This window comes from Anaerovibrio sp., from assembly GCF_024697385.1.
Lineage (GTDB): Bacteria > Bacillota > Negativicutes > Selenomonadales > Selenomonadaceae > Anaerovibrio.
Genome location: NZ_JAILFV010000006.1, coordinates 1 through 51,337 on the forward strand (window position 1 = coordinate 1; position 51,337 = coordinate 51,337).

The window sequence follows — 51,337 nt, forward strand, 5'->3', positions numbered from 1 at the left end:
ACGCCATTGTTCAAATTTTTCTTCTTTAGAAGAAAAATCTTCCAATTAGCGTTTCAACGAGCTGGGAGATATGCTCGCCAGCTGTTGTAGTTTGTTTTCCCCCACCTAAAGAGGAAGGGGGACATCTTAAAGCTCGTTATATTATTTCAATTTATCACTTCCACTGAAAGGGTCGAATTTTATTTAGAAAGCGAGTGGTTTCCTTGTACACATATTTAAAGGAAATGAAGTTGGATGAAGAGCTGCTCCCCTTTGCAAGTATTTCTGATGCTGTGAGAGATAGTTATGATGTTAGATCAATAGGGAATGCAGTGCCTAAGAGTTTCTTGCGTCGATTGATTACGATTTTCGAGGATGAGGCGGGATTGGTGTATTATGCGCAGAAACCGGACAGCATATATATGATTAACAGGGTTTTTGGTTGCAGGGAAAAAGTTCTTAAGGTTTTTGAAAAGCTGGATAAGGTCCTTGAGGACAACCCGGCTGTTATTGTAACCATAGAGGAAAACGAATATATTATGAGCCGAACCATGCCAAAGCGCATTTCTATACCCAGGGATCATATGAAACACCTTGATATCAGTGAACTCATATAAATAATCAGCATAGTGTGCTATTCTGTTAAATTAAGTTGATTATTGATACTTTTTGTTCCCGGCAGAATACAATGACCCCAGTTCCGGTGGTTATTGTGTCCTGCCGGGAACAGTGCTATTATGAGGGGATTGTGTGACAGGACCCTGAATAAGTGGTGCAGGTTGTATGGATGATGGAAGGAAAACAATGCTTTCCCTCCACGAAATATCATTTTCCCGGAATGAAGTTTTTTGAATTGTACCACAATTATTCTTGACTATCTTTAAGGTTTTTAAGAAAATAGAGTAAAGTATTAGTTTTTTGTAGGAGGAGGAAATATCTATATGAGTATTCAGGAAAATGTATCGGCTCTTGATACTTGTATAAAAGAATATTTATGGTGTCTGACTGATGGAAAATGCAAGGCAGGGGAGCACATGCAGGAGCTTGTTACGGCTCTTCGTGAGTATGTGGGCTGCAGCTTTGCTTTTTTGCTGACAAAAGATGTCTCCAGTGATGTCTATACCTTTTCAGCTTATAGCTCGGAGATTGAGGATATAGATTTCAGTGGTGCAGAATTCCCTATTGGGCAGCATGAGGCTGAAACACTGTCAAAGCTACTTGACCATGCTTCCCTGGGAGTAGACAGATTATCCTTTTTGGGGGATGAATTTGCCAATCCGATACTGTATTATGGAATGGTTCAGAATGGAGAGGTATGGGCGCTGGCTGGGGTTATGGATTTTGACAATCAGCAGCACCAGTGGAAGGACAATGAAAGAAATGCTGTTGCCAGGGTAGGCCGGGCTCTGGAACTGACAATTGGGCAGGACTATCTCCTTTTGGTCAACAAAAAGCACACTCGTTGTATGGATGAGCAATTAAAAAACGAAGTTGAGCAGCGAAATTTATTGGAGGCATCACTCCTTGAGGCTGAGAAGACCAATAAGGCCAGACAGCAGTTTTTGATAAAGATGTCCCATGATATCCGTATTCCAATGAATGCGGTCATCGGTTTTGCCGGATTGGCCAGTTCGCATGTTCAGGAATATGATCGGGTCAGGGATTATCTGAACAAAATCACTGATTCGGGAAAGCACATGCTTCGTCTGTTCAATGAGGTACTTGATATTACCAATATTGAGGAAGGCCGGGCCCAATTGGATGAGCTGCCTAATTCCCTTCCGGATATCATACATGAGGTGTTTAATGCAGTTAGGGGCATAGCCAAGGCAAAGCAGATCAAACTTGTTATGGAAACTGTTGATGTGGTTCATGAACAGATTTTTTGTGATCGGTTGCGTTTCAATCAGGTTTTGCTGAACCTGGTGTCCAATGCGGTTAAATATACTGATAATGGAGGCAGTGTTGATGTTACCATTATCGAGAAAAAATCAAATCGGGCTGAGTATGCCTACTTTGAGTTCCGGGTGAAGGATAACGGTATTGGTATGAGTCCAAGCTTTGTGGCTCATATTTTTGACCCATTTGAAAAGGATGAAAACACCATCAAGAATGTTTTGCAGGGTACCGGTCTCAGCATGGCCATTACCAAAAACATCATTGATCTGATGCAGGGTGATATTGTCATTAACAGCACTCAGGGCGTTGGGACTGAAATAATTGTGGATGTTGGCCTTAGAATACAGCAGGGAATGCATATGAAGCACAGTGATGCTGTATTACCTGTAATCAATGGCAAAAAGGTCCTGGTGTTGGATAATTCCCTTGCTACCTGCAACAGCCTGGTGGCAATATTGGAAAGATTCGGGTGTGTGGCAGAGTGGACATTATCCCCAAATGAAGCGGTGCATTGGGCAAAGATGGCTGCAGACAAGGATGCGACATATGATGCTTACTTTATTGGATGGCGCATGTCTGAAGTGAATGGCGTGGAAATAGCACGGCAGCTCCGTCAGTTTGTAGCTGCCAAGGTTCCGATATTTCTTATTGTTGATGAGGATTATGCAGATATCGAAATGGATGCCCGTGAGGCAGGGGTTTCGGAGTTCATTATGAAACCGCTGTTTTCTTCCGATGTTAAGGCCATGGTATCCCGTCTGATGGAGGAAACCGCTGATTCACAGGATGGAGGTTCATCCCTGCATGATGATTTTATCGGCAGACGCATTTTGCTGGCTGAGGATAATAAGATGAATCAGGAAATTGCTGTCACCATTCTTGAGGACGCCGGATTTTTTGTGGAAGTGGCTGAAAATGGTGAAGTAGCGGTGGATAAGGTAATCAATCATTCCAGAGGACATTATGATTTGATTCTCATGGATATAAAGATGCCGGTGATGGATGGCTATGAGGCTACCAGGCGTATCCGTGCCATGTCTGAAAAGGGCAAGAAGGATGTACCGATAATTGCCATGACAGCAGATGCATTTTTTGAGGACAGGCAGTTGGCCCTGCAATGTGGTATGAACGAGCATATTGCCAAGCCGGTGGATGTTGACAGGCTGTTTGGTGTGCTCAAGTCTATTATCAGCTAGAATTTAATTGGGTAAAAATGATTTAATATCAAAAACAGGCTGTGCAAAAAGTATGGGAGTAATCCGTGAATACTTTTTACACAGCCTGTTTCTTACCTCTTTGATGACTGATAAATTTTTTTATTCATTTCGTTATATGTATCCATTGACATGACTACAATGTTTTTGTCATTGGCACGCTGGACAAATATTACTTCCTGTTCATCCTGTGCCCTGTCAGCATATATGGTGAATTCCTTTAAAAATTCAGATGATGAAGCTGCAATCATATTTTTGTACCTCTCTTTCGTTAACAGGAGGTTTTGCCCAGCAGTGGATGTACTGTTGGCTTCAGGCTACGCAGCTGTATCATTCGGATGGCAGCTGCCATATCCAGGTCATCCCTGGTACTGTCATACTCGTATACACACATGGGTGATTCGATGCCCAGCTCGCTTGCCGGCATGTAGATATATTCTGCGGTATTATTGTCACCAAAGATTATCCCGGCCTTTAATTGTGATTCGGTCATTGTTGCCATGGCATTCTCCTTATATCAGAACATATCACTTTTCCAGAGCAGCAGTCCGCAAATTCCCACCAGCAGTCCGGCAATGCCAAATATATAGCTGAAGGCCCAATCATTTTCTGCCATTGGCACCGGTACATTCATTCCGAAAAAACTGGATATAACAGTCGGTATGGCCAGTAGTATGGTGATTGCTGCCAGGAATTTCATGACCTGGTTCAGGTTATTGGAAATGATGGATGAAAAGGTATCGGCAAGGCGTGCAAGAATCTTGCTGTACATTTCCACCATTTCCTTGGCCTGCTTGTTTTCTATGATAACATCCTCCAGCAGGTCCTCGTCTTCCTCGTAATACTTCAGCATGGGACGCATGGTAGTATTTGTGCGCAGGCGCATTAGCTTGTCAAGCACGGCACCGTTGGAACGCAGGGAAGCATTGAAGAATGTCAGGGATTTTTGCAGCTCCAGCAGCTTCAGGATTTCCTTGTTCTTCATCGAGTGACGGAGCTTTCGTTCTATTTCATCTGATTGCTTGCTGATCTGTCTCAGGTAACTGAGGTAAAAGGTAGCAGAGCGGTACAGTATCTGGAACAAAAAGCGTGTCTTCTTGAAGGTCCGAAAGAACCGTGCATGCTTTTCATTGAAATAGGACAGGACCGGTGTGTCCTCCAAACATACTGTGATAATATAATCCTCGGTCATAATGATCGCCAGTGGCAGTGTATCATAACCGCCTTCTTCCCTGATGATTGGGACATTGGTCAGGATCATGACACTGTTGTCTTCGATATCAATATGGGAGCGCTCCTCATCATCAAGTGCAGAACGGAGAAAATCAGGTTCAACCTCGGTAAGGTTGCTCACAACCTTCAGCTCATATGGTGTAGGATCGACGATGTTTATCCAGGCACCATTTTCCAGGGCCTTCAGACTCAATTCTGCCAGCGGTCCATTCTCATGGGATTTTAAAATTTTGAGCATAATGGTACTCCTTTCGCTAAAAGGAGACCATAATACTTTATCTTGTCATGTAAAGGCAGGAAAAAAGCGGTACGGTCTCCATATTCTTTTTGGGGTTATCCGGGGTTTCCGGGCTAGGATAGTCCGTATCCATTTTTCCTCACCAGCTTTTCATAAAAAATTTAGACTTGTGGTGTATATTTTTACTACAAGACCATTAAAATATTACTACCAGGTGCGCCTTTCGTCAATGCTTTTATCCTATGTTCAGCGGCTAATTCAATTAAATTTTCAGTGGCAGTAAAAACTCCCACTGAAAAGGGCCGTCATCATTTTTTGGGGAGCCTGGGCCGGGGCGGTGGAGTTTTTCCTTTGGGGTGACTATTTTTTGTTGTAGTGATATAATCTCTTGTATTAGTGGTTTAGGGGGCATGACATGCAAAAAAAGAAATCTGCAGCTATGATTAAAATTGGGGCAGTGGCGGTAATGATGCTGCTGTTTTTGATTATATACATGATGAATCCTGCATTCTTCAATGAACTGTGGGAGGTCTGTCTTAGCGGGGATATGGAATTGGTGGCAGCCTACATTAATTCTTTTGGGCCCTGGGCCATGCTGTTCAGTTTCCTGCTGGTGCTGTGTGTAAATGCCATTGGATTTCCGCCGGCCATTATTTTTTCGTCGGCAAACGCCCTGATTTTCGGTATCGTGCCGGGAATAATCCTTTCCTGGATTGCTGAAACGGTTGGGGTGACCATCAGCTTTCTGCTGTTGCGGTTTCTGTTTCGTGAGGCAGCAGAGGAAGCAATTGCCAAAAATTCATATCTGAAGCAGATTGATGATGTCAGTGGACGGGACGGTTTCAAGGTAATGCTTATAGCCCGTCTGGTGCCTTATCTGCCTTCCGGAGTGCTCAATGCCGTAGGTGCCCTGAGTAAAATGAGCCTCAAGGCTTATGTCCTGGCAGCTCTTATTGGTAAGCTGCCTTCCACGGCTATTGAGGCCATGATTGGACATGACGCTGTCACGGCCAGTGAAAACCCGTATAGGCTTGTGTTCAATATTTTATTGGCAGTGGCAGTAGTGGGAGCATTTTTCATCTATGAAAAGCATAACAAGAAAAACAAAAAACAGGAAGATGTATAAATGTGGAGGAGTATTAAGCTATGTCGTTTTCAGCAGCCGCTAAAAGATTGTTCTTTTTGGATAATTTGAAGGCCTTTATTGTTTGTTTGATGATAATATTTCATGGTGCCATGGCCTATATGGCTTATGGGCCTGCAGGCTGGTATGTGTCAGATCCTGCTGAGCCCCAGATGTCCTTGACGATTTTTATCATATGGGCTGATGCCTTTATCGTACCCATAATGTTTTTTGTGGCCGGATATTTCGCCATCAATTCCCTGTCTGTACACAGCAGTGGGGAATTTTGGAAATCAAAGCTGGTGCGTATATTTATTCCCTGGGTTTTGGGGGTACTGCTGCTGGCGCCATTGATTACCTATAGTACATTCGTTTCCAGGGATATAGCTATTCCTTACATGGAATTTTGGGGCAGGATGTTTTTCTTCGGGCCGATATTTTCACATGTGCACTATTGGTTTTTGGGAACATTGTTTTATCTTTATGTAATTCTGTTTGTTGCCGTAAAATTCAAATCATCCTTAAAGGAGAGGTTGACTCCTGTGGTGCCTGGCCGCTTGCAGTTTGGCATTACAGCGGTGCTGTCCTATTGCCTTACGGCCGGGGTCTGCCTGCTTACCGGTGGATATGTTGATTCGTGGTATACGGTATGGCCTGTGTTTGTTTTCCAGCCTACCAGATTGACATTTTATATAATATATTTCTTTCTGGGTGTGTATGCCTGGAAACGCCAGTGGTTTTCCGCGAAAAATCAGGGGCTGGATTCCACGATATGGCTCCCGGCATTCGTGGTGTTCTCTGTTGTTTATGTGGCCTATTCACTTTTTGGGGCGACCATTGTCAGGTCCCAGACCAGTTTTTTGCTGGTAAAAATGGCCCTGCAGAGCCTTTATACCATGACAGCCGTATTTGGTCTTTTGGCAATATTCCGCTCCAGGATGAATTATACCAATGCTTTCCTCACCGCCTTAAGTTCCGGCTCCTATGCCATGTATTATGTTCATCTGGGGATTGTCATACTGCTTAATATGTGGTTGCTGCAGATGGCCTGGCCGACTTACCTTAAGTTTGCCATTGTCGGTGGAGGGGGCCTGATTATATCCTATATAGTGGGCAGAATTTTTATGTTATTGCCATTTTTCTCTCCGGGGAAAAGGTAAAAAGGGTGATTGGCGCCGCTATCGTCCTTTATGTCCGCTATTTCCATGAATTGATATTATGGAAGCAAAAAGTTTAGCCATGTTATTCTGCATGGTAATTAAACCGTGATACCGAGGTGAGCCTGACCGGAAAGGTCAGGCCCTTTTAGCGTAAGAAAACAGGGTTTTTCAACTGCTTTGGGCTGCTTCCAGGGAAGAAATAACGGGGTGCTGATTTTAACAGGCGGTGAGCATATCTCTAGTCTCGTGCGACGCAAGGCCAGTGGTCTTGGGGAAAATACTAATTTGGAAGATTTTTCTTCTGGGGGAAGAAAAATTTGAACAATTGCGTTATAATATTGTAGTGTAGATTTTTAAGATGGAGGTTTTTTTGTGAGTGTAATGAGCAGAAGTTATGGCACATTGATTGTGTTTGTGATAATTGGTGCAGTTCTGGGAGGTATATTGGGAGACCTGCTCAGTGGGTTTGATGCCTTTTCGGGTGTGATGCCGTACCTGGTTCATACCTATCCGGTTCTTGACATTGCACCGGCTGTATTGAATCTTTATGTTATCAAGCTGACAGTTGGCTTTTCCTTTACGCCCAATCTCATGAGTATTTTGGGCATGGTCATAGCCATCATACTGTTCCGCCGATATTAAGGGGGGGCAAATGATAATTTTGGCCTCGGCTTCTCCCCGTAGGAGGGAGCTGCTTACACAGATAGGGTGTAAATTCAAGGTTATTACAAGTCACGCCGATGAATTGTCTGCTGAGGGACTTTCCCCCGGCGAATTGGTAGTAAAAAATGCGCATTTAAAGGCTGCGGCTGTGGCTGCTGAGCATGGGGAATACCCTGTGCTGGGTGCGGACACAGTTGTAAGTCTTGATGGACATATATATGGTAAGCCTCAGGATGAGGAGCATGCCAGGGATATGCTTACAAGGTTTTCCGGCAGGACACATCAGGTTACAACCGGTGTGGTGTTTGCCTGGAAAAATAATTTCTGGCAGGCATGGGAGACGACAGAGGTTGTTTTTTCTCCTTTATCCGCAGATCAGATTGATGAGTATATAGCCACCGGTGAACCGGTCGACAAAGCCGGTGCCTACGCCATACAAGGCAGGGCGGCTGTATTTATTGACGGAATCAGAGGTTCTTACTCCAATGTCGTAGGCTTGCCGCTCCATTGTCTTGATGGTCTTGCCCGGAAAGCGGGGATTGATTTGTATGACAATGGTGAAGGATCTTCCAGTTGATGACCGTCCCCGGGAAAGGCTGATTGCCCATGGCCCGGGAATACTCAGCAACGCTGAGCTTCTGGCAATTTTGCTGGGAAGTGGATCCAAGGAAAAGTCGGCAATGCAGCTGGCTCAGGAATTATTGAGTCAGCACCGTGAAAGCGGGGTTTCGGCCCTGGCCTCAATGAGTGCCGAGGAGCTGACAGCCCATAGGGGAATAGGTAATGCAAAAGCTGCATTACTTCTGGCTGCAGTCGAGTTGGGAAAAAGACTCGAACAACATACTGCAGTACAGAGACCTGTTGTGCGCTGTCCCGCAGATGCAGCGGATTATGCTATGCCACGGCTGCGTTACCAGCAGCGTGAGCATTTTGCAGTCATACTGTTGAATATCAAGCATCATATTTTGTCCATGCCTATTATATCCATTGGAAGCCTGACGGCATCTGTGGCACATCCGCGTGAGGTGTTCAAGGCCGCCGTGCAGAATTCAGCCGCAGCTGTTATACTGGTGCACAATCACCCCAGTGGTGATCCATCCCCCAGCAAGGAGGATATCAGTGTGACACAGCAGATGGTAAGGGCTGGAAAGCTGATGGATATACCTGTTTTGGATCATATTGTACTTGGGGATAATAAATATATTTCCCTTAAAGAGGAAGGTATGATACAATGACATGTGGTCTAAATAATTTTAGACCTACTTTTGGTTTTGTTTTATGGCACTGTACCCTGCAAGGAGCAGTGCCCCAAAAGGCAAAAATAATGTTTAAGCATTTTGCAATATTGAAGGGAGTATTAGTTTATGTGGAGTTTATTTGGTGGATTATCCCACGATATGGGTATTGATTTGGGTACTGCAAACACTTTGGTACATGTTAAGGGCAAGGGTATTGTGTTGCGTGAACCATCTGTTGTTGCCATAAAAAGTGAAAATGGTGAAGTCCTGGCGGTAGGTGATGATGCAAAGCGCATGATCGGCCGTACTCCGGGCAGCATTATTGCTATCCGTCCTATGAAGGATGGTGTTATAGCAGATTTTGATGTTACCCAGGCAATGCTGAAGTATTTCATCCGCAAGGCCATGAATGCAAAATCATTTGTTCGTCCAAGGGTCGTTGTGGGGGTTCCATCAGGTGTCACTGAGGTTGAAAAGAGAGCAGTTATTGACGCTGCTCAGCAGGCAGGTGCCCGCGAAGCATATCTTATTGAGGAGCCTATGGCCGCAGCTATTGGTGCTGGTCTTCCGGTTGAGGAGGCTACCGGTTCCATGGTGGTAGATATCGGCGGTGGTACTACTGAAATAGCAGTTATTTCCCTGGGTGGTATTGTTACCAGCTGTTCAATCCGTATTGGCGGAGATGAGATGGATTCATCCATCATCCAGTATATTAAGCGGGAATACAATCTGATGATTGGTGAGCGTACTGCTGAGGAAATCAAGATCAGCATAGGTTCTGCCATTGTTAATGTTGAAAATGAAAAAACCATGGATATCCGTGGCCGTGACCTTGTAAGTGGTCTGCCAAAGACACTTAATATCAAGGCCAGTGAAATCCGTGATGCTCTTAGTGAACCTGTATACAAGATCATAGATGCTGTTAAGAGCACTTTGGAAAAGACTCCACCTGAGCTGGCAGCTGATGTAATGGATCATGGCATAATGATGACAGGTGGCGGCTCCCTGCTCAGCAATCTCGATAAGCTGCTGAGCAATGAGACAGGTATGCCTGTATTGGTTTCCGAGGATGCATTATCCTGTGTAGGTGAAGGTACCGGGCGTTCCCTGGAAAACATTGAATTGTTGAAGCGGGTTGTTATGACTACAAAGAAGTTGAGATAATATGAGCAAAATTCGACAGAATCATGATTCGCGCAAGGCAAATTGGGTATTGGCTGCTGTTGCTGTCGGTGTATTTCTGTTAATTTTTCTGGCAGCCAGAGGCACATTAAACCCTGTTCTTACCAATTCGACTGTTATATCTGCATTGGCTCCCTTTCAGCGGGCTATTTCCTGGGTAGAGGCCAAGGTAAATGGTGCTGCTACTTTCGTGTGGGATGTTACCATGGTATATTATCAGAATAATGAGCTGCGGGAAGAGGTTTTGGCCCTTAGACAGCAAAATCTTCAGGCTGAGGAATATGTGGCTGAGAATATCCGCCTGCGTGAAATGCTTCATTATAAGCAGTCTGCCGTTCAGTTTGATTTGCTTCCGGCGAAGGTTATTGGCCGTGAGTCAGCAACCTGGACCAGTGTAATCAGTGTAAACAGGGGTACCTCTGATGGTGTAGCTGTAAATATGCCTGTTATAACTGAAAAAGGTCTTGTGGGTGTTGTTACTGAGGTTACACCGAATGCTGCCCAGGTACAGCTGCTGTTGGATTCCCGTTTTTCAGTGGGAACGCTGGTACAGCGGTCTGAATCCAGGGTCGCAGGTATAGTACAGGGTAATCCCAGTGATGCCATGCTGCCACAGATGATTAATATTCCAAGAAATTCTGATATTGTTGAAGGAGATACCATTGTTACCTCAGGCTTTGGAGGTGTCTTCCCCAAGGGGCTGATGGTTGGCTCCGTGGCCTCCATCAAAAATGATAACGGTGGATTGCTCGATATAGCATATTTATATACATCAGTGGATTTCCAGCGGTTGGAGGATGTTATGATAATAACTGCTTCAAGGGAAGCCCCGCCACAGCCGTTGATACCGCCTGAGCAGACTCCGGGAACTGAGACTGATAAGGCCGGAAATCCAATAAATGAGGGTGGAAAATAATGAAAAAATTTCTGGCCTGGCTATTATTTGTTATTTTGGTATATGCGTTCCAATCCTCATTCATGCCTTTATTCTATTTTCATGGAATCGGGCCGGATCTTCTGTTGCTCGTGACAGGCTCTGTGGGCTTTTTGACAGACCGAAATAAAGGCTGTTTTGCCGGATTTTTGTTTGGCCTGTTTGAGGATCTGGCATCAGGTACATTTTTGGGAATAAATACCTTTACCAAGATGATTATAGGCTATGTATGTGGAATTTTTTCCAAAAGGGTTCTTAATGACAGCTTTGGTCTGCCGGTAGTCGCTTCAGTTCTGAATACTGTTTTTAGCTTTATCGTCATTGAGATTATTATGCTTTTGCTGGGATACAGCTTTGATTGGCTGGCACATTTTCAATTCAAGCTAGCACCCCTTATCTGTTATAATTTGGTTTTTGCATGGCCGGTTCACTGTATTGTCAGATGGATGTGGAATAAAACATCTGATATGTAATGTAAAGCGATATGTTAATGGGACCGGAATAACATGGGGAAACAGGCAGCAACAATTTATTTGATTTATCCGGGGCACTGGATGGTGCCTTCCGTTGTAGTGGGAGTTTTTTCTGGTGAATACGAATGATATAGAGTTTGGTGGGCGCCTAAAGGTAATCGGTATTATAATAATACTGATTATTACGGTGCTTATTGGCCGTATGGGGTATTTGCAGATATATAAAGGCGAATATTATTCTCATCTGGCAGATGGTAACAGAATACGCATTGTGCCTGCAGTAGCTCCCCGGGGAAATTTCTATGACCGGAACGGAGTGCTGCTGGTCACCAACAGACCGGGCTTTGCTGTTTCTTTGCTTCCATTGACGGAGCCGATTTCAGACGATGTAATCAATCGACTTTCATTGTTATTAAAGGTATCCAGAGATGATATAAAAAAGAAGATTGACAGTCATGTGGGATTTGATCCCATAAGAATAAAAACTGGCATAGGTCCTGAAATTTACAGTATTATCGCTGAACAAAAGGATTTGTATCCTGGAGTTGTAATCGAAGTACTGCCAATTCGTGAGTATGTTTTTAAAGAGCAGGCAGTACATGTTTTTGGGTATGTCAGTGAAATAAACGATGAGGAGCTGGAGGCCAAAAAGGATTCGGCCCATAAGTATAAAATGGGTGATATCATAGGTAAGGCAGGCCTTGAGCGCGTTTATGATGTGGAACTCCGTGGCAAGGATGGCGGAGAGCAGGTAGAGGTTGATGTTACCGGCAAGCCGGTGGATGTTTTGGGAAAGAAATATCCTGTGCCGGGGTGTGATCTTGTCCTTACACTGGATAAGGATATTCAGGCTGCCGCTGAAAAGGCAGTGGATGAGCAGCTGGTGGCAGTCGGGGCCAAGGCGGCGGCTGTTGTGGTAATGAATCCACAGACCGGTGAAGTGTTGGCCATGGTCAGCCGTCCTTCCTTTGATCCAAATCTGTTTGTAGGTGGAATATCCTCAAAAAATTGGAATGTCATCAATAATAATCCAAATCATCCTATGGACAACAAGGCGATTACCGGTGAATATCCTCCGGGGTCGACCTTCAAGATAGTAACTGGTACAGCTGCTCTGGCGGAGCATGTTGTAACCCCTGAGGAAAAGATTTATGATTCCGGTAAGCACTGGATTGTAGATAAGGGCAACGCAGACGGTGAAGCCTTGGGCTATATTAATTTTGAGGAAGCCATGGCTCATTCCGATAATGTATATTTTTACGAAATGGGCAACCGCCTGGGAATTGACAGGCTGGAAAAATATTCCAGGATGTTTGGCCTTGGGAAGCCTACCGGCATCAACCTGTTGTTTGAGGCCGAGGGCATAGTGGCATCCCAGTCCTATAAGAGGAAGGTCTTTGATGATGACTGGTATTTGGCAGAGACATTCGATGCTGCCATAGGCCAGGGATTTAATTCAGTTACCCCGATACAGGCTGCAATGGTTATGGGGCAGATTGCCGCAGATGGCCAAAGGTTTAAGCCTTATCTGGTAAATAAGATTATTGACCAGGATGGCAAGGTGGTAAAGCAATTCAAACCGGAAAAGGTTGGTGAGCTGGATGTGCCGCTTGAATACATCAGGCTGGTACAAAAGGGATTAAAGGGAGTTACCAAGTTTGGAACAGCTGCATCAGCTTTCTATAATTATCCTGTTGATATAGCAGGTAAGACAGGTACAGCTGAGAATCCTCATGGTCGTGACCATGGCTGGTTTGTTGCCTATGGTCCCTTTAATAACCCTAATATAGTGGTTGCTGTTATTGTTGAGCAGGGTGGTTATGGTTCGGCCTCCGCTGTGCCAATAGGCAGGAAGATACTGGATGCAGCCTTCCATCTCACGGATCCGTCAAAGGATAAGAAAGCTCCTTCGGTGAAGAATCAGGTCAATGGGCAGCAAGATAACAAATCCGATAAGAACAATTCCAAGGAAAAGTCTCCGGCACAGCCTGCTGTGGTGAATAATGCACCTGTGCCAGGAAAGGAAAATGATACAGATGGACTGAAAAGATAAACGAATGCTGATTCTAGAATAAATTTATGGCAGATAGGTGGGGAGAGCATGAGCAAGGATTTAATAACAATAAAAGGTGGTAAGGATGGCTTTCGCCTGTTGGTTGACAGCTCTGCCAGCATGGAACAGATTGAAGCTGAAATTAAAAAGAAGTTGGAGGCCAATCCGGGATTTTTTCCTGAAGGTACTAAATTCGAGCTGGAAGTGGCCGATCTGGATCGTTCCGTGAAAAAGGGAATCGATCAGCTGTTGAGTCAACACGGACTAGGTATTGAAAAGTCCGGGAAAAAAGCTCAACCCAGATATACCGGGGCGCGGGAGAATCATCCAAGACCTGTTGCCCAGGAGCAGCCCGTCGTTCAGGAAATGATGGTAATCAATCATACAATCCGTGGTGGCGAAGAAATATCCAGCAAAAGTTCAGTGCTTATTTGCGGTAATGTTAATCCCGGAGCACAGATTATTGCCGGTGGAAGTATTGATATCCGTGGCACCTGTCGTGGTACAGTCCATGCCGGTGCGTGGGGTGATACCAATGCTGTGATAATAGCTGATAGGCTCATGCCTACTCAGATTCGCATAGCAAACCTTATTGCCCGGTCCCCGGACAATATGGAAAAAAATGATTTTGCTGAGCGGGCATACATTAAAGATGGAAAAATTATAATTGAACCAATAGAAAGGTAGGATTGTTTAGATGAGTGAGGTTATTGTTGTTACTTCCGGTAAGGGTGGTGTAGGCAAGTCCACAACTACGGCAAATCTTGGTGTTGGCTTGGCGATGCGTGGTCAGAAGGTAGTATTGATCGATACAGATACAGGCCTTAGAAATCTTGATTTGCTTCTGGGACTTGAAAACCGGATTATGTACGACCTGGTAGATGTAATTGAAGGCCGTGTGGAAATCAGAAAGGCACTGGTTCGTCATAAGAAGTATGAAAATCTTCAGCTATTGCCTACTTCCCAGGTAAAGGATAAATCAGCTGTAAATCCTGCGGACCTGATGGCACTTTGCGATGAGTTGCGCAAGGAATATGATTATGTAATCATTGATTGCCCGGCAGGTATTGAGCAGGGCTTTAAGACAGCAATTGCCGGTGCGGACACAGCGATTGTTGTTACCATGCCTGAAGTATCGGCAGTAAGGGATGCTGATAAGATAATCGGTGAGCTGGGACGCTCCGAAAAAGACAATATCAAGCTGATTATCAACAGAATCCGTCCAGCCATGGTCAGCAGCGGTGAAATGATGGATATGGATGATATCAATGACATATTGGCAATTAAGTGTATCGGTCAGGTTCCTGATGATATCAAGGTTGTTACATCAGCAAACCGCGGTGAGCCGGTAGTTGGGGACAATGATTCCGAGGCCGGCAGGGCATACGCCAATATTGTTGGTCGCATTATGGGTGAGGATATTCCTTTTTTGGAATTTGAAAAGCAGGGCTTTTTCACCAAATTGAAAAAGGCTTTTGGAATTTTAGGGGGGGAGAAATAGATGCTAGGTTCATTGATGCAGATTTTCAGGTCAGAGAAATCCGGCAAGGTAGCAAAGAAAAGACTACAGATGGTACTTATCCAGGATAGGGCCAATGTTTCTCCAGAAGTTATGGCACAGCTTCGTGACGACATTATTCAGGTTATTTCAAAATATATGGTTATTGATAAAACCGATATGGAAATATCCCTGGAGAATGTGGATGATTCTGTAGCACTTGTTGCCAATATTCCAGTACAAAATATGAAACACCACAAATAATCATAACGAGATATAGCAGCCTCCTTCTCCCTGCAGGTCGGCAAACAAATCATGACGGGGAGCATTCCCCATGTTTCATGGGCTTAAAAAGCTGGTAGTCTTGTTCAGATGCCAATGGGAAATTTTCTTCCGGAGAAGAAGGACCTGAACAATGGGGGCATGGATTATCTGTAGTGAAACGAAAAAGAGGAGCTGGCTCAGGCTGGTTCCTCATTTTTTTTTGAATCGATATTGTTCTTTGTTTTGGTTCATGATACTATGTATTAGTTATTATGAGGTTAAAGCTGTAGCTTGTCTTTGCAGGCTGGGCAAAAAGACCATAACAGGCAGGGGGCATATGCACCCTTTTATGGTATGCAAAGCCGGCTCCCCCGGTAAAACTTCATCATAATTGTACTGGAATACAAATCCTTGGAGGGTCTGATTTTGTTTATAAATAAAAAGCTGAGGAAAGTGGATGTTGCACTGGTTGTGTCAGTAACAGCAATTATTATTATGAGCCTTATTACCATAGGAAGTGCAACTCATATAAATACACCATCAGATGACAGATATTGGTTTTTGCAGCGCCAGGGAATTTTTACCCTGATAAATGTGGGGATGATTATATTCTTCATGAATTTTGACTATAAAATGCTGCAAATATATGGAAAAAAAATATATATATTCAATTTAATCATGCTGCTGGCCGTCATGTTTCTGGGGCAGTCGGCTTTGGGGGCACAGCGCTGGATTCAGCTTGGGCCGATATCCCTGCAGCCGTCAGAGTTTTCCAAGATAATGATGATAATATGTATGGCGTCAGTGTTCCAGGACAAGATCGGCAAGCTGAATACCTTTTCCGATTTACTTCCCCTGCTGGGGTATGTAGGTCTTCCTTTTTTACTGGTGTTAAAACAGCCTGATTTGGGAACATCACTGGTATTTATTGCTATTTTCCTTGGGATGATATTTGCCTGCGGCGTAAATCTTAAACTGCTGTTCTGGATGTTTTCCGCAGCGGTTGCCTGTGCGCCTCTGCTATGGATGTTTGTCCTGAAGGAATACCAAAAAATGCGCATCATGGTATTTATTGATCCAAATGTAGATCCACTGGGGTCGGGGTATCATATCATCCAATCCAAGATAGCAATAGGATCGGGAATGTTATTTGGCAAGGGCCTGTTTTCCGGAACCCAGAGTCAGCTGAACTTCCTTCCGGAAAATCATACGGATTTTATATTTGCAGTAGTCGGTGAAGAGCTTGGCTTTATCGGTACCACATTTTTGCTATTGATGTACCTGATTCTTATGTGGCGTGGAATCAAGATTGCCCAGCAGGCCCAGGACACCTTTGGCATGCTGTTGGCTGTGGGCATTACCTCCATGCTGGCCTTCCATGTACTGGTTAATGTGGGAATGACAGCGGGAATCATGCCAGTTACCGGTATTCCGCTGCCTTTTATGAGTTATGGTGTCAGTGCTCTTACGACGAATATGTTGTCGGTGGCAATACTGCTTAATATTTATCTGCGGAACCAAAAATTACAATTTTAGACTGGACCGGTGCAGCCGGACCGGTCAATGATTGTGCCATTTCTTTGGATGGTAAATGGGCTGGCTTATACAGCCCATTTTTATTCTTTATTTTCAATCGTGTCTATATAAAGGGAGTTTGAGCAATGGTAAAATTAGAACCTGAAATCCTGCAGGCGGTAGAGAAGCCTGCCCGTTATACAGGTCATGAGCTGAATGCTGTGCATAAAAACTGGGATGAAGTCAGGTGTCATTTTGCCCTGGCCATGGCTGATACCTATGAGGTCGGCATGTCCAACCTGGGCCTGAAAATCCTGTATGAGGTGCTGAATAACCGTGAGGATACCTTATGCGAACGGGTATATGCGCCCTGGACAGATATGGAAGCCATCATGCGTCAACGGGATATTCCCCTGTTTTCCCTGGAGAGCTTCAGGGAGATAAACAGCTTTGATTTTTTAGGATTTACCCTTCAGTACGAAATGATATATTCCAATGTCCTTAATATGCTGGATTTGGCAGGGATTCCGATTTGGGCTGAGGAACGCAGTGACAGAGATACCTTTGTGGTGGGTGGTGGCCCTACCGTATATAACACCGAGCCTATTTGTGATTTTTTTGATTTCTTTATATTAGGCGAAGGCGAGGAGGTTATTTCAGAAGTAGCGGCTGCCTTTGTGGCATGGGATAAAAACAGCCGCCCCGGTGGCAGAAAGGGGTTCCTGCGTGAGGTCGCAAAGCTGGAAGGCATATATGTTCCTTCCTTTTACAAGGTATCCTATGATGAGGCAGGAGGCTTCAAGTCCATTGAGCCTACAGAGCCTGAGGCAAGAGAGAAAATATACAAAAGGGTGGTAAAGGATCTGGACAAGGTGCATTTTGTGGAGAAACCTGTGATGCCGTATATTGGAATTGTCCATGACCGCATTATGCTTGAGCTTTTCAGGGGCTGTACCAGAGGCTGTAGATTTTGCCAGGCTGGAACATCCTATCGCCCTGTCAGGGAAAGAAGCAGGGAATATCTGCGTGAGCTGGCCCGTAAGCTGGTGGATTCCAGCGGATATAATGAAATGTCCCTGACCTCCCTGAGCTCGGCAGATTATTCCTGCCTTGGTGAGCTGGTGGATGATCTCTTTGCTGATTTTGAAGGGGAGAAGGTCAGCTTTTCCCTGCCATCATTGCGGATAGACAGCTTCTCCATAGATCTGGCTCACAAGATGCAGCAGGTCAGGAAAAGCGGACTTACCTTTGCTCCGGAGGCCGGTACCCAGCGTCTTCGTGATGTAATCAACAAGGGTGTCACCGAGGAGAATCTGATGACTGCAGTTGAGGCAGCCTTTAAGCAGGGTTGGAAGCAGGTAAAGCTGTATTTCATGATGGGACTGCCAACTGAAACAGATGAGGATATCATAGGGATTGCAGAACTGGCAGAAAAGGTAGCCCGTAAATACAAGGAAGTCACAGGTAAATGGGGAGTGACCATCACAATCAGTGTATCCTGTTTCGTTCCAAAGCCACATACACCTTTCCAGTGGTTTGGTCAGCTCCCTAAAGCTGAATTTGAGCGACGCCAAAGGCTGCTGAAGGAAAACATCAGGGAAAGGGCTGTAAAATTTCACTATCATGATGCCCGTGTCAGTGTCCTGGAAGGGGCGATATCACGGGGAGACCGCCGTTTGAGCAAGGTGATTTTCCAGGCCTGGAAGGATGGGGCCAAATTTGATGGCTGGACTGACCTTTTTAAGGAGGATGTATGGCATGAGGCCTTTGAAAAATGTGGCATTTCCATGAAGGAATACAATGAGCGCCAGCGCAGTCTGGATGAGCCTTTGCCCTGGGAGCATACCACACCTGGTGTCAGTCGGGAGTTCCTTCGCCGGGAATATGACAAGGCTATGGCTGCCCGGCTTACTGAAGACTGCCGCCGCGGCAAATGCTCCGGTTGCGGGGTTTGTCCATCCCTGAATGTGAGTATCAGGGATTGGAAAAGGGATGAGGTGAGGATTGATGTATAAGTACAGGGCACAGCTGACAAAGGGTGATGAAATAAGATATATTTCACATCTTGATTATGCCGGGGTCATGGAACGGGCCATACGCCGGGCGAAGCTACCGGCTGCCTACACAGAGGGCTTCAACCCGCATCTGAAAATGTCTTTTGCATCACCCCTTTCTCTTGGTGTAACCAGTGATGCCGAATATATGGATTTTGAACTGACCAAACCATTGTGCCAGCCTGAGGTTTTTGATAAACTCAGCAGCGCCCTGCCACCGGGAATCAGGCTTCTGAAACTGAAGCCGGTGAAGGAGCCAAAAGCCTGTCAGGGAAAAAAACACAAGGCCCTTATGGCAGAAGTGGAGCAGGGGATATATGAAATACTGCTTCCCCTTCTTGGTGACTGGGATAAGGCCGTCAATGCAGTGAAGAGCTATAATACAGCTTCCGAGGTTAATTATCATAGGGTAACGCCCAAAAAGACCAGGGATATAGAGGTCAAGCAATACATGGTTGAACCTGTGGCACTTTCCATGTCAGGAGATTTACTGAAGCTCACAATGAAAATAGCCATCACTCAGTCGGGAAGCATAAAACCCGCAGAAATCCTGGAAATTCTTGTGAAAACATATGGTTTGCCCGGTGATATGGGCAAGGCCCTGATTAACCGCAGCATGCTACTGGGACAGGGCAAGCCCCTTATTGACCTGGTGTAACGAGGGCCGATATTTTTTTGAGAGGAGGAAAGGTCTGTGAAAACCATATATATTAATGTCATGCCGGAAGAGACCAGGATGGCCGTAACCGAAGATGGAGAACTTACCGGTCTTGAGCTGGAAAGGGCAAATCATGCCCATCTGGTAGGAAACATATATAAGGGACAGGTCCAAAATGTTTTAAAGGGCATGCAGGCCGCCTTTATTGATATCGGACAAAGTAAAAACTCCTTCCTATATATAGGCAACGGGAAGGTAGCCACTGCAGCCAAGGCAAATGCACCCCGGGAAAACATAACTGTGGGACAGAACATCATAGTACAGATAATCAAGGATGAGGTGGGGAGCAAGGGCCCCAGGGCAACCATGCACCTGTCAATTCCTGGACGGCATGTTGTCCTGATGCCCAATTCGGCCTATATAGGAATTTCACACCGTATTGAGGACCAGGATGAGAGAAACCGCCTGCGGGATATTGTGGCCGGGGCCTGTCCTGAGGGAATGGGAATAATAATACGGACTGCAGCTGTGGGGCAACCTGCCGAAAGCCTGATAAATGATATACGATATCTCTCCAGGGTGTGGGAGGAAATATCTGCCAAGGCAAAAAGGGCAGAAACCAGTTCACTTCTTTATCGGGATGCCGATCTGGTCATACGCATTGTCCGTGATTATTTCACGGCTGATGTTGGCAAAATGATTATTGACGACCAGAGGGTTTTTAATCGTGTAAGAGACCTGGTGCAGTCGATATCCCCTGATTCCGTGGATAAAATAGAGCTGTATACCGGTGCCAATCTCTTTGATGCCTACGGTATATCCGAAAGCGTATCAGGGCTCAACAGCCGGGTAGTACAGCTGAAATCCGGTGGCTTCCTGGTCATTGACAAAACCGAGGCCATGACGGTGATAGATGTCAACACCGGCAGCTTTGTGGGGGATCTTAATCTTGCCGATACGGTATACAAGCTGAACATCGAAGCGGCAGACGAAATCATGAAGCAGCTGAGGCTCCGCGATATTGGCGGAATAATACTCGTTGATTTTATAGACATGGAAGACCCGGCCCACAATGATGAATTGTTGGAGCGTCTTCGTCAAAAGGCGGTGCTGGATAGGTCAAAAACCAAGGTGGTGGACATGACACCTTTGGGGCTGGTGGAAATTACCCGCCGTAAATCCCGCAAGAACCTGGAAAGCCTGCTGTATTGCCAGTGTCCATCCTGTGAGGGCTCCGGACGGGTCCTGTCACCTGAGGCAATTGCCATAAAGGTGTGCCGCGATATACGGCGGGTGGAAGTAAAAAAACATGCCCAGGAGGGTTACCTTTTACAGCTCAATCCCCAGGCTGCCAACGAGATAAGAGCCATGGACAGCTTTAGAAATTTAAGGCGGGAATTTGGTCTGGAGATTGATATCAGGTCATCCCGTGATGTTGTGCCGGGATGCTATATCCTGACACAAAAATAAGGTAAAAACAGGTTGCATTATTACAATGCATATGATAAACTATCAAACGGTGTAATAAACAAAACGCACGCTGGAGGACGATTGCCCTGTGCCCTGAATATGGGTGGCGCAGTCGGATGAGGCTGGCGGAGGAAAAAAACAGGAGGTGCACCATTATGTCAGTTGTTTCAATGAAACAGTTATTAGAAGCTGGTGTTCACTTTGGACATCAGACCAGAAGATGGAACCCTAAGATGGCCAAGTACATCTTCACCGAGCGCAATGGTATTTATATCATTGATCTTCAGAAGACCGTTAAAAAGGCTGAAGAGGCTTACAATTTTGTCCGCAGCGTTGCTGAGGAAGGCAAGTCAGTTCTGTTTGTTGGTACCAAGAAACAGGCTCAGGAGGCTATCAAGGAAGAGGCCATTAAGGCTGATATGTTCTATGTCAACGAGCGTTGGCTGGGCGGTATGATGACCAACTTCAAGACCATTCAGGCCCGTGTTGAGAGACTTAAGGAGCTCGAGACCATGGCAGAGGATGGTACCTTTGATGTTCTCACCAAGAAGGAAGTTCAGGGTTTGAGACATGAAATGGAGAAGCTGGAGAAGTATCTTGGTGGTATCAAGGAAATGAAAGAGCTTCCAGGTGCTTTGTTTATCGTTGATCCACGCAAGGAAAGAATCGCTGTGGCTGAGGCTCACAAGCTGAACATTCCTATCGTTGCTATTATCGATACCAACTGTGATCCTGATGAGATTGATTATCCAATTCCTGGTAATGATGACGCTATCCGTGCAGTGAAATTGCTTACCGGCAAGATTGCTGACGCTGTTATCGAAGGTCGTCAGGGACAGGCTGCTGAGGCTCCAGCAGAGGAAGCTGAATAAAGAGAAACCTAAACAGGGGTAAGGGGATATCCCTTACCCCTGTTTTTTACGGCAATATCAGATAAAAGCTGCCAACAGGCGAGGTTTTATCATGGCGTTATAACGAGCTTAAGATGTCCCCTTCCTCTTAAGGTGGGGGGAATCAATCTTTAACAGCTGGTGAGCATATCTCCCAGCTCGTTGAAGCGCTAACTGGAAGATTTTTCTTTTTTCAAAAGAAAAATGTGAACAATGGCGTTATAAGGACCGGGATGATCCGTGTCCGGCATTTGATTTTAATTTATTGTTTGGGAGGAAATTAATAATGGCACAGATTACTGCTGCATTAGTAAAAGAGCTGCGTGAACTTACCGGCGCCGGTATGATGGATTGCAAGAAAGCTCTTGTTGAGTGTGATGGCGATAAGGACAAGGCTATAGATTATCTTCGTGAAAAGGGAATTTCCAAGGCAGCCAAGAAGGCCGGCCGTATTGCATCAGAGGGCGTTGTTGCTTCTGCTTATGATCAGGCCACCAACACAGCATGCCTGGTAGAGGTTAATTCTGAGACTGACTTCGTTGCCAAGAATGATAACTTCAAGGATCTGGTAAAGAAGATTGCCAATCATATTATTGCTACCAAACCTGCTGATTTGGATGCATTGAATGCTTCCATGCTGGACGGCAAGACCGTAGCTGATGTTATGACCGAGGCTGTAGCCTCCATTGGTGAGAAGCTGTCCCTGCGCCGCTTCGTGGTATATACCTCTGAGCACAAGCTGGCTACTTACATTCATATGGGTGGTAAGATCGGTGTAGTAGTAGAGCTGACTGGTGGCAGTGATGAGCTGGCACAGGATGTTGCCCTGCAGATTACTGCACAGAAGCCTACCAGCATTGACCGCAGCGGTGTAGACCCTGAGGCTCTTGCACATGAGCGTTCTGTATTGCGTGCACAGGCTCTGGAAGAGGGTAAGCCTGAGGCAATCGTTGACAAGATGGTTGATGGCCGTATCAACAAGTATTATAAGGAAGTTTGCCTGGTTGAGCAGGAATTCTTCAAGTCTTCAGAGCACGAGACTATTCAGGATATTCTCGGCAGTGAGAAGGTTCTTCGTTTTACCCGTTTTGAGATGGGTGAAGGCCTTGAAAAGAAAAATGAGGATTTTGCAGCTGAGGTTGCAGCTCAGATGAAATAATGTGAATATATTTCTAGTTGAAAAGGGACTGTATGATGCGGTCCCTTTTCTTACAAACGAACAAGGATTATTTTGATAGTTGTCGAAAATAACTAGAGGTAATCTGTGTAAATCTTAAATATGGAGGTTGTTGCAGTGGGAAAATACAAACGCGTTGTATTAAAGCTTAGTGGAGAATCTTTGGCAGGCGAACAGGGCTTTGGTATTAATCCTGTAGTGGTTGAGGCTATCGGCAAGCAGATTAAGCGTGTGCATGAAGCCGGCATTGATGTAGCTATCGTAGTAGGTGGTGGAAATATTTGGAGGGGACTGGCTGGCAGTGCCAAGGGCATGGATCGTGCCCAGGCTGATTACATGGGCATGTTGGCTACAGTTATCAACTCCCTGGCTATCCAGGATGCCCTGGAGCAGCAGGATGTTCCATCCCGTGTCCAGAGTGCTATTGAAATGCGTCAGGTGGCTGAGCCTTATATCCGTCGCAAGGCTATTCGTCACATGGAAAAGGGACGCGTTGTTATTTTTGGTGCTGGTACAGGTAACCCGTATTTTTCAACTGATACTACAGCAGCCCTTAGGGCAGCTGAGATCGAGGCGGATGTTATCCTCATGGGTAAAAAAGGTACTGAGGGTATTTATGACAAGGATCCAAATACCAATGACGATGCTGTTAAATTTGAGCAGATAAGCTATTCTGAAATCCTGCTCCGCCGTCTTTCTGTAATGGATTCCACAGCAACCAGCCTTTGCATGGATAACGACATACCTCTGGTTGTGTTCAAGATTGATGATTATGAGAATATTTATAGGGCGGCTGTCGGTGAAAATATCGGCACCACAGTAGGAGGTAAATAATTTATGGTTAATGATATTATAGCTTCCAATGAAGAGCGTCTTAATAAGTCTATTGATGCGCTCAAGAGAGAATTTGGCTCACTGCGTGCCGGTCGTGCCACACCTTCCCTGCTGGATAAGGTAATGGTGGATTATTACGGGACTCCTACACCTGTGAATCAGGTAGCCAAGGTTTCTGTTCCGGAGCCACGCATGATTATGATTCAGCCATGGGAAAAATCCATTCTCCATGAAATCGAAAAGGCAATAATGAAATCGGAGCTGGGACTTTCTCCAAATTCTGATGGTACTGCAATCCGTCTTTCCATTCCACAGCTTACCCAGGAACGCCGCAAGGAGCTGGTTAAATCAGTAAACAAGAAGGGTGAGGAAGCAAAGGTGGCCATAAGAAACATCCGCCGGGATGCGAATGAAGCCATCAAGAAGCTGGAAAAAGACAAGGAAATCACTGAGGATGAGGCCAAGAAGGGCTTGGAGAAATTCCAGAAGGTTGTCGATGGCTTTATCAAGAATGTTGATACCCTGAAGGAAGCAAAAGAAAAAGAAATAATGGAAGTCTGATATGGAGCTTGATGTTGTTGGCAGACCATGGGATTTGGCTAAAACCTTGCTTAATAATGCTAATATAAGGTATAATGTATCAGTAACCCATCCAACGAAAGATTTTTTTCCGCTTGATACTGATCAATATTATGTAATCAGGCAGAGAAGGTTAGATGATGGTACATTTGATATTAGACTGGCAGCTCGACTGCTTAAGGAGGTGGCTTGTAATGGCTTACAAGATTGAAGAAGGGTGCATTTCTTGCGGTACTTGTGCAGGTACTTGTCCTGTAGAGGCAATTTCCGAAGGTGATGGCAAGTATGAAATCAATCCGGATGTTTGCGTTGAGTGTGGTGCTTGTGCAGCAGGTTGCCCTGTAGGTGCTATTGTAGCTCCTTGATGAGACATACATCAGATCGTTCTGACTGGTACATGTCAATATGCCCCTCAATTGTGTGTTTGAGGGGCTTATTTTCTTTGAGTTGGAGTTATTAAATTATGTGGAAAAAAATATTTGGCAAAAAGAAATCTCCAAATATCGATTTAGATCAGGATTTACTCGCGACAATAGACAAAGAGACCCTGCCACGCCATGTTGCCATAATTATGGATGGTAATGGCCGTTGGGCGAATAAAAAGGGCATGCTCAGATCTGCCGGGCATGTCGCTGGGGTAAAGGCCCTGAAAAGAACCTTGAAAGCTGCCATTTATCTCAATTTGGAGGCTTTGACGGTTTACGCCTTTTCAACGGAAAACTGGAAACGCCCCACTGAAGAGGTGGATTTTCTCATGAAGCTGTTTTCCGATTATCTGGAAAAAGAACTTGATGAGATGGACAGGGATAATGTTCATATAGACTTTATTGGAAGGGTGGATGGATTTTCCGCTCATCTGCAAAAAATGATGGAGGACGCCAAGCAGCGCACTGCTGACAATACCGGGGTCAGATTTACCGTTGCGGTGAATTATGGCGGACAGGACGAGATGGTGAGAACCGTTCAGTCCCTGGCCAGGGATGTTGCAGCCGGAAAGCTTGCTCCGGAGGATATAGACGCCGGACTTATTGATTCCAGTTTGGATACCGGTGATCTGCCACCAGTGGATTTGGTTATCAGGACAAGCGGAGATATGCGGCTGAGTAATTTCCTGATTTGGCAGACAGCATACGCTGAATTCTGGTTTACGGATACCAACTGGCCGGATTTCTCAAAGGATGATTTTGCTGAAGCCCTTATTGATTTCAGCAAAAGAGACAGAAGATTTGGTGGCCTTAGCAAAAGAAATGGGGATAAATAGAAATGCTTACTCGTACAATTGCCGGAGTGGTGGGAATAATCCTGGCGGCCTTTGTTATTCAGACCGGTGGGACACTGTTTGCCATAGCCGGCCTGTTGTTGGCACTGGGTGCATGGTATGAATATTGTCGGGCATTTCGGCAAAAAAATATAAATGCAGCTCTTGTGACCGGGGCATTACTGCTGGTGGTGATGTGGACCAGTGGTTGGCTGGGCGGAAGCACCATGCTGGTCGGTGCCACTATGCTTTCCGCGTTGGTAATAATGCTGCTGACTGTAATCAGACATGAACGCTTTACTGTAATTGATGCAGCTGTTTCCATGACAGGCGTTTTTTATATAGGATTGGCCTTTGTCCATCTTGTGATGCTCCGCTTTGTTGGTGCCGGGCAGGTTATAAACACATCCTTGGGAGAATTTCAGACCGGATGTGCATTTATTTGGGTAGCTCTCATTGGCACCTGGGCCAGTGACACCTTTGCTTATTTCGCCGGCTGTTTCTTTGGTAGGCATAAGCTATGTGTATCAATCAGTCCCAAGAAGACCATTGAGGGATTTGTTGGTGGCTTAGTCGGCACCACCTGTTCCGTGGCAGGCCTGGGGCTGTTTTTTGGCTTTGATACGGTGCTCATGGCATTGTTGGGGCTGATTATATGCATTATTGCCACATTGGGTGATTTGGTGGAGTCGGTGGTCAAAAGATATACCGGCATAAAGGATTCAGGAAATATCATACCGGGACATGGAGGTATCTGGGACAGATTTGACAGCGTTATTTACACTGCACCCTTTGTATATTATTTCATGTATTTTACAAAGCTGGCCGGTTAATTTTCCCTTGGGGACAGGTCAGCTGCGTCAATGAAATATTGGCGCCTGCAGGGAGCTCCGGCACATGCCCTGTGTGCAATAAGCTTCTTTCAGAAAGTAACAGGCTGCCAGTGTGGATATTCCTGCAGGGGGGAGATATATGCTCCCCCCTGTTATGCTTAACTTTCATCGGATTGTGTTGAAGGAGTATAAAAAGTGAAAAATTTAGTCATTTTGGGTTCAACAGGTTCAATTGGTACACAGACCCTGGATGTAGTCAGGGAGAATCCCGGACTTTTCCACATCTCAGTACTGGTGGCCAACACCAGTGATGAGCTTATTGAAAAACAAATAATGGAATTTAAGCCTGAACTGGCAGTGCTTTCAGACAATGATGCAGCAGAGCGCCTGAAAAGCAGGTATTCCGGCCCTGTCAAAATCCAGGGAGGCCGACAGGCAGTCCTGGAAGCGGCTGTTTATCCTGATGCGGATGTGGTAGTGACATCACTGATGGGATTTGCAGGCTTGGAGCCTACCCTGGCAGCGTTGGATGCTCATAAGGATATTGCCCTGGCCAACAAGGAGACATTGGTGGTGGCAGGTGAGCTGGTAATGGCCAAGGCCCGGGAAAAGGGCTGTGCCATTTTGCCTGTGGACAGCGAGCATTGCGCATTGTTTCAGTGCCTTCAGGGACAGGACAGAAAGGCTGTTGAAAAGCTGATACTCACCGCTTCCGGTGGGCCTTTCCGGGGCAAGAAAACCAGTGACCTTACCAATGTTACCAAAAAGGATGTCCTGGCGCATCCAACCTGGAATATGGGGCAGAAAATAACAGTTGATTCAGCTTCCCTGGTCAATAAGGGACTGGAGGTCATTGAGGCAAAATGGCTTTATGGTGTTTCATATGATCAGATACAGGTGGTTGTTCATCCACAGAGCATCGTTCATTCCATGATCCAGTATCATGATGGCACTGTAATGGCCCAGCTGGGCTGTACTGACATGCGTCTGCCGATACAATATGCCCTGACATACCCGGACCGGGTGAAATCCCATTTTCCGAGGGTGGATTTTTATGAGTTGGGAAAGCTGACCTTTGAAAAACCGGATATGGAAACCTTCCGCGGTTTGAAGCTGGCCTTTGAAGCCGGAAGAACCGGAGGTACCATGCCATGTGTCATGAATGCTGCCAATGAGGTGGCAGTTGGGGCATTCCTCAAAGGGGAAGCAGGGTTCCTGAAAATTTATGATCTGATAGAAAATGCCATGGATAAGGCAAAGGTGGAGTATAATCCATCCCTTGAGCAGCTTCTCGAGGCAGATAGGTGGGCTCGTGAAATTACTCAGAAGGAACTGTCTAAATAAGGGAGTAAAAGCATTATGTTACTGACTATAATATCTGCAATTTTTGTTTTTGGCCTGCTGGTACTGGTGCATGAATTAGGACACTTTATCACGGCCAAAATGACCAATATGCGTGTTGATGAGTTTGCCATCGGCTTTGGTCCAAAACTGATAGGCTGGAAAAAGGGGGAAACCCTTTATGCTATCCGGGCCATACCCTTGGGTGGATTCAACAGGATTGCCGGAATGGACCTGGATGAAGACGAAAATGATGCCGGTGACAGGGCGTATTTCAGACGGCCTATATGGGCAAGGATGATTGTTATCCTTGCCGGCTCCTGCATGAATTTCCTTTTGCCGGTAATACTTTTCTTTTTGATTTTCTTTTTCAGTGGCGTTCAGTCACCAAATCCGGAGCCTGTTATCGGCGGTATTATGGATGGCCGTCCGGCTGCTTCTGCTGGTTTGATGGCAGGAGACAGAATTCTGGCAATCAATGGCCAGGAGATAACCCAATGGTCAGATATATCCGATCACTTCAAGGATTCGGCAGGCAAGCCATTTGAAATAACATATTCCCGTGACGGAGAGACCGGTTCCAGCACTATAATACCCGTGGAGGATCCAACCTCCAAACGCGCAGTGATAGGTATCCAGGGCTCACTTCTCACCCAGGAGGTTTCCCTGGGTGAGGCAGCTGCACTGGCTGTGGACAAAACCTGGTTCATTTTCAAAACAATGCTCGGTGCACTGGCCATGATTTTTACCCAGGAAGGAGCCTCTGCAGAGATTTCCGGCCCAATAGGAGTAGCCCAGATGGCCGGCGAGGTGGCCCAGCATGGTTTTATCCCGTTGCTTAATTTTGCGGCATTTCTCAGTCTCAACCTGGGAATAGTAAATCTTCTGCCGGTACCGGCGCTGGATGGCGGACATTTTGTCACCTTGGTGATTGAGGCTGTCCGGGGAAAACAGATGAGCAAGCGGGCCATGTATTACATACAGGTAACAGGTGTTGTAATCCTCATGAGCCTGATGATTTTTGCCACATTCAATGATGTTACACGATGACGGGAGGGGAATGGATGATAAAGCGCAGGAAAACCAGACAAATTCATATTGGTAATGTTGCAATTGGTGGCGATGCCCCAGTATCCGTTCAATCCATGACCAATACCAAAACCACCGATACCGGGGCCACTGTGGCCCAGATAAATGCCCTTCAGGCAGCAGGCTGTGACATCGTAAGATTGGCTGTGCCTGATATGGCCGCAGCCCTCAACCTTGGTAATATCATAAAAAAGGTAAATATCCCTTTGGTAGCCGATATCCATTTTGATTACAGGCTGGCCCTGGAGGCCATCAACCAGGGGATTTCGGCCCTGCGGCTCAATCCTGGTAACATTGGCGGTGAGGCCAATGTAAAAGCGGTTGTGGCAGAAGCCAAGAAGCATAATATTCCAATCCGCATTGGCGTCAATGCAGGCTCCCTGGACAAAAAGCTTCTGGCCAAATACGGGGGCATCACACCGGAAGCCCTGGTAGAATCAGCCATGGAACATGTCCGTATACTTGAGGCACAGGATTTTTATGATATGAAAATATCATTAAAGGCCCATGATGTACCACTGACCATAGCTGCCTATCAGCTTATGTCAGAGACGGTTGACTATCCGCTGCATCTGGGGATTACCGAAGCCGGAACTGCCCGTACCGGGATGATTAAATCGGCTGTGGGAATCGGAGCCTTGCTGAGCCAGGGGATAGGTGATACCTTCCGCATTTCCCTTACCGGTGACCCGGTAGTTGAAGTTCAGGTAGCCAATGAAATACTTAAGTCCCTGGGAATGCGCGAATACGGTCCGACACTGATTTCCTGTCCTACCTGTGGGCGTACAAGCATTGATTTGGCCAGCATAGCCGATGAAGTGGAAAAAAGACTGCAGGGAATACAGAAGCCTATATCTGTAGCCGTTATGGGCTGTGTTGTCAATGGCCCCGGAGAAGCAAGAGGTGCCGATGTTGGCATTGCCGGCGGCGTGGGTGAAGGCTTGGTGTTCCGTAAGGGTGAGATAGTCCGTAAGGTAAAGGAAACAGACCTGGTAGAGGAATTGTTCAAGGAAATAGACAGCATATTACAGGAGGATTAGGATATTGCGAGCAACTAGATTATATGCACCAACTTTGAGAGAGACCCCTGCTGAGGCTGAGGTAAAAAGCCATCAGCTGATGCTCAGGGCCGGCATGATCAGAAAGGCAGCCGGCGGTTTATATACATATATGCCATTGGCCTGGCGTACCCTGAAGAAAATAATGAACATTGTCCGTGAAGAAATGGATGCAGCCGGGGGACAGGAAATCGCCATGCCTATAGTCCAGCCATCGGAAATCTGGAAGGAGACCGGCCGCTGGTCCGTTTATGGAGAGGAGATGTTCAGGGTAGCTGACCGTCACGGTCGGGAATTTTGCCTTGGACCAACCCATGAGGAAATGGTTACCACCCTTATCCGGGATGAGGTCCGTTCCTACAAGCAGCTCCCTTTGATGCTGTATCAGATTCAGAACAAGTACCGGGATGAAATCAGACCGCGTTTCGGTCTGATGCGCGGCCGTGAATTTATAATGAAGGATTTGTATTCCTTTGATAAGGATGAAGCGGGAATGAATGAATCCTACAAGCTGATGTACGATGCCTACACCCGTATTTTCTCCAGGATGGGATTGGATTTCAGACCTGTAGAGGCTGATAACGGGGCAATCGGCGGCGGTCATTCCCATGAATTCACCGTACTGGCCGAAGCAGGGGAGTCCAATATTGCGTACTGTACCAGCTGTGATTATGCCGCTTCTGATGAAAAGGCTGAATTGAAAGTAATAAAGGCGCCTGAGGAGGATATGAAGAGCCTGGAGAAGGTTCCTACCCCGGGAGCACATACCATTGCCCTGGTTGCCCAGTGCCTGAATCTGCCATTGGAGAAAACCATTAAGGCAGTGGCCTTCCAAAGCGACAGGGATGACCTGATTCTGGCCTTTGTACGCGGTGATCATGATGTAAATGATGTGAAGGTAGTCAATCTTTTTGAGGATGCCATAGAGCTTCATATGGCTTCTGATGAAGCCATTATCGCTGCTGGTGGTGTACCGGGCTTTATGAGTCCTATTGGCCTTAAGGAAGGCACCAGGGTAGTAGTTGATGCTACTGTAATGGAAATGTTCAATGCCTGTGCCGGAGCCAATGAAAAGGATGTGCATTACATAAATGTAAATCCAAAGAGGGATTTCAAGGATGTAACAGTAGCTGATATCCGCATGATAAAGGAAGGGGATGCCTGTCCTCATTGCGGTGCACCTGTAAAGATGACCCGAGGGATAGAGGCCGGTCAGGTCTTTACCCTGGGAACAAAGTATTCCCAATCACTGCATGCTACCTTCCTTGATGAAAACGGCAAGGAAAAGCCTCTTGTAATGGGCTGCTACGGTATAGGCGTTAGCCGTACCATGGCTGCAGCCATTGAGCAGAACAATGATGAAAATGGAATCATCTGGCCAAAGGCCATAGCACCTTTTGAAGTTGTCGTTGTGCCGGTCAATGCAAAGAATGAGGATCAGCTGCGCATTGCCGAGGAAATATATGATGAACTGAAAAACAAGGGGGTTGATGTACTGCTTGACGACCGTAAGGAGCGGGCAGGTGTCAAGTTTAAGGATGCAGACCTGATTGGATATCCACTGCGTATTACAGTAGGGCCAAAGGCTGTAGACGAAGATACTGTTGAGCTCAAGATTCGGCGTAATGGTGAGGTATGTACTGCTGCAAAGGCTGATGTTGCAGCAAAGGCGATTGAAATGCTGGAGGAACTCTAATGAAAAAAATAGCTTTGATTTTGTCGTGTATTATGTTGTTTGCCCTGTTCGGCTGTGGCCGGGACAATGCGCCTGCCGCTGACAAGGACACAGGAGAGATTACTGTCTTGACGAGCTTTTTTCCAATGTATGTGGCGACTATTAACATTACGGATGGCGTTGAAGGTGTTAAGGTCGTGAACATGACAAAGCCTCAAACAGGCTGTCTCCATGATTATCAGCTTACCACCCAGGATATGGCCATGATTGAAAAGGCCGATATCATGGTAGTGAACGGCGGCGGTATGGAGAGCTTTTTGGAAAAGGCAGTAAAGCAGCAGCCAAAATTGAAGCTGGTGGATGCCTCCAAGGATATTCCTATGCTGGAGGACAATCCACACCTTTGGGTCAGTGTAACCAATGAGATAAAACAGGTGCAGAATATTGCTGCCCAGTTAAGTGAAATCGATCCAAAGCACAAGGAGCAATACGAGAAGAATTGTGCAGCCTATGTGAAGAAGCTGGAAAAGCTTGGTCAGGACATGCACGCCAAGCTGGATGGCTTCAAGGGCAGGAAGATTATTACCTTCCACGAGGCATTCCCGTATTTTGCCAAGGAATTTAACCTGGAGATTGCCGCAGTGATTGACAGGGAACCAGGCACAGAACCGACTCCAAAGGAGCTTGAGGATACAATAAATATCATAAAAGGTTCCAATATAAAGGTGATTTTCACCGAGCCACAGTATTCGGCAGGTGCTGCCAAGACCATCTCGGCAGAGACAGGAGCAGCAATTTATGAGCTTGACCCGGCTGTTACCGGAGAATCCAATCCGGATGCAAAGGATGCTTATATAAAAACCATGAGCAAAAATGCCGAAGTGTTGGCAGAGGCACTTAACAAGTAGTCTGACCTTGTATATGCGGTCCGGAAACTGTTTGATACCGGGGAAATTTTGTCAAGGTATTTCTCTTGACAAACCATATTGCTGTGGCTATAATAAATGAGGTCGATATCTATATGATGAAAATAAATGTAACAGAAGCCAATGAAAAGCTGGGTATCGCGGTTCCCTTTGAGTTTGTCACAACTGCCGGGGAGATATCTGCTGTTCACGAAGATTATTCCTTTGATGGAGATATTACCGTCAGGGGAGAGTGTGTAGCAACCGGTAGGGGATATCGCATCAGTGGCCGGATTTCCTGCACTAAGTCCTTTGTTTGTGATCGTTGCCTGGAGCAATCAGCTGTGCAGCAGGTGCACGATTTTGATGAGGCGTACCAAAAGCGGGGAAGCGGTTACAATGAAGATAACCAGGATGTGAATTATTTTGATGGTGATCAGGTGGATATATCACAGATGATAAGGGATGTCCTCCTGTCTGACCAGCCATTGAATAATATATGCAACGCTGATTGTCGCGGTCTGTGTCCGAAGTGTGGCGCAAACCTCAATCATGGCGATTGTGGCTGTGACCGTACCGTGATTGATCCAAGACTGGCGGCATTGCAGCAATTATTGATTAAGAAATAATTCTGATTTCAGTGAATGTTTCGTTAAGGAGGTGTATCCCAAATGGCAGTACCAAAGCGTAAAATGTCTAAGGCCCGTCGTGATTCCCGTCGTGCCAATTGGAAACTGGAGGTTCCTGGTTTCGTTGAGTGCCCACAGTGCCACGAGCCTAAGATGCCTCATCATGTTTGCACAGAGTGTGGTTACTATGATGGCAAGGAAGTTGTTGCCGCAGCTGAATAATTGACTGCTAAATGGGCAGGCTGAAAGGCCTGCTCATTTTTAGTGCATATATGTACAACAACAGGATGGAAAATATTTTTTAGTAGCTGATAATATTTTTCTTGCCTTTTGTGATTAAAATCTATATAATCATATGCAGTTAGTAGTAGGTGGTACTAATTTTTAATTATACCTACACCAGACAGGCATTGTGATGTATCAGATTACCAAACGGATTGATGAATAGCGTATGGATTCATTTGTTAAACTGATAATCGGCAATGTTTGGAATGTTAAGATGTTTTGTGCTATGATTAGTATGTTGCAAAAGGTGAGAAAGAATGGCGCGTATCAAGAAAAAGGAAAGGCATACTGCTTTAATGCGTCAGGTCAATGAAAAACCTTTTTTGACCGATGAGGAATTGGCCAAGTTATTTAAAGTAAGTATCCAGACAATTAGACTGGACCGCATGGAATTAGGGATTCCCGAAGTCCGGGAACGGATTCGTCAGGTAGCTGAAAAGGCCCGTGAAAAGGTTACCACCATCGAAAATGATGATCTGGTAGGCGAGCTGATAGAGCTTAATCCGGGGCATTCAGGCGTTTCACTGCTGAAGGTCACCGAGGATATGGTTTTTGCCAAAAATCAAATTGCCAAGGGACATTATATTTTTTCCCAGGCCAATTCATTGGCCCTGGCACTTATAAGTGCACCAAGGGCTGTTACCGGGGTCGCCAATGTCAAGTACAAGGTTCCGGTAAAGGCTGGAGAGATGCTGGTGGCAAAGGCTGAGGTGATCAGACAGCGCAGCAATAAATTCTTCGTCTGGGTAATAACCAGAAATGATAAACAGGAAGTGTTTAGAGCAAAATTCATCGTTGTTTCATTGAATGACAACGAGTAGGAGGCTTGAAGTTGAAACTTGCAGTAGATGCTATGGGTGGGGATTACGCACCAAAGCAGATAGTTATGGGTGCAATTGAAGCTGCACGAAAATTTGATTGCGAAATTGTTCTTGTTGGAGATAAAGATCAGATAGAGGCCGAGCTGAAGGCTAATAACGGCCAGAATTTAAAGAATATCACAGTTCACCATACCACAGAGGTCATTGAAATGGGTGAACATCCTGTGGAGGCCATCCGAAAGAAAAAAGATGCCAGTCTGGTGGTTGCTACCAAGCTGGTGAAAAATGGCGAGTGTGACGGTGTGCTGTCTGCGGGAAGTACTGGTGCAGCCACTGCCGCAGCACAGCTGATGCTGAGGACTATTAAGGGCGTTGACAGACCATCTATTGCCACACCGCTTCCTACATCTGACGGCCTTGTGCTGCTTCTGGATTCCGGTGCTATTGTGGACAGTAAGCCAAAGGATTTGACAGAGATGGCCCTGATGGGTTCCCTGTACAGTCAGTATGTCTATGGAATTGAAAACCCCAAGGTGGGGCTGCTCAATGTAGGTGAGGAGGAAACCAAGGGCAACAAAAAGGTCCAGACCACTTACCCGATGCTCAAGAGCATGGACTCAATCAATTTCATAGGAAATGTTGAAGGTCGCGATATACCGACTGGTATGGCAGATGTAGTAATTTGTGATGGATTTGTTGGTAATATTGTGTTAAAATTTGCAGAGGGTTTGGCAGTAACATTATTCAAGCTGATTAAGGACGCCATTAAGGGCGGAGGAATATTGGCACAGCTGGGAGCCTTTTTGGTTATGCCTGCCCTGAAGAAACTGGGTAAGCGTCTTGATGTGACAGAGTATGGTGGAGCACCATTACTGGGAGTAAATGGCTGCTGCATAATCTGTCATGGTTCTTCAACCGCAAAATCCATTTGCAGTGCTATTAATGTTGCAAACAATTATGTAAAAAGCAATGTTATAGAACGCATCAGGGATAGCATAGAGAAGGAGGAGATGCTCAAGAATGACAGCGAAGAAAATTAACGCAGGCATATTGGGTACAGGGTATTATCTCCCGGAAAAAATACTTTCCAATAATGATCTTGAAACGATTGTCGATACAAGTGATGAGTGGATAACTGAGAGAACTGGTATCAAGGAACGGCGAATAGCTGCTGATGATGAGGCAACATCTGATTTGGCAATCAGGGCTGCGGAGATGGCCTTGAAGGATGCAAAGACATCTCCGGAGGAGATTGACCTGATTATCGTGGCTACATTGACCTCTGATAGGATTATTCCATCAACTGCCTGCATGATTCAAAACAGACTCGGCGCCTCAAGGGCTGCAGCCTTTGATTTATCAGCGGCCTGTGCAGGGTTTGCATACGGCCTTACCGTTGCTGCACAGTTTATTGAGACCGGGGCATATAAAAAGGCTTTGGTCATAGGCGCAGAAACTCTTTCCAAGTACATCAACTGGGAAGACCGCAACACCTGTGTGCTGTTTGGTGATGGTGCCGGCGCAGCTGTAATAGGTCAGGTAGAGGATGGCTTTGGGCTGCTGAGCTTTGATCTTGGCAGTGATGGTGCCGGTGGCGATGCCATACAGATACCATCCAGTGGCAGCTTGATGCCGGTGAGCAAGGAGTCCATTGATCAGAGACTGAACCTCATTCACATGAACGGCAAGGATGTATTCAAGTTTGCCGTCAAGGTCATGGGAAATACAGTTAAAAGGTCCCTGGAAAAGCTGGATATGCCGAAGGAAAAAATAGACTGGCTTGTACCACATCAGGCGAATATACGGATTATCCAATCCGCAGCCAGACGATTGGCCATGCCTATGGACAAAGTAGTTGTAAACATTCAGAAATATGGAAATATGTCGGCAGCCTGTATACCAATTGCATTGGCAGAAGCTGCTGCTGAGAAGCGCTTTCACAAAGGCGATATAATAGCACTGTCTGGTTTTGGTGCAGGCCTGACATGGGCGTCCTGTATTATCAGATGGTCTAAGGAGGATTAACATGTTTGAAAAAAATCCGATTTGTAAGTTATTGAATATTAAGTATCCAATTTTCCAGGGTGGAATGGCCTGGATCGGTACTGCTGAATTGGTATCTGCCGTATCCAATGCCGGTGGCCTTGGCATAATTGGTGCTGGTCATATGCCTCCGGACATTCTGAGGGCGGAGATCCAGAAGGCAAAAAAATGGACTGACAAACCTTTTGGCGTTAATATCATGCTCATGTCCCCATTTGTCAAGGAAGTAATGCAGGTGGTTGTTGATGAGCGTGTTGCGGTAGTAACCACAGGAGCAGGCAATCCTGCAGAGTATTTGCCGGCCCTTAAGGAGGTTGGCACCAAGGTTATTCCGGTAGTAGCTTCTGTGGCCCTGGCCAAGAGACTGGTCCGTTCAGGAGTTGATGCTGTAATTGCCGAGGGTACTGAGTCCGGTGGACACATCGGGGACATTACTACTATGGCGTTGGTTCCACAGGTTGTGGATGCAGTTGATGTACCAGTTATCGCCGCCGGTGGTATTGGTGATTCCCGTGGCTTTGCAGCTGCTATTGCCCTGGGTGCTTCCGGTATCCAGATGGGAACCCGTTTCGTGGTTTCTGAAGAGTGTATTGCTCATGAAAATTATAAAAATCTCGTACTGAAGGCCAAGGATCGCTCCACAGTTGTTACAGGCCGTTCCACAGGACATCCTGTCAGGGTTATTGGCAACAAGATGACCAGGGAATACTCAGAGATGGAAGCCAGACAGGCTTCTACCGAGGAGCTTGAGAAGTTTGGAGCAGGCCGCCTGAACCTGGCAACCCACAAGGGTGATGTAGAAAACGGCTCCGTAATGATCGGCCAGATTTCCGGCATGCTGGATGAAATCAAGCCGGTATCAGTTATTATTGAAAATATGGTTGCAGGCCTGGTTCCTGTTAAGGACAGGGTCAATGATTTCCTGAAATAATTTATATTATTAGTTTGTGACTCGTGAGGATGACCATTTACTCCGAGTTTTATCATGTCAGTTTTATGCATTATTTTACAGGTATGTTGTATGACAGAAGATGGAGAATAAAATGAGTAAAATTGCGTTTATATTTCCTGGGCAGGGAGCCCAGAAAATCGGTATGGGCAAGGACTTCTATGATCACTATGATGTGGCAAAGAAGCTCTTTAAGGAAGCTGATGAAGCTCTTGGCTATTCCATTATGAAGATGTGCTTTGAGGGGCCGGAGGAGGATTTAAAGCTTACAGCAAATACCCAGCCGGCTATTTTGACAATCAGCTGCATTGCCAATGAAATCCTCAAGGAAAATGGTGTTCAGCCGGATATTACCGGTGGACACAGCTTAGGTGAATATTCTGCCCTTGTGGCAGCTGGTGTCCTGAAGTTTCAGGATGCTGTTGTCCTGGTTCATAAGCGCGGTGAGTTTATGCAGGAGGCAGTACCTGTTGGCCAGGGCGGTATGGCTGCAATAATCGGTGTGGACCGTGACAAGATTATCGAGGTTTGTCAGGGTATCAACAACGAAAGCCCTGTTCAGGCAGTCAATCTGAATTGTCCTGGACAGACCGTAATAGCCGGTGCCACTGCAGGCGTAGAAAAGGCAGTTGAGGAACTGAAGGCTGCCGGTGCAAAGAAGGCAGTTATCCTGCCGGTAAGTGCCCCGTTCCATAGTACCCTTATGAAGCCTGCTGCTGAAAAGCTGGCAGTGGAGTTGGATAAGGTATCCCTGGAAGATGCCAGGATTCCGGTTGTGGTCAATGTCAATGCCCATATTCTCGTAAAGGCAGATGACATCAAGACCAGCCTGGTAGCTCAGGCAGCCAGCCCTGTACTTTGGGAGGACTGTGTTGCCCAGATGAAGGCTTTTGGTGCCACCACCATGCTGGAGGCAGGTCCGGGCAAGACCCTGTGTGGATTTAACCGCAGGATTGACAAGGAAATAAAGAGCCTGAATGTTGAAGATGTTGAGTCATTGGAAAAAACGCTTGACTATTTCAAGGAGGTTCGCTAATATGCATTTAGATGGAAAGACTGCCCTAGTTACTGGCGGTTCCCGCGGTATAGGTCGTGCTATTGCCATAAAGCTGGCTTCTGAAGGGGCTTCAGTGGCCATCAATTATGCCGGTAATGCCAAGGCTGCCGAAGAGGTTAAGTCTATTATTGAAGCTACCGGCGGCAAGGCAATTATTGTCCAGGCTGATGTATCCAATGGTGAATCCGTAGATGCCATGGTCAAGACTGTGGTGGATGCCTTTGGTGGTATTGATATCCTGGTAAATAATGCAGGCATTACCCGTGATGGGCTCCTTATGCGAATGAAGGAAGAGGATTGGGATGCAGTGCTTGATACCAACCTTAAGGGTGTATTCTATTGTACCAAGGCCGTATCCAAGCTCATGATGAAGAAGCGCTCAGGGCGCATCGTCAATATGGCATCCGTTGTTGGTCTTACCGGTAATGCCGGTCAGGCAAACTATTCCGCAGCCAAGGCCGGAGTTATTGGTTTTTCCAAGACCATGGCCAAGGAACTCGCTTCCCGTGGGATTACCGTGAATATGGTAGCACCTGGGTATATAGCCACTGATATGACTTCTGTTCTGCCTGAAAAGGTGAGGGAAGCCATGGTAGCAGGTATACCTTTGGGAAGGGTTGGCAATCCTGAGGATGTTGCCAATGCAGTATTGTTCCTGGTATCTGATAACGCATCTTATGTTACTGGCCAGGTCATCAATGTTGATGGCGGCATGGTTATGTGATATAGATTATAGATGAAACCTGTTTGAGGAGGTGAACCAGATGACAACCTTTGAAAAAGTTGTAGAAATCGTAGTCGATCAGTTGAGTGTTGATCCTGATGACGTTGCAATCGAATCTACTTTTATCGATGATTTAGGCGCTGATTCTCTTGATATTGTTGAGCTCATTATGGCATTTGAGGAAGAGTTCGGTATCGAGATTCCAGATAGTGCAGCTGAAAAGATTAAGACAGTTCAGGATGTTGTAACTTTCATTGATCAGAACAAATAAGCATTTTGCGTCTTACCTTTAAGAAAGTCCCGTGAATTTATTCGCGGGACTTTCTAAAAAAGGTGAGTACCGCCCATGAATGGAGGAGTAATTTTGAAACTTCCTGAACTTAAAATTGGCGATAAAATTGCAAAGATGCCAATTATTCAAGGCGGCATGGCAATCCGTTTATCAACTGGTAGGCTGGCAGCAGCCGTTGCAAATCAGGGTGGTATCGGCCTGATTGCTGCTTCAGGGATGACAAATGATGAGCTTCGATATGAAATCAGGCTGGCACGGGCATTATCCAAGGGAATAATCGGCATCAATATAATGTTTGCTGCAAGGAAATTTGCAGAAATTGTAACAACAGCTATTGATGAAGGTATAGACCTGGTAGTTGCAGGTGCAGGCTTTTCTCGTGATATTTTTGGCCTGGGCCAGAAGTCCGGAACTCCTGTTGTTCCAATAGTATCATCCGTAAAATTAGCGAAAATTTCTCAGCGTCTTGGCGCCGCAGCCATTGTGGTTGAAGGCAAGGAGGCTGGCGGTCACCTGGGGACTGATCAATCCATCAAGGACATTATCCCTGATATAGTGGCTGCTGTAGATATACCTGTCATTGCGGCAGGTGGTGTTCTCCACGGTCAGGATATTGCTGATTTAATAAATATGGGTGTAAGTGGTGTCCAGATGGGATCCCGCTTTGCTGCTAGTGTTGAGGCGAATAGTGCCCCAGCCTTGAAACAATATTATTTGAAGGCAAAGCCGGAGGATGTTGTGGTTATTCACAGTCCTGTAGGCTTACCTGGTCGCGCAGTTAAAAATCCATGGGCTGCAAGGATCATGGAAGGTCCTGTGCCGCCAAAACAATGTGATAACTGCCTTAAGGCCTGCAAACATAATTTCTGCATTATCCGGGCCCTGAGCCGTGCTCAGCAGGGGGATGTGGAGACAGGCCTTGTGTTTACTGGTGAATATTTACCAACGATAGATAAAATATTGACTGTAGAAGAGATCTTTCAGCAGATAAAGGCAGAAGTAGCTGCTATTAATTGAAATGTGAGGTGTTAAGTTTGTCTAATCGTGTTGTAATTACCGGTCTTGGTGTAATCAGTCCAATTGGCACAGGCAAGGATGTTTTTTGGAATTCCCTGCTTGCCGGCAAAAACGGAATAGATAAAATTACCCGCTTTGATGCAACTGAGTACAAATCCCAGATTGCAGGCGAGGTAAAGGATTTTGATCCTGCTGATTACATGGACAAGAAAGAGGCTAAGCGTATAGATCGCTATGCACAGTTTGCTGTTGCTGCAGCAAAAATGGCTGTTGATGATGCTAAGCTTAATCTCGAAGCCGAGGATTGCGACCGTATCGGTACCTTTGTAGGTAGTGGTATCGGTGGTATAGAGACTATGCATGGTCAATACGAGAAACTGTTCGAAAAGGGACCTAACAAGATCAGCCCGTTTTTCATTCCAATGATGATTGGTAACATGGCTGCCGGTCATGTGTCCATAGCATTGGGCCTGCGTGGTCCAAGCAGTTGTGTTGTTACTGCTTGTGCAACCGGTACTAACAATATTGGTGATGCCTTCCGTGTGCTCCAGCGTGGCGACGCGGATGTCATGGTTGCCGGTGGTACTGAGGCAAGTATTTCCCAGGCTGCTGTTGCAGGCTTCTGTGCCATGAAGGCTCTTTGCAGTGATCATAATGATGATCCACAGCATGCCTCCAGACCTTTTGATGCCAACCGCAGCGGATTTGTAATGGGTGAGGGTGCAGGCATTGTGGTGTTGGAGACCCTGGAGCATGCAAAGAAGCGTGGAGCCCATATTTATGCTGAAATTGTTGGTTATGGTGCCAACTCCGATGCATATCATATTACCAGTCCGGCACCTCATGGTGAGATGGCTGCCAAGTGCATGGCCAAGGCCCTGGAGGATGCAGGCCTGAAGCCTTCTGAGGTTGATTACATCAATGCCCATGGCACATCTACACATCTGAATGATCTGACTGAGACAGAGGCTATCAAAACTGTATGGGGTGACCATGCAAAAGATGTATCTGTCAGCTCTATCAAGTCCATGACCGGTCATCTGCTGGGTGCTGCCGGTGGTGTGGAATGTATCGCGACTGCCCTGGCAGTTGTCAATGATATGCTTCCGCCTACCATCAACTATGAGACCCCTGATGAGGGCCTTGACCTGGATTATGTGCCTAACAAGGCAAAGGCCAAGACTGTTCGGGCTGCCCTGTCCAACAACCTGGGCTTTGGTGGGCATAATGCCTGCATTGTATTAAAAAAATATTCTGAATAAAGTTGAGTGATTTGTTATGAATGAGCGTGTGACTGCAGAGCGCAGGAAGCGTTTGGAAGAGCTGGCCGGCCGATTGGGTGTTCACTTTAACAATATCTGTTGGCTGCATCAGGCTCTGACACATACTTCCTATGCCAATGAGTCTCGCTTTAAGGTAGAACATAATGAACGCTTGGAATTCTTAGGAGATGCGGTGCTGGAGCTTGCTATCAGCACCTATCTTTTTGAGCGTTTCCCAGAACTTCCTGAGGGAGAGCTTACAAAATCAAGAGCAGCAGTGGTCTGTGAGGCCAGCCTGTCCAGCAGGGCTGCTGAATTAAATCTTGGGGATTACCTGTTACTGGGCCATGGAGAGATGTTGTCCGGTGGACGCAGGAGATCATCGATGCTGGAGGATGCCTTTGAGTCGGTAATCGGTGCCATATATATGGATCAGGGCTGGGAACCGGCTAGGAAATATGTTGTCCGTCAGCTTGAGGAGCATTTGAAGCAGGTTGGAGCCGGTGCGTCAGCCGTAAAGGATTATAAGACAATACTCCAGGAGCTGGTTCAGTGTCACGGTGAGAATAAAATCCGTTATGTGATGCTGGGAGCAACAGGTCCGGACCACGCCAAGATATTTGAATTTGATGTAAGGCTTAATGATGAAGTTTTAGGAACCGGAACAGGTCCAAGCAAAAAAGCTGCAGAGCAGCAGGCTGCCAAAAAAGCATTGGAAAAATTGAATAAATAATTGAAGGACTGTTGCGTTATTTGTAACAGTCCTTTATTATGTAAGGTGAAGATTTAGTTTTTAAGCATTAAAAGTAAAAAAATAATTTCATGTATCTATTCATTATAGGGGGGATAGTATGAAGAAAATTATTTTTCTTGGTACCGGCAATGCCATGGTTACCAAGGTATTTAATACCTGCTTCTTGATTGAACTGCCGGACGGGGAGCTTTTCCTTACAGATGCCGGTGGTGGAAACGGGATATTGCGGCAGATGGAGCTGGCAGGTGCTGATTACAATAAAATGCATCACATGTTCATCACTCACGCTCATACAGATCATGTCATGGGTGCCGTATGGGTAATCCGGAAGATTTCTTCACTGATAAATAAAAACAAATATGACGGAGTTTTCCATATTTATTGTCATGACCTTGTAAAGGACATCCTTCTCAGTATGTGTGAAATGATGCTCAAGGAAAAGGACTATGAAAACATTGGTGAAAATATTATCATTCATCAGGTATGGGATGGCCAGGTATTAAATCTGGAGCAGATGGAAATTAATGTTTTTGATATATATTCTACCAAGGCCAAGCAATATGGCTATCAGCTGCGTTTTACAGATGATGATACCATGCTTACCTGCCTGGGGGATGAGCCTTACAATGACGGTTGTGAGGAATATGCCGAGGGCTCGGACTGGTTGCTCTCAGAGGCTTTTTGCAAATATAGTGACCGGGACATTTTCAAGCCTTATGAAAAGCATCACAGCACCTGCAAGGAGGCCGCAGAGCTGGCCCAGAAGCTTCATGTGAAGAACCTGGTGCTGTATCATACCGAGGACAAAACCATCGATACACGCAAGGAGGCATATGCCTCTGAGGCCAGACAGTATTTTTCAGGAAAGATATTTGTTCCTGATGATCTTGAGGTTATTGAGCTGTAATTTTAATCTGATTTTAAGAAAACATAGCTTAGGTGATTGTATAATGGTAAGGTAAGGCAAATTAGCTATTAAAATATTTGTTTTATCAAGGGACAAGGACAATTATTTATAGGGTAATGGGATCTGTTATTTTCCTGGAGAGCAGGATCAGTAGTAATAGTGCAAAGTGTGAGGGATTTTGTTTTGTGCGTTGCTGACATTACATTAAGGAGGAATAAATTTGTTATCAAAAAGAGGAATTGTAATAGTTGCTGTTGTGGCTATTGCTGCAATAATTGGTGGATATATGTTCCTTATGGGACAGATGTCTGGTCAGCGTACCGGCGGTGCTGCACAAGTAAAGGTAATGAATGTTATCCACAGGGATACACCGCTTACTCTTGAGTATCCTGGTACAGTTAAGGGCAAGGATACTGCCCAGGTTACTGCCAAGGTTTCCGGTACTGTTGTAGAAAAGTATATCAAGGGTGGAGATCAGGTTACTGCCGGTCAGGCCTTGTATCGTATAGATTCAAGGACTTATCAGGCTGCATTGCTCAACGCCCAGGCTAATTTAGCCCAGGCCCAGGCCAACCTGAACAATGCCAAGGTTGATTTGGTAAGAAATCAGCAGCTCTACGCAGCTCAGGCTGTTTCCGAGCAGGTAGTTACCAACCAGCAGGCACAGGTTAATGCCCTGGAAGCCAATGTTTCTGCAATGGAGGCATTAGTTCAGAATGCTCAGCAGAATTTGGATGATACAGTAGTATATGCACCTATGAGCGGCAAGCTGGCAGTTGATGATGTGGCTGTCGGTACCTTTGCTGCTGCCGGAAGCACACCACTGGTTACCATCGGCACCAGCAATCCTATGATGGTGCAGTTCAGCATCAGTGAAGCTGAGTATCTCAAATATATTGGCCAGGATGTAGTACCTGGTAATGCACTTCCTAGCAAGAATGTCCGTATAGTCCTCAGTGATGGCAAGGAATATCCTGCCCTGGGCAATGTGGTTGGATTAGACCGTGCCATGGATGGCAATACTTCTTCCTTGCTGGTAAAGGCAGAGTTTGACAATCCAAACGGTGTACTCATTCCAGGTATGTTTGCCCGTGCCCGTCTTGTTGGCGACACCATAAAGGATGCTTTGCTGGTACCTCAGCGTTCAGTTCAGCAGCTTTTGGGCAAATCCTTTGTTATTGTTGTGGGTGAAGATAACAAGTCTGTTGTTGTTCCTGTAGAACTCGGACAAAAGGTAGGCAGTTATTATGTTATTACAAGTGGCCTGAAGGGCAATGAGCAGGTAGTTGTTGAAGGCCTGACAACTCTTACAGAGGGTATGGATATGGAAGTGACAACCGTTTCTGCTGATGATTTGAGCTTTTCGTTTATTGACAAGCACGAATAAGGGGGTAGACAGGTGTCTAAATTTTTTATACATAGACCGATATTTGCTATAGTTATATCCCTTATTATTGTTATTGGTGGTCTGATTTCTGCTGCGCAGCTTCCTATTGCCCAGTATCCTCAGATTGCACCACCTACGGTAAGGGTTAGTACCACTTATATTGGTGCGAACGCCAAGGTCGTTAATGAAACTGTTGCCCAGATTATTGAGCAGCAGGTCAACGGTGTTCAGGGCATGGACTATATGAACTCCAACTCCTCTGACTCCGGTTATTATTCCATGTCTGTAGTATTCGAGCTGGGTACTGATGGAGATATGGATGCGGTAAAGGTACAGAATGCAGTAGCTGTTGCTAATCCAAGCCTGCCGGAAAGTGTTAAGTCAGTAGGTGTTGTTACTGCCAAGTCCTCTGAGAACATGGCATTGATGGCAGCGGTTGTTTCACCAAATGGTACCTATGATAGCACATGGATTAAAAATTATGCAGATATCTATTTGATAGATAAAATCAAGCGTGTTGAAGGTGTAGGTTCCGTACAGGCCTTCGGCGCTAACTATGCCCTGCGTATCTGGTTGAATCCTGATAGACTGGCAGAGCTTGATATGACCGCAGGAGATGTGGCAGCTGCCATTCAGGAGCAAAACCTTCAGGCACCGGCAGGTACCGTGGGTGCGTTGCCTATTTCCAATCAGCAGGAGAAACAGCTCACCGGTAAGATTGATGGTCGACTTGTTACACCTGAACAGTTTGGTAATATCGTAATCAGGACCAACGCCAATGGTACCATGGTACGAATCAAGGATGTTGCCAGGGTGGAAAATGGTGCTGAGCAGTATGCAGTATTTGCTGATATGAATGGCAACAAGAACACTGTGGCATTTGGTATTCAGCTCACAGAAAGTGCCAATACCATGACTACAGTTGCCGAATGTCGTAAGATTTTAGCCGATGTAGAGAAGGATTTCCCACCGGATCTTACCTTGAATTATATCGTTGATACCACTGATTACATCAGTACCTCCATCAAAGAGGTTGTTAATACCTTCTTTGAGGCACTGATGCTGGTAGTACTGGTTGTATTCTTATTCCTGCAGAGCTGGCGTGCTACGTTGATTCCATTGCTGGCCGTTCCGGTTTCCCTGGTAGGAACATTTATCGCCTTTATAATCCTGAATTTCTCAATAAATACCCTGACCCTTTTCGCCATGGTATTGGCCATAGGTCTGGTAGTAGATGATGCCATAGTTGTTATCGAGAATGTAGAGCATCATATGAGTACAGGACTTACCCCTATAGACGCCACAGAGCGTGCCATGGATGAGGTACAGGGGCCTGTTGTGGCCATAGCCTTCGTTTTGGCAGCAGTATTTATTCCTGTAGCTTTCCTGGGTGGTATGATGGGTGTACTGTACCGACAGTTTGCCCTTACCATAGCCATATCAATGGCCCTTTCTGCTTTCGTGGCCCTTACCCTTACTCCGGCCCTGTGTGCAACTCTTTTGAAGCCGGTAGATAAGGACAAAAAGGAAGACAAGAGCCTTTTGGGCAGATTCTTTACTAAATTCAATGACAAATTTGATTCCATGCGAATCAGTTATCAGGGCGTTGTTGGCTGGTTTATCGGAAATGCCCGGTATGCCGTTATCCTGACGGTTATCGTTACCGGCCTTACAGGATTGTTGTACAAGATTGTACCAAGTACCTTCGTTCCTGATGAAGACCAGGGATATTATGCAGTATCAGTATCCCTTCCTGAAGGTACCTCCATCAACAATACCGTTACTACAATGGATAAGGTATCCAGTGGTATCAAGACCATTGATGGCGTAAAGAATGTTATGGCCATCACCGGCTTTGATATTTTCTCCTTCGGTAGTAAGCCTAATGCCGGTACTATGTTTGTAGGCCTGGATAATTGGGATGACCGTAAATCATTGGAAAAATCCCTTAATGCACTTCTGGGCAAAACCTTTGCTGTAGGTGGCCAGGTAGCACCAGAAGCCCAGGTTATAGCCTTTAATATGCCTGCATTGCCAGGTCTTGGTAATGTCGGTGGTTGGCAGATGGAGCTGCAGGATTTGGCCGGTCATTCAGATGAAGAACTGAATGAAACTGCCCAGAAAATCGTAGCAGCTGCAAATCAGCGCCCTGAACTCCAGGGTGTCCGGTCCACCTTCAAGATTAATTCTCCGATAGTTAAGTACGATGTTGACCGTGATAAAGCCAAGAGCCTTGGTGTCCAGATGTCTGATATCTTTACCACTATGCAGGTATTCTATGGCGGAACTCAGGTAAATGACTTTAATGAATTTGGCCGTACCTACAAGGTAGTATTGCAGGCTGATCAGAATTACCGTACTGCCTCTGATGACATGCGGTTCATGTTTGTTCGCAATGCTGCTGGTGAAATGATTCCTCTGGAATCCCTGCTGACTCCAAAACTCAGTACAGCACCTTCCATTGTTCACCGCTTCAATGCAGCCAATGCCGTATCCATCCAGGGTAATGCAGCCAGTGGGTATTCTTCAGGACAGGCAATTGCCGCCATGGAAGAAATCGTTAAGGAAGTTGCACCTGCCGGTTACAATGTAGAGTGGTCAGGTCAGGCCCGTGAGGAAATCAAGAGCGGAAGCTCCACCAGTACCGTATTGGCCTTGGCCCTGGTATTCGTATTCCTCTGCCTGGCAGCTCTTTACGAGAGCTGGAGCGTACCGTTTGCGGTACTGATGGCTGTGCCTGTAGGTATATTTGGCGCCCTGTTCTCCGAGCTATTTATGAGCCTTGTGGAGACATTGACTGTTGGACCTAACCCTGGTCTCCAGAACAGTGTATACATGCAGATCGGTGTCATAATGCTGATAGGACTTTCGGCGAAGAATGCAATACTGATTGTAGAGTTTGCCAAGGCCCGTACAGACGCCGGCATGAATCCTTTGAAGGCTGCCATAGAGGCAGCAGGCCTCCGTCTCAGACCAATATTGATGACATCCTTTGCCTTTATCATCGGCTGCTTGCCTTTGGTCAGTGCCAGTGGTGCCGGTGCTGCGGCCCGTAATGGTATGGGTGTTGCAGTAGTTGGTGGTATGCTCTTTGCAACCTTTATCGGTATCTTCATTATTCCGGCCTTCTACATCATAACCGTAAGGTTCTCTGACATGATTGGCCTGAAGAAGGAGAAAAAAGGTCACGACAAGATGTATATCTGATAGAAATTATGATTTAGATTAATTAAATGAAGCTATTTATCTAAATAGCTTCATTTTTTTATCTTAATATAGTATAATACATATAAAAATAAACATCTAAAGTTATAACTCGGTGTAAGATTTCCTCTTCCTCTATAGGTGGGGGGGACAATCTTTAACAGGTGGTGAGTATATCTCCCGCCTCGCGCGACGCAAGGCGAGTGCCCTCGTTGAAACGCTAATAGGAGTATTTTTCTTAATAAATGAAGAAAAAATTTGAACAATGGCGTTATAACGAGGCAAAAGATGTCCTCTTCCTCTATAGGTGGGGGGACAATCTTTAACAGGTGGTGCGTATATCTCCCACCTCGTGCGACGCAAGGCGAGTGCCCTCGTTGAAACGCTAATAGGAGTATTTTTCTTCATAAATAAAGAAAAATTTGAACAATGGCGTTATAAGAACAGGTGTTGTAATTAAAACCTTTGTTTGGTATAATACATAACGGTGATATTAGATTACGGAGTAAAATCAGAATAAAAATAATTTCTCATAGAAGGGAGTTTATTGTTAATGGAGAAAGAAGAAGCGTTAAAAAGTGCCCTTAAGCAGATAGAAAAGGATTACGGTAAGGGGGCCATTATGCGCCTTGGCGATGCTGCCAACGATATGAATGTGGAGGTTATTCCTACAGGTATATTGCCTCTGGATATTGCCTTGGGCGTTGGTGGTATTCCCCGTGGACGAATCATAGAGATTTATGGCCCGGAATCCTCTGGTAAGACTACAGTTACCCTGCATATGATAGCTGAGGCCCAGAAGAACGGCGGTATTGCAGCATTTATAGATGCTGAGCATGCCCTGGACCCGGTATATGCCAAGAAATTAGGCGTGGATATTGATAACCTGCTTATTTCACAGCCGGATACAGGGGAGCAGGCCCTGGAAATTGCTGAGGCACTGGTAAGAAGTGGTGCCATTGATATTATTGTCGTTGATTCCGTTGCAGCTCTCGTACCAAAGGCTGAAATCGAGGGTGAGATGGGTGATGCCCATGTGGGTCTTCTGGCCCGCCTTATGAGTCAGGCCATGCGCAAGCTCACAGGTGTTATCAGTAAGTCCCGTACAACAGCCATATTCATCAACCAGATTCGTGAGAAGGTCGGCGTGATGTATGGCAATCCTGAAACCACCACCGGTGGCCGGGCTCTGAAATTCTATGCCTCTGTCCGTCTGGATGTGCGCAAATACGATACCGTGAAGCAGGGGACCAATATTCTCGGTAACAGGACCCGTGTCAAGGTGGTCAAGAACAAGGTAGCACCACCATTCAAGACTGCTGAGTTCGATATTATGTATGGTGAAGGTGTATCCCGTGAAAGCAGCCTCATCGATATAGCCTCTGATCTGGAGATACTCCAGAAGAGCGGGTCATGGTATTCCTATAATGGCAGTCGTCTTGGACAGGGCAAGGATACCATCAAGGAAATTCTCCGCAAGCAGCCTGAGCTTTGCGCAGAAATTGAAGGCAAGGTTCATGAGATGCTCAAGGACGATGAGGTCATGCAGCGCCTGACATCACCATCCAAGAAGACAAAGGCCGGCAGTGATGACTGATAAGGAATCCGCCAGACCGGCCAGGGGGAAGTCCAGCCCCAGGCCTTCCGCCAAGGCCAAGGCCGTTGATCTTTTATCCCGCAGTGATCAGAGCGTACGCCTGCTGTCCACCAAGCTGGCCAGGAAGCAATACAGCGAGGAAGAAATCCAGGAAGCGGTCCAATGGCTTCAGGAGAAGCACTATATAGATGATGAAGCCGGCTGTAGGAGGCGCTTTGATTATCTCTATAATTCCTCCAGTTACAGCGTAAAGCAGATATGTGCCAAGCTGATGCAGAAGGGGTATGACAGCAGTCTGGTGCAGGACTGCGTTCCGGATGATATATATGAACGGGAATTTCAAAAGGCCATTAAGGTGCTTACAGGCAAATTCAAGGGGAATGCATCCTTTCAGAAAATGATGCAGTACCTTTATCAAAAGGGATTTTCCTACGATGCTGCCCGAAATGCCGTAGAACATTTCATGGCAGAATTTTCCGTTGAACAGTAAATTGAACAGTAATCAAAAAGGAACTGTTGATTACCTGTGTGATTTTCCGGGGGAGCCCCTGGGGTCATAGTGGTAATGGCAGTTCCTTTTCATAATTATTGGGTTATGTTATAATGTTTTAGACAAAAACTTAAGGAGGATAAAGCTCTTGGCAAATGAAATGATACTGGTATTGGATTTTGGTGGTCAGTACAACCAGCTGATTGCCCGTCGTGTCCGTGAGTGCAATGTATACTGTGAGGTGCATCCTAATACCCTGAGTATGGAAAAAATCAGGGAAATGAATCCAAAGGGGATTATTTTCACAGGCGGACCAAACAGCGTATACAAGCCTGAATCTGCTACTATCAGCACGGAGATTTTTGAATTAGGGGTGCCGGTTCTTGGAATTTGCTATGGGTCACAATTGATTGCCCATCTCCTGGGCGGGAAGGTGGATACTGCTCCTGTCAGTGAATATGGTAAAACCGAGGTGTCAATCAAGAGCGCAGACTCCAAGCTCTTTGACGGTGTATCCGAAAAAACCGTTTGCTGGATGAGCCATACCGATTATATCGCCAAGGCTCCTGAGGGCTTTGCCGTTACAGCAGATACTCCTGTATGCCCTGTGGCCGGTATGGAGGATGAATCCCGTGGCATTTATGCCGTACAGTTCCATCCTGAGGTCCTGCATACCGTAGAGGGCTCCAAAATGCTAAGCAATTTCGTTTACAAGGTATGTCAGTGTGCCGGAGATTGGCGGATGGATTCCTTTGTAAACACTACCATCCAACAGCTCAAGGAAAAAATCGGCAATGGAAAGGCCCTTTGTGCCCTTTCAGGCGGTGTGGATTCTTCAGTGGCAGCTGTGTTGATGTCCAAGGCTATTGGCAGGCAGCTGACCTGCGTATTTGTTGACCACGGTCTTTTGCGCAAGGACGAAGGCGATCAGGTAGAGGCTGTATTCGGTCCTGATGGTCCATATGACCTGAATTTTATCAGGGTCAATGCCCAGGAGCGTTTTTATGAAAAGCTCAAGGGAGTAACAGAGCCTGAGGCCAAGCGCAAGATAATCGGTGAGGAGTTTATCCGGGTGTTTGAAGAAGAAGCCAAGAAAATCGGTGCCGTGGACTTCCTGGTACAGGGTACCATTTATCCTGATGTTATTGAGAGCGGTCTTGGCAAATCAGCAGTAATCAAGTCCCATCATAATGTAGGTGGCTTGCCGGATTATGTGGATTTTAAGGAAATTGTGGAACCACTGAGGCTTCTTTTCAAGGATGAAGTACGAAAGGCCGGTCGGGAGCTGGAGATTCCTGAATATCTGGTAAACCGCCAGCCGTTCCCGGGTCCTGGATTAGGTATCCGCATTATCGGCGAGGTTACGGCAGAAAAGGTGAAAATTGTCCAGGAAGCCGATGCAATTTACCGTGAGGAGATTGCCAAGGCAGGA

At 46.0% G+C, this 51,337-nt stretch carries 50 protein-coding genes and 1 pseudogene; 48 read left to right on the plus strand and 3 right to left on the minus strand.

The genetic code is table 11. The annotated features are described in order from the left end of the window. Nucleotides 1-224 precede the first annotated feature (224 nt). Nucleotides 225-596: a hypothetical protein gene (locus tag K6C05_RS00230; RefSeq protein WP_296730226.1), complete on the plus strand. Its 372-nt coding sequence runs from the start codon at nucleotides 225-227 to the stop codon at nucleotides 594-596. Nucleotides 597-920: 324 nt separating this feature from the next. Beyond that, nucleotides 921-3,074, plus strand: coding sequence for a response regulator (locus K6C05_RS00235; protein ID WP_296730228.1), 2,154 nt, complete (start codon nucleotides 921-923; stop codon nucleotides 3,072-3,074). Nucleotides 3,075-3,166: 92 nt separating this feature from the next. On the opposite strand, the gene K6C05_RS00240 is transcribed toward K6C05_RS00235, so the two are convergent. From K6C05_RS00240 to K6C05_RS00250, 3 genes are read right to left on the minus strand one after another with little or no spacing between them, the layout of a single operon-like run. After that, nucleotides 3,167-3,343 (minus strand): type II toxin-antitoxin system Phd/YefM family antitoxin, encoded by a 177-nt coding sequence (locus tag K6C05_RS00240; protein WP_296730229.1) that lies wholly within the window; start codon nucleotides 3,341-3,343, stop codon nucleotides 3,167-3,169. A gap of 20 nt (nucleotides 3,344-3,363) precedes the next feature. Continuing rightward, entirely contained in the window at nucleotides 3,364-3,594 is a 231-nt protein-coding gene (locus K6C05_RS00245; protein ID WP_296730230.1) for a hypothetical protein, read from the minus strand. A gap of 15 nt (nucleotides 3,595-3,609) precedes the next feature. Continuing rightward, on the minus strand, nucleotides 3,610-4,563 hold the full coding sequence (locus K6C05_RS00250; protein ID WP_296730232.1) for a magnesium transporter CorA family protein: 954 nt from the start codon (nucleotides 4,561-4,563) through the stop codon (nucleotides 3,610-3,612). 415 nt (nucleotides 4,564-4,978) lie between these two features. On the opposite strand from K6C05_RS00250, the gene K6C05_RS00255 reads away from it, so the two are divergent. From K6C05_RS00255 to guaA, 46 genes and pseudogenes are all read left to right on the plus strand, one after another. Further along, a complete protein-coding gene (locus tag K6C05_RS00255; protein ID WP_296730234.1) occupies nucleotides 4,979-5,689 on the plus strand; it encodes a TVP38/TMEM64 family protein in 711 nt (236 codons plus the stop codon). A 20-nt stretch (nucleotides 5,690-5,709) separates the two neighbouring features. Then, nucleotides 5,710-6,846: an acyltransferase family protein gene (locus K6C05_RS00260; protein ID WP_296730236.1), complete on the plus strand. Its 1,137-nt coding sequence runs from the start codon at nucleotides 5,710-5,712 to the stop codon at nucleotides 6,844-6,846. Nucleotides 6,847-7,227: 381 nt separating this feature from the next. Then, nucleotides 7,228-7,488, plus strand: a complete 261-nt coding sequence (locus K6C05_RS00265; RefSeq protein ID WP_296730300.1) for a DUF4321 domain-containing protein — start codon at nucleotides 7,228-7,230, stop codon at nucleotides 7,486-7,488. Between the two features lie 10 nt (nucleotides 7,489-7,498). Further along, on the plus strand, nucleotides 7,499-8,086 hold the full coding sequence (locus tag K6C05_RS00270) for a Maf family protein (RefSeq protein WP_296730237.1): 588 nt from the start codon (nucleotides 7,499-7,501) through the stop codon (nucleotides 8,084-8,086). Then, nucleotides 8,058-8,744: a DNA repair protein RadC gene (gene radC / locus K6C05_RS00275; protein WP_296730239.1), complete on the plus strand. Its 687-nt coding sequence runs from the start codon at nucleotides 8,058-8,060 to the stop codon at nucleotides 8,742-8,744. Before K6C05_RS00270 ends, radC begins: the two co-directional genes overlap by 29 nt. A 129-nt stretch (nucleotides 8,745-8,873) precedes the next feature. Beyond that, on the plus strand, nucleotides 8,874-9,911 hold the full coding sequence (locus tag K6C05_RS00280; RefSeq protein ID WP_296730240.1) for a rod shape-determining protein: 1,038 nt from the start codon (nucleotides 8,874-8,876) through the stop codon (nucleotides 9,909-9,911). A 1-nt stretch (nucleotide 9,912) separates the two neighbouring features. Beyond that, nucleotides 9,913-10,845, plus strand: a complete 933-nt coding sequence (gene mreC, locus K6C05_RS00285) for a rod shape-determining protein MreC (protein WP_296730242.1) — start codon at nucleotides 9,913-9,915, stop codon at nucleotides 10,843-10,845. Next, nucleotides 10,845-11,336, plus strand: coding sequence for a rod shape-determining protein MreD (mreD, locus tag K6C05_RS00290; RefSeq protein ID WP_296730243.1), 492 nt, complete (start codon nucleotides 10,845-10,847; stop codon nucleotides 11,334-11,336). The genes mreC and mreD overlap by 1 nt, the downstream gene beginning before the upstream one ends. 115 nt (nucleotides 11,337-11,451) lie before the next feature. Then, a complete protein-coding gene (mrdA, locus tag K6C05_RS00295) occupies nucleotides 11,452-13,389 on the plus strand; it encodes a penicillin-binding protein 2 (protein WP_296730245.1) in 1,938 nt (645 codons plus the stop codon). 48 nt (nucleotides 13,390-13,437) lie between these two features. Continuing rightward, a complete protein-coding gene (gene minC, locus K6C05_RS00300; protein ID WP_296730247.1) occupies nucleotides 13,438-14,076 on the plus strand; it encodes a septum site-determining protein MinC in 639 nt (212 codons plus the stop codon). A 10-nt stretch (nucleotides 14,077-14,086) separates the two neighbouring features. After that, nucleotides 14,087-14,890 (plus strand): septum site-determining protein MinD, encoded by an 804-nt coding sequence (gene minD / locus K6C05_RS00305; RefSeq protein ID WP_296730248.1) that lies wholly within the window; start codon nucleotides 14,087-14,089, stop codon nucleotides 14,888-14,890. Next, nucleotides 14,891-15,151: a cell division topological specificity factor MinE gene (gene minE / locus K6C05_RS00310; protein WP_296730250.1), complete on the plus strand. Its 261-nt coding sequence runs from the start codon at nucleotides 14,891-14,893 to the stop codon at nucleotides 15,149-15,151. A gap of 423 nt (nucleotides 15,152-15,574) precedes the next feature. Beyond that, on the plus strand, nucleotides 15,575-16,687 hold the full coding sequence (rodA, locus tag K6C05_RS00315; protein ID WP_296730301.1) for a rod shape-determining protein RodA: 1,113 nt from the start codon (nucleotides 15,575-15,577) through the stop codon (nucleotides 16,685-16,687). A gap of 125 nt (nucleotides 16,688-16,812) precedes the next feature. Then, nucleotides 16,813-19,378, plus strand: a pseudogene (locus K6C05_RS00320) (TIGR03960 family B12-binding radical SAM protein). Nucleotides 19,379-19,414: 36 nt separating this feature from the next. Beyond that, nucleotides 19,415-20,848, plus strand: coding sequence for an Rne/Rng family ribonuclease (locus K6C05_RS00325; protein ID WP_296730252.1), 1,434 nt, complete (start codon nucleotides 19,415-19,417; stop codon nucleotides 20,846-20,848). Between the two features lie 155 nt (nucleotides 20,849-21,003). Continuing rightward, the gene (gene rpsB, locus K6C05_RS00330) at nucleotides 21,004-21,720 is read left to right on the plus strand and encodes a 30S ribosomal protein S2 (RefSeq protein WP_296730254.1); all 717 of its coding nucleotides are present in this window, start codon (nucleotides 21,004-21,006) and stop codon (nucleotides 21,718-21,720) included. A 304-nt stretch (nucleotides 21,721-22,024) separates the two neighbouring features. Next, nucleotides 22,025-22,897 carry a translation elongation factor Ts gene (tsf, locus tag K6C05_RS00335; protein WP_296730256.1) on the plus strand — a complete coding sequence of 291 codons (873 nt, stop codon included), beginning with the start codon at nucleotides 22,025-22,027 and terminating at the stop codon, nucleotides 22,895-22,897. A gap of 120 nt (nucleotides 22,898-23,017) precedes the next feature. Further along, the gene (gene pyrH, locus K6C05_RS00340; protein WP_296730258.1) at nucleotides 23,018-23,749 is read left to right on the plus strand and encodes a UMP kinase; all 732 of its coding nucleotides are present in this window, start codon (nucleotides 23,018-23,020) and stop codon (nucleotides 23,747-23,749) included. 3 nt (nucleotides 23,750-23,752) lie between these two features. Then, the gene (gene frr / locus K6C05_RS00345) at nucleotides 23,753-24,310 is read left to right on the plus strand and encodes a ribosome recycling factor (RefSeq protein WP_296730259.1); all 558 of its coding nucleotides are present in this window, start codon (nucleotides 23,753-23,755) and stop codon (nucleotides 24,308-24,310) included. A 1-nt stretch (nucleotide 24,311) separates the two neighbouring features. Next, a complete protein-coding gene (locus K6C05_RS00350; RefSeq protein ID WP_296730260.1) occupies nucleotides 24,312-24,539 on the plus strand; it encodes an aliphatic sulfonate ABC transporter in 228 nt (75 codons plus the stop codon). Continuing rightward, nucleotides 24,523-24,693, plus strand: a complete 171-nt coding sequence (locus tag K6C05_RS00355; RefSeq protein WP_296730262.1) for a 4Fe-4S binding protein — start codon at nucleotides 24,523-24,525, stop codon at nucleotides 24,691-24,693. The genes K6C05_RS00350 and K6C05_RS00355 overlap by 17 nt, the downstream gene beginning before the upstream one ends. Before the next feature lie 98 nt (nucleotides 24,694-24,791). Then, the gene (locus K6C05_RS00360; protein WP_296730264.1) at nucleotides 24,792-25,589 is read left to right on the plus strand and encodes an isoprenyl transferase; all 798 of its coding nucleotides are present in this window, start codon (nucleotides 24,792-24,794) and stop codon (nucleotides 25,587-25,589) included. Nucleotides 25,590-25,591: 2 nt separating this feature from the next. Continuing rightward, nucleotides 25,592-26,419 carry a phosphatidate cytidylyltransferase gene (locus K6C05_RS00365; RefSeq protein WP_296730266.1) on the plus strand — a complete coding sequence of 276 codons (828 nt, stop codon included), beginning with the start codon at nucleotides 25,592-25,594 and terminating at the stop codon, nucleotides 26,417-26,419. A gap of 195 nt (nucleotides 26,420-26,614) precedes the next feature. Next, a complete protein-coding gene (locus tag K6C05_RS00370) occupies nucleotides 26,615-27,763 on the plus strand; it encodes a 1-deoxy-D-xylulose-5-phosphate reductoisomerase (RefSeq protein ID WP_296730268.1) in 1,149 nt (382 codons plus the stop codon). A 15-nt stretch (nucleotides 27,764-27,778) separates the two neighbouring features. After that, a complete protein-coding gene (gene rseP, locus K6C05_RS00375; RefSeq protein WP_296730270.1) occupies nucleotides 27,779-28,810 on the plus strand; it encodes an RIP metalloprotease RseP in 1,032 nt (343 codons plus the stop codon). A 14-nt stretch (nucleotides 28,811-28,824) separates the two neighbouring features. Next, on the plus strand, nucleotides 28,825-29,889 hold the full coding sequence (ispG, locus tag K6C05_RS00380; protein WP_296730271.1) for a flavodoxin-dependent (E)-4-hydroxy-3-methylbut-2-enyl-diphosphate synthase: 1,065 nt from the start codon (nucleotides 28,825-28,827) through the stop codon (nucleotides 29,887-29,889). Between the two features lie 4 nt (nucleotides 29,890-29,893). Then, on the plus strand, nucleotides 29,894-31,603 hold the full coding sequence (locus K6C05_RS00385; RefSeq protein ID WP_296730273.1) for a proline--tRNA ligase: 1,710 nt from the start codon (nucleotides 29,894-29,896) through the stop codon (nucleotides 31,601-31,603). Further along, complete coding sequence (locus K6C05_RS00390) at nucleotides 31,603-32,490, plus strand: metal ABC transporter substrate-binding protein (RefSeq protein ID WP_296730275.1); 888 nt, start codon at nucleotides 31,603-31,605, stop codon at nucleotides 32,488-32,490. Before K6C05_RS00385 ends, K6C05_RS00390 begins: the two co-directional genes overlap by 1 nt. An 83-nt stretch (nucleotides 32,491-32,573) precedes the next feature. After that, nucleotides 32,574-33,116 carry a DUF177 domain-containing protein gene (locus K6C05_RS00395; RefSeq protein WP_296730276.1) on the plus strand — a complete coding sequence of 181 codons (543 nt, stop codon included), beginning with the start codon at nucleotides 32,574-32,576 and terminating at the stop codon, nucleotides 33,114-33,116. A gap of 42 nt (nucleotides 33,117-33,158) precedes the next feature. After that, a complete protein-coding gene (rpmF, locus tag K6C05_RS00400; RefSeq protein WP_296730279.1) occupies nucleotides 33,159-33,338 on the plus strand; it encodes a 50S ribosomal protein L32 in 180 nt (59 codons plus the stop codon). Between the two features lie 320 nt (nucleotides 33,339-33,658). Continuing rightward, nucleotides 33,659-34,222 (plus strand): transcription factor FapR, encoded by a 564-nt coding sequence (gene fapR, locus K6C05_RS00405; protein WP_296730280.1) that lies wholly within the window; start codon nucleotides 33,659-33,661, stop codon nucleotides 34,220-34,222. A gap of 11 nt (nucleotides 34,223-34,233) precedes the next feature. Continuing rightward, the gene (gene plsX / locus K6C05_RS00410; protein ID WP_296730281.1) at nucleotides 34,234-35,262 is read left to right on the plus strand and encodes a phosphate acyltransferase PlsX; all 1,029 of its coding nucleotides are present in this window, start codon (nucleotides 34,234-34,236) and stop codon (nucleotides 35,260-35,262) included. Further along, nucleotides 35,243-36,247 carry a beta-ketoacyl-ACP synthase III gene (locus tag K6C05_RS00415; RefSeq protein ID WP_296730282.1) on the plus strand — a complete coding sequence of 335 codons (1,005 nt, stop codon included), beginning with the start codon at nucleotides 35,243-35,245 and terminating at the stop codon, nucleotides 36,245-36,247. The genes plsX and K6C05_RS00415 overlap by 20 nt, the downstream gene beginning before the upstream one ends. A gap of 1 nt (nucleotide 36,248) precedes the next feature. Then, a complete protein-coding gene (fabK, locus tag K6C05_RS00420) occupies nucleotides 36,249-37,196 on the plus strand; it encodes an enoyl-[acyl-carrier-protein] reductase FabK (RefSeq protein WP_296730283.1) in 948 nt (315 codons plus the stop codon). A 112-nt stretch (nucleotides 37,197-37,308) separates the two neighbouring features. Then, complete coding sequence (gene fabD, locus K6C05_RS00425) at nucleotides 37,309-38,250, plus strand: ACP S-malonyltransferase (RefSeq protein ID WP_296730285.1); 942 nt, start codon at nucleotides 37,309-37,311, stop codon at nucleotides 38,248-38,250. Between the two features lies 1 nt (nucleotide 38,251). Beyond that, entirely contained in the window at nucleotides 38,252-38,995 is a 744-nt protein-coding gene (gene fabG, locus K6C05_RS00430; RefSeq protein WP_296730287.1) for a 3-oxoacyl-[acyl-carrier-protein] reductase, read from the plus strand. Between the two features lie 40 nt (nucleotides 38,996-39,035). Further along, nucleotides 39,036-39,266: an acyl carrier protein gene (locus K6C05_RS00435; RefSeq protein WP_294519483.1), complete on the plus strand. Its 231-nt coding sequence runs from the start codon at nucleotides 39,036-39,038 to the stop codon at nucleotides 39,264-39,266. Nucleotides 39,267-39,359: 93 nt separating this feature from the next. Continuing rightward, nucleotides 39,360-40,304 carry a nitronate monooxygenase gene (locus K6C05_RS00440; protein ID WP_296730288.1) on the plus strand — a complete coding sequence of 315 codons (945 nt, stop codon included), beginning with the start codon at nucleotides 39,360-39,362 and terminating at the stop codon, nucleotides 40,302-40,304. Between the two features lie 17 nt (nucleotides 40,305-40,321). Then, on the plus strand, nucleotides 40,322-41,566 hold the full coding sequence (gene fabF / locus K6C05_RS00445; RefSeq protein ID WP_296730289.1) for a beta-ketoacyl-ACP synthase II: 1,245 nt from the start codon (nucleotides 40,322-40,324) through the stop codon (nucleotides 41,564-41,566). A gap of 16 nt (nucleotides 41,567-41,582) precedes the next feature. Further along, nucleotides 41,583-42,299 (plus strand): ribonuclease III, encoded by a 717-nt coding sequence (rnc, locus tag K6C05_RS00450; RefSeq protein ID WP_296730290.1) that lies wholly within the window; start codon nucleotides 41,583-41,585, stop codon nucleotides 42,297-42,299. A gap of 118 nt (nucleotides 42,300-42,417) precedes the next feature. Beyond that, nucleotides 42,418-43,227: an MBL fold metallo-hydrolase gene (locus tag K6C05_RS00455; RefSeq protein WP_296730291.1), complete on the plus strand. Its 810-nt coding sequence runs from the start codon at nucleotides 42,418-42,420 to the stop codon at nucleotides 43,225-43,227. Nucleotides 43,228-43,447: 220 nt separating this feature from the next. Further along, the gene (locus tag K6C05_RS00460; RefSeq protein ID WP_296730292.1) at nucleotides 43,448-44,614 is read left to right on the plus strand and encodes an efflux RND transporter periplasmic adaptor subunit; all 1,167 of its coding nucleotides are present in this window, start codon (nucleotides 43,448-43,450) and stop codon (nucleotides 44,612-44,614) included. Between the two features lie 12 nt (nucleotides 44,615-44,626). Beyond that, nucleotides 44,627-47,821: a multidrug efflux RND transporter permease subunit gene (locus tag K6C05_RS00465; RefSeq protein WP_296730295.1), complete on the plus strand. Its 3,195-nt coding sequence runs from the start codon at nucleotides 44,627-44,629 to the stop codon at nucleotides 47,819-47,821. 550 nt (nucleotides 47,822-48,371) lie between these two features. Further along, nucleotides 48,372-49,415, plus strand: coding sequence for a recombinase RecA (recA, locus tag K6C05_RS00470; protein ID WP_296730297.1), 1,044 nt, complete (start codon nucleotides 48,372-48,374; stop codon nucleotides 49,413-49,415). Continuing rightward, on the plus strand, nucleotides 49,408-49,905 hold the full coding sequence (locus tag K6C05_RS00475; protein WP_296730299.1) for a regulatory protein RecX: 498 nt from the start codon (nucleotides 49,408-49,410) through the stop codon (nucleotides 49,903-49,905). The genes recA and K6C05_RS00475 overlap by 8 nt, the downstream gene beginning before the upstream one ends. Before the next feature lie 160 nt (nucleotides 49,906-50,065). Beyond that, nucleotides 50,066-51,337, plus strand: a 1,272-nt coding sequence (gene guaA, locus K6C05_RS00480) for a glutamine-hydrolyzing GMP synthase (protein WP_296730304.1), incomplete at its 3' end; no start/stop codon positions are given.

Coding starts and splice junctions, on each gene's coding strand:
- rpmF (WP_296730279.1), top strand. CDS start 33,159: ATGGCAGTACCAAAGCGTAAAATGTCTAAGGCCCGTCGTGATTCCCGT.
- ispG (WP_296730271.1), top strand. CDS start 28,825: ATGATAAAGCGCAGGAAAACCAGACAAATTCATATTGGTAATGTTGCA.
- K6C05_RS00265 (WP_296730300.1), top strand. CDS start 7,228: ATGAGCAGAAGTTATGGCACATTGATTGTGTTTGTGATAATTGGTGCA.
- minD (WP_296730248.1), top strand. CDS start 14,087: ATGAGTGAGGTTATTGTTGTTACTTCCGGTAAGGGTGGTGTAGGCAAG.
- minE (WP_296730250.1), top strand. CDS start 14,891: ATGCTAGGTTCATTGATGCAGATTTTCAGGTCAGAGAAATCCGGCAAG.
- radC (WP_296730239.1), top strand. CDS start 8,058: ATGACAATGGTGAAGGATCTTCCAGTTGATGACCGTCCCCGGGAAAGG.
- rnc (WP_296730290.1), top strand. CDS start 41,583: ATGAATGAGCGTGTGACTGCAGAGCGCAGGAAGCGTTTGGAAGAGCTG.
- K6C05_RS00415 (WP_296730282.1), top strand. CDS start 35,243: ATGACAGCGAAGAAAATTAACGCAGGCATATTGGGTACAGGGTATTAT.
- minC (WP_296730247.1), top strand. CDS start 13,438: ATGAGCAAGGATTTAATAACAATAAAAGGTGGTAAGGATGGCTTTCGC.
- rseP (WP_296730270.1), top strand. CDS start 27,779: ATGTTACTGACTATAATATCTGCAATTTTTGTTTTTGGCCTGCTGGTA.
- K6C05_RS00350 (WP_296730260.1), top strand. CDS start 24,312: ATGGAGCTTGATGTTGTTGGCAGACCATGGGATTTGGCTAAAACCTTG.
- K6C05_RS00280 (WP_296730240.1), top strand. CDS start 8,874: ATGTGGAGTTTATTTGGTGGATTATCCCACGATATGGGTATTGATTTG.
- mreC (WP_296730242.1), top strand. CDS start 9,913: ATGAGCAAAATTCGACAGAATCATGATTCGCGCAAGGCAAATTGGGTA.
- K6C05_RS00240 (WP_296730229.1), bottom strand. CDS start 3,343: ATGATTGCAGCTTCATCATCTGAATTTTTAAAGGAATTCACCATATAT.
- recA (WP_296730297.1), top strand. CDS start 48,372: ATGGAGAAAGAAGAAGCGTTAAAAAGTGCCCTTAAGCAGATAGAAAAG.
- K6C05_RS00235 (WP_296730228.1), top strand. CDS start 921: ATGAGTATTCAGGAAAATGTATCGGCTCTTGATACTTGTATAAAAGAA.
- fapR (WP_296730280.1), top strand. CDS start 33,659: ATGGCGCGTATCAAGAAAAAGGAAAGGCATACTGCTTTAATGCGTCAG.
- K6C05_RS00455 (WP_296730291.1), top strand. CDS start 42,418: ATGAAGAAAATTATTTTTCTTGGTACCGGCAATGCCATGGTTACCAAG.
- K6C05_RS00255 (WP_296730234.1), top strand. CDS start 4,979: ATGCAAAAAAAGAAATCTGCAGCTATGATTAAAATTGGGGCAGTGGCG.
- frr (WP_296730259.1), top strand. CDS start 23,753: ATGGTTAATGATATTATAGCTTCCAATGAAGAGCGTCTTAATAAGTCT.
- K6C05_RS00435 (WP_294519483.1), top strand. CDS start 39,036: ATGACAACCTTTGAAAAAGTTGTAGAAATCGTAGTCGATCAGTTGAGT.
- tsf (WP_296730256.1), top strand. CDS start 22,025: ATGGCACAGATTACTGCTGCATTAGTAAAAGAGCTGCGTGAACTTACC.
- K6C05_RS00365 (WP_296730266.1), top strand. CDS start 25,592: ATGCTTACTCGTACAATTGCCGGAGTGGTGGGAATAATCCTGGCGGCC.
- K6C05_RS00250 (WP_296730232.1), bottom strand. CDS start 4,563: ATGCTCAAAATTTTAAAATCCCATGAGAATGGACCGCTGGCAGAATTG.
- K6C05_RS00475 (WP_296730299.1), top strand. CDS start 49,408: ATGACTGATAAGGAATCCGCCAGACCGGCCAGGGGGAAGTCCAGCCCC.
- pyrH (WP_296730258.1), top strand. CDS start 23,018: ATGGAGGTTGTTGCAGTGGGAAAATACAAACGCGTTGTATTAAAGCTT.
- K6C05_RS00270 (WP_296730237.1), top strand. CDS start 7,499: ATGATAATTTTGGCCTCGGCTTCTCCCCGTAGGAGGGAGCTGCTTACA.
- fabK (WP_296730283.1), top strand. CDS start 36,249: ATGTTTGAAAAAAATCCGATTTGTAAGTTATTGAATATTAAGTATCCA.
- K6C05_RS00230 (WP_296730226.1), top strand. CDS start 225: ATGAAGTTGGATGAAGAGCTGCTCCCCTTTGCAAGTATTTCTGATGCT.
- fabG (WP_296730287.1), top strand. CDS start 38,252: ATGCATTTAGATGGAAAGACTGCCCTAGTTACTGGCGGTTCCCGCGGT.
- fabD (WP_296730285.1), top strand. CDS start 37,309: ATGAGTAAAATTGCGTTTATATTTCCTGGGCAGGGAGCCCAGAAAATC.
- K6C05_RS00355 (WP_296730262.1), top strand. CDS start 24,523: ATGGCTTACAAGATTGAAGAAGGGTGCATTTCTTGCGGTACTTGTGCA.
- rpsB (WP_296730254.1), top strand. CDS start 21,004: ATGTCAGTTGTTTCAATGAAACAGTTATTAGAAGCTGGTGTTCACTTT.
- K6C05_RS00390 (WP_296730275.1), top strand. CDS start 31,603: ATGAAAAAAATAGCTTTGATTTTGTCGTGTATTATGTTGTTTGCCCTG.
- K6C05_RS00245 (WP_296730230.1), bottom strand. CDS start 3,594: ATGGCAACAATGACCGAATCACAATTAAAGGCCGGGATAATCTTTGGT.
- K6C05_RS00260 (WP_296730236.1), top strand. CDS start 5,710: ATGTCGTTTTCAGCAGCCGCTAAAAGATTGTTCTTTTTGGATAATTTG.
- mreD (WP_296730243.1), top strand. CDS start 10,845: ATGAAAAAATTTCTGGCCTGGCTATTATTTGTTATTTTGGTATATGCG.
- K6C05_RS00360 (WP_296730264.1), top strand. CDS start 24,792: ATGTGGAAAAAAATATTTGGCAAAAAGAAATCTCCAAATATCGATTTA.